The sequence below is a fragment of the Dermatophilus congolensis genome, from assembly GCF_900447215.1.
Classification (GTDB): domain Bacteria; phylum Actinomycetota; class Actinomycetes; order Actinomycetales; family Dermatophilaceae; genus Dermatophilus; species Dermatophilus congolensis_A.
Genome location: NZ_UFYA01000001.1, coordinates 1 through 57,671 on the forward strand (window position 1 = coordinate 1; position 57,671 = coordinate 57,671).

56 protein-coding genes (1 of these 56 running past the window's edge) are annotated in these 57,671 nt (G+C 59.2%); 41 read left to right on the forward strand and 15 right to left on the reverse strand.

Annotated elements, in window-relative coordinates:
• The 3 genes from DXZ77_RS00005 to DXZ77_RS00015 form a co-directional block, all read left to right on the forward strand.
• Positions 1-290, forward strand: a 290-nt coding sequence (locus DXZ77_RS00005; RefSeq protein ID WP_147279118.1) for a histone-like nucleoid-structuring protein Lsr2, incomplete at its 5' end; no start/stop codon positions are given.
• Between the two features lie 128 nt (positions 291-418).
• Positions 419-1,447: a bile acid:sodium symporter family protein gene (locus DXZ77_RS00010; RefSeq protein WP_115028955.1), complete on the forward strand. Its 1,029-nt coding sequence runs from the start codon at positions 419-421 to the stop codon at positions 1,445-1,447.
• 308 nt (positions 1,448-1,755) lie between these two features.
• On the forward strand, positions 1,756-4,353 hold the full coding sequence (locus DXZ77_RS00015) for an ATP-dependent Clp protease ATP-binding subunit (protein WP_220181567.1): 2,598 nt from the start codon (positions 1,756-1,758) through the stop codon (positions 4,351-4,353).
• Positions 4,354-4,443: 90 nt separating this feature from the next.
• Here DXZ77_RS00015 and DXZ77_RS00020 read toward each other — a convergent pair whose 3' ends face one another.
• From DXZ77_RS00020 to radA, 3 genes are all read right to left on the reverse strand, one after another.
• Entirely contained in the window at positions 4,444-5,298 is an 855-nt protein-coding gene (locus DXZ77_RS00020) for an iron-sulfur binding domain-containing protein (RefSeq protein WP_115032308.1), read from the reverse strand.
• A gap of 62 nt (positions 5,299-5,360) precedes the next feature.
• Positions 5,361-6,410, reverse strand: a complete 1,050-nt coding sequence (gene disA, locus DXZ77_RS00025; RefSeq protein WP_115032310.1) for a DNA integrity scanning diadenylate cyclase DisA — start codon at positions 6,408-6,410, stop codon at positions 5,361-5,363.
• A 127-nt stretch (positions 6,411-6,537) separates the two neighbouring features.
• Positions 6,538-8,142, reverse strand: a complete 1,605-nt coding sequence (gene radA / locus DXZ77_RS00030; protein ID WP_115028957.1) for a DNA repair protein RadA — start codon at positions 8,140-8,142, stop codon at positions 6,538-6,540.
• A 108-nt stretch (positions 8,143-8,250) separates the two neighbouring features.
• On the opposite strand from radA, the gene DXZ77_RS00035 reads away from it, so the two are divergent.
• The 18 genes from DXZ77_RS00035 (at position 8,251) to DXZ77_RS00120 (ending at position 23,989) form a co-directional block, all read left to right on the forward strand.
• Entirely contained in the window at positions 8,251-9,084 is an 834-nt protein-coding gene (locus tag DXZ77_RS00035) for a sugar phosphate isomerase/epimerase family protein (protein ID WP_258553045.1), read from the forward strand.
• A 52-nt stretch (positions 9,085-9,136) separates the two neighbouring features.
• A complete protein-coding gene (locus DXZ77_RS00040) occupies positions 9,137-10,114 on the forward strand; it encodes a proline dehydrogenase family protein (RefSeq protein WP_115028959.1) in 978 nt (325 codons plus the stop codon).
• A gap of 39 nt (positions 10,115-10,153) precedes the next feature.
• Positions 10,154-10,990, forward strand: coding sequence for a pyrroline-5-carboxylate reductase (gene proC / locus DXZ77_RS00045; protein ID WP_181815968.1), 837 nt, complete (start codon positions 10,154-10,156; stop codon positions 10,988-10,990).
• Positions 10,991-11,255: 265 nt separating this feature from the next.
• Complete coding sequence (locus tag DXZ77_RS00050; RefSeq protein WP_115028963.1) at positions 11,256-11,777, forward strand: GNAT family N-acetyltransferase; 522 nt, start codon at positions 11,256-11,258, stop codon at positions 11,775-11,777.
• Between the two features lie 144 nt (positions 11,778-11,921).
• Positions 11,922-11,981 (forward strand): hypothetical protein, encoded by a 60-nt coding sequence (locus tag DXZ77_RS12750; protein WP_442778417.1) that lies wholly within the window; start codon positions 11,922-11,924, stop codon positions 11,979-11,981.
• Positions 11,982-12,643: 662 nt separating this feature from the next.
• A complete protein-coding gene (locus DXZ77_RS00060) occupies positions 12,644-12,742 on the forward strand; it encodes a 30S ribosomal protein bS22 (protein ID WP_003792170.1) in 99 nt (32 codons plus the stop codon).
• A 174-nt stretch (positions 12,743-12,916) separates the two neighbouring features.
• Positions 12,917-13,189: a glutaredoxin family protein gene (locus DXZ77_RS00065; RefSeq protein WP_028327585.1), complete on the forward strand. Its 273-nt coding sequence runs from the start codon at positions 12,917-12,919 to the stop codon at positions 13,187-13,189.
• A 165-nt stretch (positions 13,190-13,354) separates the two neighbouring features.
• The gene (locus DXZ77_RS00070; protein WP_115028967.1) at positions 13,355-14,713 is read left to right on the forward strand and encodes a glutamyl-tRNA reductase; all 1,359 of its coding nucleotides are present in this window, start codon (positions 13,355-13,357) and stop codon (positions 14,711-14,713) included.
• On the forward strand, positions 14,710-15,666 hold the full coding sequence (gene hemC / locus DXZ77_RS00075) for a hydroxymethylbilane synthase (protein ID WP_115028969.1): 957 nt from the start codon (positions 14,710-14,712) through the stop codon (positions 15,664-15,666). Before DXZ77_RS00070 ends, hemC begins: the two co-directional genes overlap by 4 nt.
• A 1-nt stretch (position 15,667) precedes the next feature.
• A complete protein-coding gene (locus tag DXZ77_RS00080; RefSeq protein ID WP_115028972.1) occupies positions 15,668-16,513 on the forward strand; it encodes a uroporphyrinogen-III synthase in 846 nt (281 codons plus the stop codon).
• Positions 16,510-17,508, forward strand: a complete 999-nt coding sequence (hemB, locus tag DXZ77_RS00085) for a porphobilinogen synthase (protein ID WP_115028974.1) — start codon at positions 16,510-16,512, stop codon at positions 17,506-17,508. The genes DXZ77_RS00080 and hemB overlap by 4 nt, the downstream gene beginning before the upstream one ends.
• A gap of 89 nt (positions 17,509-17,597) precedes the next feature.
• A complete protein-coding gene (hemL, locus tag DXZ77_RS00090) occupies positions 17,598-18,920 on the forward strand; it encodes a glutamate-1-semialdehyde 2,1-aminomutase (RefSeq protein WP_115028976.1) in 1,323 nt (440 codons plus the stop codon).
• A gap of 30 nt (positions 18,921-18,950) precedes the next feature.
• Positions 18,951-19,622, forward strand: a complete 672-nt coding sequence (locus DXZ77_RS00095) for a histidine phosphatase family protein (RefSeq protein ID WP_115028978.1) — start codon at positions 18,951-18,953, stop codon at positions 19,620-19,622.
• Positions 19,619-20,212 (forward strand): TlpA family protein disulfide reductase, encoded by a 594-nt coding sequence (locus tag DXZ77_RS00100; protein ID WP_115028980.1) that lies wholly within the window; start codon positions 19,619-19,621, stop codon positions 20,210-20,212. Before DXZ77_RS00095 ends, DXZ77_RS00100 begins: the two co-directional genes overlap by 4 nt.
• A complete protein-coding gene (locus tag DXZ77_RS00105) occupies positions 20,209-20,973 on the forward strand; it encodes a cytochrome c biogenesis CcdA family protein (protein ID WP_115028982.1) in 765 nt (254 codons plus the stop codon). Before DXZ77_RS00100 ends, DXZ77_RS00105 begins: the two co-directional genes overlap by 4 nt.
• Positions 20,974-21,009: 36 nt before the next feature.
• The gene (gene resB, locus DXZ77_RS00110) at positions 21,010-22,632 is read left to right on the forward strand and encodes a cytochrome c biogenesis protein ResB (RefSeq protein ID WP_115028984.1); all 1,623 of its coding nucleotides are present in this window, start codon (positions 21,010-21,012) and stop codon (positions 22,630-22,632) included.
• Positions 22,632-23,702 carry a c-type cytochrome biogenesis protein CcsB gene (gene ccsB, locus DXZ77_RS00115; protein WP_115032314.1) on the forward strand — a complete coding sequence of 357 codons (1,071 nt, stop codon included), beginning with the start codon at positions 22,632-22,634 and terminating at the stop codon, positions 23,700-23,702. Before resB ends, ccsB begins: the two co-directional genes overlap by 1 nt.
• A gap of 5 nt (positions 23,703-23,707) precedes the next feature.
• Positions 23,708-23,989 carry a DUF4229 domain-containing protein gene (locus DXZ77_RS00120; protein ID WP_181815969.1) on the forward strand — a complete coding sequence of 94 codons (282 nt, stop codon included), beginning with the start codon at positions 23,708-23,710 and terminating at the stop codon, positions 23,987-23,989.
• Here DXZ77_RS00120 and DXZ77_RS00125 read toward each other — a convergent pair whose 3' ends face one another.
• The 4 genes from DXZ77_RS00125 to DXZ77_RS00140 all read right to left on the reverse strand — a co-directional run bounded on the left by DXZ77_RS00125 (position 23,990) and on the right by DXZ77_RS00140 (position 27,763).
• Positions 23,990-24,886: a 1,4-dihydroxy-2-naphthoate polyprenyltransferase gene (locus DXZ77_RS00125; protein WP_115028988.1), complete on the reverse strand. Its 897-nt coding sequence runs from the start codon at positions 24,884-24,886 to the stop codon at positions 23,990-23,992. It lies immediately after the preceding gene.
• Positions 24,887-24,994: 108 nt separating this feature from the next.
• The gene (locus DXZ77_RS00130) at positions 24,995-25,234 is read right to left on the reverse strand and encodes a PLDc N-terminal domain-containing protein (protein ID WP_115028989.1); all 240 of its coding nucleotides are present in this window, start codon (positions 25,232-25,234) and stop codon (positions 24,995-24,997) included.
• 42 nt (positions 25,235-25,276) lie between these two features.
• The gene (locus DXZ77_RS00135) at positions 25,277-26,545 is read right to left on the reverse strand and encodes an AMP-binding protein (protein WP_115028991.1); all 1,269 of its coding nucleotides are present in this window, start codon (positions 26,543-26,545) and stop codon (positions 25,277-25,279) included.
• Between the two features lie 9 nt (positions 26,546-26,554).
• Positions 26,555-27,763, reverse strand: a complete 1,209-nt coding sequence (locus DXZ77_RS00140; protein WP_181815970.1) for an acyltransferase family protein — start codon at positions 27,761-27,763, stop codon at positions 26,555-26,557.
• A gap of 443 nt (positions 27,764-28,206) precedes the next feature.
• Between DXZ77_RS00140 and DXZ77_RS00145 the strand changes: the two genes are divergently transcribed.
• The gene (locus DXZ77_RS00145) at positions 28,207-28,443 is read left to right on the forward strand and encodes a hypothetical protein (protein ID WP_147279120.1); all 237 of its coding nucleotides are present in this window, start codon (positions 28,207-28,209) and stop codon (positions 28,441-28,443) included.
• 62 nt (positions 28,444-28,505) lie between these two features.
• Here DXZ77_RS00145 and DXZ77_RS00150 read toward each other — a convergent pair whose 3' ends face one another.
• Positions 28,506-29,486, reverse strand: a complete 981-nt coding sequence (locus DXZ77_RS00150; protein ID WP_115028997.1) for a 1,4-dihydroxy-2-naphthoyl-CoA synthase — start codon at positions 29,484-29,486, stop codon at positions 28,506-28,508.
• A 145-nt stretch (positions 29,487-29,631) separates the two neighbouring features.
• Between DXZ77_RS00150 and DXZ77_RS11955 the strand changes: the two genes are divergently transcribed.
• The 6 genes from DXZ77_RS11955 (at position 29,632) to DXZ77_RS00180 (ending at position 37,083) form a co-directional block, all read left to right on the forward strand.
• The gene (locus DXZ77_RS11955) at positions 29,632-29,787 is read left to right on the forward strand and encodes a hypothetical protein (protein ID WP_181815971.1); all 156 of its coding nucleotides are present in this window, start codon (positions 29,632-29,634) and stop codon (positions 29,785-29,787) included.
• A gap of 117 nt (positions 29,788-29,904) precedes the next feature.
• Positions 29,905-30,381 (forward strand): NUDIX hydrolase, encoded by a 477-nt coding sequence (locus tag DXZ77_RS00160; RefSeq protein ID WP_115029001.1) that lies wholly within the window; start codon positions 29,905-29,907, stop codon positions 30,379-30,381.
• Between the two features lie 124 nt (positions 30,382-30,505).
• A complete protein-coding gene (locus tag DXZ77_RS00165; protein WP_115029003.1) occupies positions 30,506-32,554 on the forward strand; it encodes a phosphotransacetylase family protein in 2,049 nt (682 codons plus the stop codon).
• A gap of 72 nt (positions 32,555-32,626) precedes the next feature.
• Positions 32,627-33,667, forward strand: coding sequence for an o-succinylbenzoate synthase (locus DXZ77_RS00170; RefSeq protein ID WP_181815972.1), 1,041 nt, complete (start codon positions 32,627-32,629; stop codon positions 33,665-33,667).
• Positions 33,668-34,148: 481 nt separating this feature from the next.
• Complete coding sequence (locus DXZ77_RS00175) at positions 34,149-35,366, forward strand: amidohydrolase (RefSeq protein WP_258553046.1); 1,218 nt, start codon at positions 34,149-34,151, stop codon at positions 35,364-35,366.
• An 82-nt stretch (positions 35,367-35,448) separates the two neighbouring features.
• A complete protein-coding gene (locus DXZ77_RS00180; RefSeq protein ID WP_115029006.1) occupies positions 35,449-37,083 on the forward strand; it encodes an MFS transporter in 1,635 nt (544 codons plus the stop codon).
• A 97-nt stretch (positions 37,084-37,180) separates the two neighbouring features.
• On the opposite strand, the gene DXZ77_RS00185 is transcribed toward DXZ77_RS00180, so the two are convergent.
• A complete protein-coding gene (locus DXZ77_RS00185) occupies positions 37,181-38,416 on the reverse strand; it encodes a THUMP-like domain-containing protein (RefSeq protein ID WP_115029008.1) in 1,236 nt (411 codons plus the stop codon).
• A 327-nt stretch (positions 38,417-38,743) separates the two neighbouring features.
• On the opposite strand from DXZ77_RS00185, the gene groES reads away from it, so the two are divergent.
• Together groES and groL are read left to right on the forward strand one after the other, a co-directional pair.
• A complete protein-coding gene (gene groES, locus DXZ77_RS00190; protein ID WP_028327602.1) occupies positions 38,744-39,040 on the forward strand; it encodes a co-chaperone GroES in 297 nt (98 codons plus the stop codon).
• 116 nt (positions 39,041-39,156) lie between these two features.
• The gene (gene groL / locus DXZ77_RS00195; RefSeq protein ID WP_115029010.1) at positions 39,157-40,770 is read left to right on the forward strand and encodes a chaperonin GroEL; all 1,614 of its coding nucleotides are present in this window, start codon (positions 39,157-39,159) and stop codon (positions 40,768-40,770) included.
• 94 nt (positions 40,771-40,864) lie between these two features.
• Here groL and DXZ77_RS00200 read toward each other — a convergent pair whose 3' ends face one another.
• Both DXZ77_RS00200 and DXZ77_RS00205 read right to left on the reverse strand, forming a co-directional pair.
• Entirely contained in the window at positions 40,865-42,244 is a 1,380-nt protein-coding gene (locus DXZ77_RS00200) for a GntP family permease (protein ID WP_115029012.1), read from the reverse strand.
• Positions 42,245-42,355: 111 nt separating this feature from the next.
• Positions 42,356-42,649 (reverse strand): WhiB family transcriptional regulator, encoded by a 294-nt coding sequence (locus tag DXZ77_RS00205; protein ID WP_115032318.1) that lies wholly within the window; start codon positions 42,647-42,649, stop codon positions 42,356-42,358.
• A gap of 358 nt (positions 42,650-43,007) precedes the next feature.
• Between DXZ77_RS00205 and DXZ77_RS00210 the strand changes: the two genes are divergently transcribed.
• The 8 genes from DXZ77_RS00210 to lhgD all read left to right on the forward strand — a co-directional run bounded on the left by DXZ77_RS00210 (position 43,008) and on the right by lhgD (position 51,547).
• The gene (locus DXZ77_RS00210) at positions 43,008-43,676 is read left to right on the forward strand and encodes a sigma-70 family RNA polymerase sigma factor (RefSeq protein ID WP_258553047.1); all 669 of its coding nucleotides are present in this window, start codon (positions 43,008-43,010) and stop codon (positions 43,674-43,676) included.
• Complete coding sequence (locus DXZ77_RS11550; RefSeq protein WP_147279121.1) at positions 43,673-44,641, forward strand: hypothetical protein; 969 nt, start codon at positions 43,673-43,675, stop codon at positions 44,639-44,641. The genes DXZ77_RS00210 and DXZ77_RS11550 overlap by 4 nt, the downstream gene beginning before the upstream one ends.
• A gap of 16 nt (positions 44,642-44,657) precedes the next feature.
• Complete coding sequence (gene guaB, locus DXZ77_RS00220) at positions 44,658-46,193, forward strand: IMP dehydrogenase (RefSeq protein ID WP_115029016.1); 1,536 nt, start codon at positions 44,658-44,660, stop codon at positions 46,191-46,193.
• Between the two features lie 457 nt (positions 46,194-46,650).
• Positions 46,651-47,427: a glucose-1-phosphate cytidylyltransferase gene (gene rfbF, locus DXZ77_RS00225; protein WP_115029018.1), complete on the forward strand. Its 777-nt coding sequence runs from the start codon at positions 46,651-46,653 to the stop codon at positions 47,425-47,427.
• A 1-nt stretch (position 47,428) separates the two neighbouring features.
• Positions 47,429-48,457 carry an NAD-dependent epimerase/dehydratase family protein gene (locus DXZ77_RS00230; RefSeq protein ID WP_115029020.1) on the forward strand — a complete coding sequence of 343 codons (1,029 nt, stop codon included), beginning with the start codon at positions 47,429-47,431 and terminating at the stop codon, positions 48,455-48,457.
• Positions 48,457-49,002, forward strand: coding sequence for a dTDP-4-dehydrorhamnose 3,5-epimerase (rfbC, locus tag DXZ77_RS00235; RefSeq protein ID WP_115029022.1), 546 nt, complete (start codon positions 48,457-48,459; stop codon positions 49,000-49,002). Before DXZ77_RS00230 ends, rfbC begins: the two co-directional genes overlap by 1 nt.
• The gene (locus DXZ77_RS00240) at positions 48,999-50,309 is read left to right on the forward strand and encodes an NAD(P)H-dependent oxidoreductase (protein WP_115029024.1); all 1,311 of its coding nucleotides are present in this window, start codon (positions 48,999-49,001) and stop codon (positions 50,307-50,309) included. The genes rfbC and DXZ77_RS00240 overlap by 4 nt, the downstream gene beginning before the upstream one ends.
• A complete protein-coding gene (gene lhgD / locus DXZ77_RS00245) occupies positions 50,309-51,547 on the forward strand; it encodes an L-2-hydroxyglutarate dehydrogenase (RefSeq protein ID WP_115029025.1) in 1,239 nt (412 codons plus the stop codon). Before DXZ77_RS00240 ends, lhgD begins: the two co-directional genes overlap by 1 nt.
• 101 nt (positions 51,548-51,648) lie before the next feature.
• Here the strand turns inward: lhgD and DXZ77_RS00250 are convergent, their stop codons facing one another.
• From DXZ77_RS00250 to DXZ77_RS00260, 4 genes are all read right to left on the reverse strand, one after another.
• Entirely contained in the window at positions 51,649-52,317 is a 669-nt protein-coding gene (locus DXZ77_RS00250) for an ABC transporter ATP-binding protein (protein ID WP_115029027.1), read from the reverse strand.
• Complete coding sequence (locus DXZ77_RS11555) at positions 52,314-53,651, reverse strand: bacteriocin-associated integral membrane family protein (protein ID WP_147279122.1); 1,338 nt, start codon at positions 53,649-53,651, stop codon at positions 52,314-52,316. Before DXZ77_RS11555 ends, DXZ77_RS00250 begins: the two co-directional genes overlap by 4 nt.
• Positions 53,623-54,213: a hypothetical protein gene (locus DXZ77_RS11560; protein ID WP_147279123.1), complete on the reverse strand. Its 591-nt coding sequence runs from the start codon at positions 54,211-54,213 to the stop codon at positions 53,623-53,625. The genes DXZ77_RS11555 and DXZ77_RS11560 overlap by 29 nt, the downstream gene beginning before the upstream one ends.
• Before the next feature lie 182 nt (positions 54,214-54,395).
• Positions 54,396-54,680: a lactococcin 972 family bacteriocin gene (locus DXZ77_RS00260; protein ID WP_115029031.1), complete on the reverse strand. Its 285-nt coding sequence runs from the start codon at positions 54,678-54,680 to the stop codon at positions 54,396-54,398.
• A gap of 394 nt (positions 54,681-55,074) precedes the next feature.
• Here DXZ77_RS00260 and DXZ77_RS00265 point away from each other — a divergent pair, with 394 nt between their 5' ends.
• From DXZ77_RS00265 to DXZ77_RS00275, 3 genes are all read left to right on the forward strand, one after another.
• Positions 55,075-56,667: an FAD-dependent oxidoreductase gene (locus DXZ77_RS00265; protein WP_115029033.1), complete on the forward strand. Its 1,593-nt coding sequence runs from the start codon at positions 55,075-55,077 to the stop codon at positions 56,665-56,667.
• A 40-nt stretch (positions 56,668-56,707) separates the two neighbouring features.
• Positions 56,708-57,244: an isopentenyl-diphosphate Delta-isomerase gene (gene idi, locus DXZ77_RS00270; protein ID WP_115029035.1), complete on the forward strand. Its 537-nt coding sequence runs from the start codon at positions 56,708-56,710 to the stop codon at positions 57,242-57,244.
• 109 nt (positions 57,245-57,353) lie between these two features.
• Positions 57,354-57,671, forward strand: the beginning of a protein-coding gene (locus DXZ77_RS00275) for a phytoene desaturase family protein (RefSeq protein ID WP_115029037.1). Its footprint extends 1,158 nt past the window's final position; 318 of the gene's 1,476 nt are visible here — the first part of the coding sequence; the start codon lies at positions 57,354-57,356; its stop codon lies beyond the right edge, outside the window.

Genomic DNA, 57,671 nt, shown 5'->3' on the forward strand with positions numbered 1-57,671 from the left:
CTGAAGAGGTTGTGTCGTTCGGCCTGGACGGTGTCCAGTACGAGATTGACCTGAGCAAGGAAAATGCTGAGAAGCTGCGTGCTTCCTTGCAGGAGTGGGTCGAGAAGGCACGCCGTGCTGGTGGCCGTCGTGTTGCGGGTCGTCGTACCCCTGGTTCGGGTTCAGGTTCGGGACGCCGTAATGACCTGAATGAGATTCGTCAGTGGGGTCGTGAAAACGGGTTCAAGGTTTCTGACCGTGGGCGTGTTTCCCGTGAGGTTGAAGAAGCCTACGATCGGGCTCACAACTGATTATTTAATGATCGTTCAGAGCGCTGTTTTGGTGCTCTGTGTGATCGATATAGCTTTTTTCGGAGGGGCGGACCTTGTGGGGTCCGCCCCTCCGTATTGTTGTTGTCAATGATTGGGTGGTGTTTCGCATGGTGAATCGCAGAGCAGATCAGGCGGATTCTTCTGATGCTTTGAGAAGTCATCGCCGGGCTTTTTCGTTTTCGGTGGACGGTTTTGTTCTTGCGATTTTGGGTGCGGTGGGGCTTGCTTCGCTATTACCGATCTCTGGTGTGGCGGCACTCGTTTTTGATGATGTAACGACAGTAGCGATCGCTGTGTTGTTCTTCATGTACGGCGGAAGGTTGTCTCGTGAAGAGGTGTGGGTGGGCTTTCGGCATTGGCAGTTGCATCTGACGATTCTGGGTTTTACTTTCGTGGTTTTTCCAGTTATTGGTCAGGTTCTGCGTTTGTTGGAGTCGTGGATGTTGTCGCCGGAACTGATGGCGGGAGTGTTGTTTTTATGCGCTGTTCCTTCGACAGTTCAGTCGTCGATCACGTTCACATCTATTTCGGGTGGAAATGTTGCTGGGGCGGTAGTTAGTGCCTCGTTGAGTAATCTTCTGGGGGTGGTTATTACTCCGGTGCTTGTGGTCATCACCATGGGTGGCGCAGGTGGGTTCACGATCTCGGGGTCATCGGTTGTCGATCTTGTTTTGCATATTCTTGTTCCCTTTTTGGTGGGGCAGTGTGTGCAGCCATGGGTGAGTGGATGGCTGAAGCGCAACCATGCCTGGTTGAAGCGAGTGGATCAGGGCATCATCGTTGCGGTGGTGTACTCAGCGTTTTCGCGAGGCATGGTCGAGCGGATGTGGTTGAGGGTGTCGGTGGGGGATTTGGTGGTGTTGCTGGTGTTGGTGGTGGTTGTGTTGGCGTTTGTTTTATGGCTGACGTGGTGGCTTTCGGGGGTGTTGGGGTTTGAGCGGGCTGATCGCATTGCGATCCAGTTTTGTGGCACGAAAAAGTCGTTGGCTACAGGGGTGCCGATGGCGTTGGTGTTGTTTCCCGGGGCGACGGTTGGGCTGATGGTGTTGCCGATCATGCTGTTTCATCAGGCTCAGTTGATGGTGTGTGCGGTGTTGGCGCGCAGGCATTCGCTGGTGGAGTCACGGCAGAGGTGAGGACGCCCACAACATGCTTTGACCGTCTGGTGTGTCGGTGTCCATGCTGTCGTGAGGAGTTCTGTGGCTGTAAGTGACCTGCGAAGGAAAGGGAGTTAAGTGGCGGATTGAGCCGGGTCAACTCAAGTTTTTGGCTCGGTGGGAACAATTGACTGGGGTGTCTTGTTGTTCTTTTCGAATACCGTCGGAGGACTTGACATCCTTGAGGTGATGATGCGAGTTCGCCTCTGCGTCACTCAAAACACGTCACTGATCGCGACGGTCTATACGGATAGCATCGAGGGAACTCGACAGCGAGGGAGCAATACATGTTCGAGAGGTTCACGGATCGGGCCCGTCGTGTGGTGGTGCTCGCGCAAGAAGAAGCGCGGATGCTTAACCACAACTACATCGGGACCGAGCACATCCTCCTTGGTCTCATTCATGAGGGCGAGGGTGTCGCCGCTAAGGCATTGGAGAGCCTCGGCATCTCGCTGGATGCAGTGCGTGAGCAGGTGCAGGAAATCATCGGCCAGGGCACTCAGGCGCCCAGCGGGCACATCCCATTCACTCCGCGCGCTAAGAAGGTCCTCGAACTGTCGCTGCGTGAGGCGCTGCAGCTTGGCCACAACTACATCGGGACCGAGCACATCCTGCTCGGGTTGATCCGTGAAGGCGAAGGTGTCGCGGCACAGGTTTTGGTCAAGCTCGGCGCAGACCTGAACAAGGTCCGCCAGACCGTGATCCAGCTGCTTTCTGGCTACCAAGGCAAAGAAACAGCTGGCGCTGGCGTAGGTGCTGGAGCTAGTGGACAGGCCGAAGGCACCCCTGCAGGTTCGCTCGTGCTGGACCAGTTCGGTAGGAACCTCACCCAGGCCGCGCGTGAAAACAAACTTGACCCAGTCATCGGCCGGGCTAAAGAGATCGAGCGGGTTATGCAGGTGCTCTCCCGCCGCACTAAGAACAACCCAATCCTCATTGGTGAGCCCGGCGTTGGAAAGACAGCTGTGGTTGAGGGGCTGGCGCAAGACATCGTGCGCGGTGAAGTCCCAGAAACGTTGAAAGACAAGCATATTTACACCCTGGACTTGGGTGCTCTGGTGGCTGGCTCGCGGTACCGCGGTGACTTCGAAGAGCGACTGAAAAAAGTCCTCAAAGAGATCAAGACGCGTGGCGACATCATCCTGTTCATTGATGAGATCCACACACTTGTTGGAGCTGGCGCGGCCGAAGGCGCGATCGATGCAGCCAGCATTCTCAAGCCGATGCTGGCTCGTGGGGAGCTGCAAACCATCGGTGCAACGACCCTGGATGAGTACCGCAAGCACATTGAGAAAGACCCGGCACTGGAACGCCGTTTCCAGCCGATTCAGGTGGCCGAGCCGTCGCTGGCTCACACGATCGAGATTCTTAAAGGCCTGCGTGACCGGTACGAAGCGCACCACCGCGTTTCCATTACAGATGCAGCGCTAGTCTCGGCTGCCACAATGGCAGATCGGTACATCAACGACCGCTACCTGCCGGACAAAGCGATCGACCTTATCGATGAGGCAGGTGCACGCCTGCGGATCAAGCGGATGACTGCACCGCCGGACCTGCGCGAGTTCGACGAGAAGATCGCACATGTGCGGCGTGAAAAAGAAGCCGCAATCGATGGGCAAGACTTCGAGAAAGCAGCTTCGCTGCGCGATGACGAACGTCAGCTCATCGAAGCGAAAGAAAAACGCGAAACCGAATGGAAGAACGGCGATATGGATGTCGTCGCCGAGGTGAACGAAGAACTGATTGCTGAGGTACTCGCTGCCTCGACAGGCATTCCTGTCTTCAAACTCACCGAAGAGGAATCCAGCCGCCTGCTGCGCATGGAAGAAGAGCTGCACAAGCGGATCGTGGGCATGGATGACGCGATCAAAGCCTTGTCACAGTCGATCCGCCGTACCCGCGCTGGCCTGAAAGATCCGCGCCGTCCCTCCGGTTCATTCATCTTCGCTGGCCCCACCGGTGTCGGTAAGACCGAACTGGCCAAGACACTGGCGGAGTTCCTATTCGGTGAAGAGGACTCCCTCATCACCCTGGACATGTCCGAATTCGCTGAGAAACACACCGTGTCGCGTCTGTTTGGTTCCCCGCCCGGATACGTCGGTTACGAAGAGGGCGGCCAGCTCACCGAAAAGGTGCGGCGCAAACCGTTCTCGGTGGTTTTGTTCGATGAGGTGGAGAAAGCCCACCCGGACATCTTCAACAGCCTTCTGCAGATTTTGGAAGATGGCCGCTTGACCGATGCGCAAGGCCGCGTCGTGGACTTCAAGAACACCGTCATCATCATGACAACCAACTTGGGTACCCGGGACATCAGCAAGGCTGTCAGCCTCGGTTTCGCTCAGGTCGACGACAACACATCCAACTACGAGCGGATGAAGGTCAAGGTTCAGGACGAACTGAAGCAGAACTTCCGTCCCGAATTCCTTAACCGCGTGGATGACATCATCGTGTTCCCGCAGCTGAACGAGGAAGAAATCGTTCAGATCGTTGATCTGATGATCGCTCGAGTCGATGAGCGGTTGAAAGACAAAGACATGGGTCTAGAACTCACCGATGCCGCCAAGCGTTGGCTGGCCAAGCGTGGCTACGACCCCGTGCTCGGTGCGCGCCCGCTGCGCCGTGCGATCCAACGCAACATCGAAGATGTCTTGTCCGAGAAGATCCTGTTCGGTGAAGTCGGCGCAGGCGAGGTTGTCACGATCGACACCGAAGGTGAGGGTGAAGACGAGAAGTTGTCGTTCACTGGCACTTACCGCAAAGAGGTAGATGAGCTGATCGCTTCTACCGAGGGTGCAGACTCCTCTGACAATGCCGACTCGGGCACAGATGTGCCTCGTTCAGATGGCAGCGACGGAACGGGTGAAGCCTCAGCGGCACAGAGCTAAATCACGTATGGCAACGGCTGGGGTCGGTTGCGGCGTTCTTTGCCACAACCGACCCCAGCCGTTGCCATGCCCACAGCGGTCAGTGGCTGTCTACGTAGGAAGCTGGTAAGCGGGGTGGTCTTGTGACCCGACACGCTGCACGAGCCCATCAACGAGAAGACTTTCCAAACAGCGCTCACGCTGAGCTGTGTCCGCCCACACCGAAATGATCTCTTCGGCATCCACTGGAGCAGTGCTGGCACGTAACAACGCCACGATCCGGCCACGCACTTGCCGGTCCGTGCCCTCCCAGGCTTGTGTGCGTCGAGCGGGACCGTCATATGCAGGACAGCCCTGAGCTACCCACGCGCATTCTGCGCGTACAGGACAGACCTGGCAGCGCGGAGAACGCGCAGTGCATACCAGCGCGCCCAACTCCATCACAGCCGCGTTCCAGCGCACACTTGCGTTTGCTTCTTCTGGCACTAGCTGCGCTGCCAACGTCGACTCGTATCGAGTCAGCGAAGGGTCTTGCAAAGGCATACCGCGGAAAAGACGAGCCTGAACTCGGCGGATATTGATATCTAAAACAGTAGTGCGTTGCCCGAACGCGAAAGCGGCAACAGCTGCCGCCGTGTAAGGCCCCACCCCAGGTAATGCGAGCAGATCCTCATACGTGCCGGGAACCTGACCGTCATAGTGGTCTACCATCACTCCTGCCGACTCATGTAGCCGCAGTGCCCGGCGCGGGTAGCCAAGACGCCCCCACTCTCGGACCGCTTCACCTGAAGGCTCAGCAGCCAGTGCGGCAGGCTCAGGCCAACGGTTGAGCCAGTGACGCCAGACAGGCTCCACCCGCGCGACGGGAGTCTGATGACTCATTACTTCGGAAAGATAAATACCCCACGGCGAACAGTTGGGATCACGCCAGGGTAGGGGGCGACCATTTTCGTCAAACCAGTTCATGACAGCGTCATGAACACTCACGAGCCGGTCAGGACATACCGGTTCAGTGATGACAGCTGCACTCACACGTAACGCTCCAGCACGCTCGATTCAGTCAATCGCGATAGGCCTTCCCGCACTGTGCGGGCTCGCGCCTCACCAATCCCGTCAACTGCCTGCAGGTCATCTACGGTCGCGGACAGCATCGGCTGCAAGGCTCCGAAATGTTCTACGAGGCGATCAGTGATGAGTCGCGGGATCCGGGGAATCTTATACAGCATGCGGTAACCACGCGGCCGTACCGGATCATCCAGGCGCTCAGGAAGGCCTGAATACCCCAACGCAGCTGCTGCGTTCGACAAATTCAATAATTCTGTAGCGTTCAGGATGCTCATTTCGGCCATGACTGAATCCACGTCACGGTCGGTTTCTTCAGCGATATAGTCCCGGACGACGTTGTCACGTTCACGGTCCATCCCTGCCGACATTTCTTCCAGCTGTAGCGTTAACAACCGCCCGTCAGTACCCAGCTCATTGACGTAGCCAGATATTTCCGCAGCGATCCGGCCTAACATCTCCACGCGCTGCAGCACCATCGCCACATCCCGGACAGTCACCATGTCTTCGACTTCCAGCGCCGAAAGCGAGCCCGCCACTTCGTCGAAGCGATTCTTGTATCGCTCAAGGGTTTGAACAGCCTGATTTGCTTTCGAAATGATCGCCGCTGACCCTTCCAAAACGTGTCGGGCACCGTTGACATACACGGCAGCCAGTTGCATCGACTGGCTGACGGACACGACAGGGAAGCCCGTCTGCTTAGAAACTCGCTCAGCCGTCCTGTGCCGTGTACCTGATTCGCTTGTTTCGATACTGGCGTCAGGGACGAGCTGGGTGGCAGCACGCGTGATCCGGTTCGACTCCGGATCAATGATGACGGCCCCGTCCATCTTTGCCAGCTCACGTAAACGAGTAGCAGAAAAAGGGATGTCCAAGGGGAAACCGCCTGAAGCGATCGACTCCACCACCTCGTCATGGCCGAGCACCACTAGAGCCCCTGTACGGCCCCGAATAATTCGCTCGATGCCATCGCGTAGCTCAGTGCCAGGCGCGACTTTTGCCAGAGTGCTCCGCATTAACTCGGTGGGGTCCAGACTCACGAAAATCACCCTTCGGCAGTGGGTCCACCACTGTGGGACTGGTATGCGACGTGAGCGTCAGCACTTGCCGTGACATTCACCGCCGCTGTTGGTCCCCTGCAGTCTACGTGCCCGGTGTTTCACTGCTCGCCAGTCCCTCAGGACTGTCTAGACGCGCCGTTTGATCATGCGTTCCGGTAAGCCCAGGCACATCCGCCAGCGGCCGCGGCCCCCCACGAACCTCAACACTCTCCGCCTCAGAATGCCCACCCGGCCCTGAACGATCACGCCTAACCCCGCGCCTAGCCCCCCGGCTCTCAGACTTTCGATGCCCACCACCGGGCAACCCCAAAGCAGCATCAATCGCCTCAGCAACAGTGCTCACTCGAGCTACGTGCATCCCTTGAGGCACATCAGCAATATCGATCGAACCATGCGGCACGATCGCGTGCGTAAACCCCAGCCGAGCCGCCTCCGTCAGGCGTTTCTGCACACCACTGACACGGCGCACATCACCAGCCAACCCCACTTCACCCAAGGCCAACAACCCCGACGCGATCGGCCTATCCACCACCGAGCCAGTCACCGCAATCGCAACTGACAAATCCGACGCAGGCTCAGCAATACGAACCCCACCCACAGTCGACACATAACAGTCACAATCACTCATCGGCACATGCGCATGACGCTCCAACACAGCCAAAATCATCGACACCCGCGAAGAATCCAACCCAGAAGTAGTGCGCCTAGGCATAGCTGCCTTAGTGCGTGCCAACAACGCCTGCACCTCCACCACCAGCGGACGCCGACCCTCCAACGTCACACTCACCGCAGTGCCAGGAACCACCACATCCCGCGAAGACAAAAACAACCCACTCGGATCAGACAACCCCTCAATCCCAGACTCCGACAAATCAAAACACCCCACCTCATCCGTAGGGCCAAACCGGTTCTTCACCGCCCGGATCATCCGCAACCGAGACCCACGCTCACCTTCAAAATGCAGAACCACATCCACAAGGTGCTCCAACACCCGCGGCCCAGCGATCGTCCCGTCCTTAGTCACATGCCCGACCAAAATCGAAGCAAACCCACCCGACTTCGCAGTCTGAACCAGCGCAGCCGTTACCTCCCTCACCTGAGCCACATTCCCCGGCGAACCATCAACCTGCGCACTAGCCAAAGTCTGCACAGAATCCACGACAAGCAACTGCGGTGAAGCTGCCTCAATATGCCCCAGCACAGTGCCCAAATCACCCTCAGAAGCAAGCAACAAATTCTCATGATCAGCCCCGATACGCCGCGCCCTCGTCGCAACCTGAGCAGCCGACTCCTCACCCGAGACATACAACACCCGCAACCCCGATCGCGCTGCACGCCCAGCTGCATCCAAGGACAACGTCGACTTCCCAATCCCTGGCTCTCCAGCAAGCAACACCACCGCGTCACTAACCAACCCACCACCCAACACCCGATCAAACTCAAACACCCCAGTCGGGCGAGCATCAGCAGGAGTGACATCGACACTCGTGATCGGAGCAGCAGGGGCAACAACATGAGCCGCTACCGTCCGCGCAGCCCCCGAGGACTCCACCTCTGCCACCGTTCCCCACTCCTGACAGCGCGCACAGCGCCCCACCCACTTGGCCGTCGACCAGCCACATTCAGTACAACGCCACGTCGACTTCTCACCCTTACCGCGCTTACCGCTTTCCTTACCAACCACCATGGCAGCCACCCTAGGCGCCCCCACCGACAACGCAGCTTTAGCGCAACCGGCCACCACACGTATGCCTCACTACTCGGAACGCACAAGCACCCTCACTACAGTGGAAACGTGAGCCAGGAGCAATTGACGCCCCCACAGATACCGAAAGTCACCCTCGGTACCTCCTCCGTCTACCCAAAAAAACTCCAAGACGGGTTCGAAATGGCCGCACGCACCGGGTACGACGGCGTTGAAGTGATGGTGCTAGGAGACCCAGCAACACAAAACCCCGACACACTCACCTCCCTGGCCGACAAATACAACACCCCCATCCTGTCCATCCACGCACCCACCCTGTTGGTATCCCAACGCGTATGGGGAACAAACGACCCCTGGGAAAAAATTGACCGCTCTATCGACCTAGCCCACGCCGTCGGCACCAACACCGTCGTCCTACACCCACCATTTCGCTGGCAACGCGAATACGCCCGCGAATTCGCCGAAGGAGTCGCCGCCCGCGAAGCGAGCACCGGGGCCATCCTCGCCGTAGAAAACATGTTCCCCTGGCGAGCCGGATCAGTCTGGATGCAGGTCTACCGGCCCGGATGGAACCCCGTCGACTTCGAGTATGCCCACGTCACCCTCGACTTCTCACATGCGGCAATCGCCCACGACGACGTCATGGCAATGAAAAAACAACTCGGCACCCGTCTACATCACATCCACCTGGGCGACGGCACCGGATCATTCATGGACGAACACCTCGTCCCTGGCCGAGGCAACATGCCCATCGCCGACTTTCTCGCCGACCTTGGCCAAACTGGCTGGGACGGCGTTATCGCCACCGAAGTAAGCACCCGCAAAGCCACCGATGCCCAGCGCGAAAAAGACCTCAGAGAAACAGTCGAATTCGCCCGTACCCACTTACGCCGCGGCGCACAACGCAACGGTCTGCAAGACTGACATTGGCGACCCACCCGCCGACGTCGCCTGACTGCGCGAGAGGTTCCGCTTGGTGAAAAACGATGTCAGCCCCGCAACCATGCTGCTGCGCATGGCCCACGACCCGAGATTCCGAACCTTCGTGGAGACCAGATCGGTCAACTCCCACCTCGTATCCAAATTCGTCGCTGGCGAAACCGCCACCGACGCCCTCAACGCCACCGGCGAGCTCCTTGCCCGCGGGCGATACGTCACCATCAGCCACCTAGCCCCGGACCCACTGGACACAACACAAGCCCGCACCCACCGCAAACGGCTACGCAAAGCCCTGCGACGCACTGTACAAGCTGGCTACAACGTCGAAGAACGCATCGAAATCGCCATCCGCCCCGGAGCCCTCGGCGCACGCCTACCCAACAACGGACACGAACTCGCTCTCGAACACGCCCACAAAATCACACACACCGCCACAGAAATAGGCGCCCGCGTCCTCATCGAAAGCGAACCAGGCCTGCCCGCCAGCGACACCCTCTCATTCACCGACGCCCTCCGACAGGACTACCCCGACACAGGAGTAGAACTGTGGTCGATGCGTAAACGCACCGAACGAGACGTTCTAGAACGTATTGATAGCCAATGCCGCGTCCGACTTTCCTACGGAACCGATGAAGCCCGCGGCGGCGAGGACGAAACCCACGGCGCTCGCGACACTGACCTGGCGTATGTGCGCTCTTTAACAGAATTGATGCGAAGCTCTGCAGCGTTTTCTGTCTCGGCTGCAGATCGTCGTGTGGTGGAGATTTCCGAAGCTCTAGTAGCCGCAGGGGAACGACAAGCAGGAACATTCGAATACCACCTACGGATGGGGACTCGCCCGATTGTCGAAGCCACGATCGCTGACCGAGGTGACCGCATGCGGGTGCTCGTGCCGTTCGGGCGAGACTGGTACCCCTACCTGATGGGCAGAGTCGCCGACCAGCCGGGGCAATTTTTGGCTTTGTTTCGACCTACCAAAGCTGCTCGGCGTGCCAAAGCGCGAGGAAAGCGATAAGCGATGAAGGATGAGACCGGTCGAGACAAAGGAGTGCAGATGGGACAGAGCACAAACAACTCCAGTGCTGTTGCAGAAGCCATCACGAAGCTGGCAGCAATTGGTGCAGGCACGATGGCAGGCGCAATCGTTAAAGGTGCGATCTCAGAAGGGCTTGAGCGGCAGAACGTGGTGGTCAGCACCCGTTCTGAGCAGACCAAAGAAGAGTGGGAGAGCTTCGGTGTGAAAGTAGCTGGTGAGAACTGCGATGCGGTCAAAGACGCAGACGTGGTGCTCATCGGGGTTAAACCTGCGCAGGTCACCGAAGTGTTGGGTGAGATTGGGTCGTCCTTGCATGACGACGCTGTGGTGGTGAGTGTGGCGGCCGGGGTTTCGTTGGACACCATGGCTCAGGCACTGCCCGACGGTGTTGCGGTGGTAAGGGTGATGCCCAACTCGCCAGCCTTGCTTCGCGCAGGGGCAGCATCCCTGACGCCAGGAGCCCATGTTGATGAAAAGCAGATGGAGCGAGTGCGTGCTCTGTTTGGGGCAGTGGGCACTTTCGTTGAAGTGCAGGAGCAGTACATCGAGGCTGTTACTGCAGTCAGTGGTTCGGGACCGGCGTATGTGTATCGCTTGGTGGAGACAATGGTTGATGGTGGCGTGTTGTTGGGGTTGACACGTGCCGATGCCACCACGTTGGCTGTGGCTACAGCTCAAGGGGCGGCATTGATGCTGGCTGAGTCTGGGGTGCGCCCAGGAGAACTTCGGGAGCAGGTCACTTCGCCTGGAGGTACGACAGCAGCGGCGTTGGCGCAGATGTCTCGTGGGGGGTTCGAGTCGGCTGTTCTTGATGGCATGGTTGCCTGCCGTGACCGTTCTCGAGAACTGGGTTAACCATTAAAAATACTGGTATTCAATGCTTTTCGTTGGCTACGGGGTGTTTACTCGGCGTTTGTGCAGTGTTCGTTCTAATGCTGAGGCCGATACCTCTTACCCAGGCAAAGTCGTGACGGTGCGCTGTTAATCTCATGGCAAATGGGTCTGTGCACCTTCCGTGAGCGGTCGATGGGAAAGACGGGCACGAAGATCTCGTGCGTGGCCCCCTGCTTCACGGGCGGGATGCGGGCCACGTGCCCCGAGCAGAAAGGCCTTCACACACATGACCGATATTTCCATTCGTATTCTGGGTGAAGATGACTGGCAGGTGTACCGCGAGGGCCGCCTGCGTGCTCTCAAAGAATCACCAGAAGGATTCGCGGCCAAATATGAGGACGAGGCCGCAGTCGATGATCAGTTATGGAAAGACCGGGTGAAGCGTTCCTCGCGGTTAGTTGCTGAACAAGATGGGCGCCCTGTTGGGATTGCCTCAGTTCGTCTCAGTGACGACCTATTCGAAAACGCCTCAGAGGTGTTCGGGCTGTGGGTAGCTGCAGATCTGCGAGGAACGGGGCTCGCATCTCGACTGGTCCAGGAAGCAGCTCAGGTGGCTACCGCCCATGAGCGCGGGCAGCTGCTGTATTGGGTAGGCACCGAAAATGCCCGAGGAGTAGCCTTCGCGAGCAGTTTCGGGTTCCGCCCTACTGAGTACCGCCGCCCAATGCGAGTGCACAGCGCCGGTGAAGAAGCTTCGCAAGAGGCAAGCTCCGAAGAGATTGCGTTGAGCCTGGCTTTGGAACGCTAAGTCTGCGCAGGGGGCTTTTGGCGGTAGACCTGTCGATGTACCGCGTAAGGAGGTCAGCTCACGTAGCCATGCCCGCATGGGAGACGCACGCGTGAGTGTCATGTGGATCACGCAGTGAACTTCACCGGTGGTCTTCACCATGCGATGCGTGATCGAGCCGTTGGATTCTGTGTATATAACGGTGCAGTCATGGCTATTGACTAGCTTCTGCAGGCAGGGGCCACACGTGTTGCTTATGTCGATGTTGATGCTCAACGTGCCGTGAAGACTCAGTTGCATGACTTGGCCCACGAGCTGTGCGAAGGGCGTGGGGCGCATTGGGAGAAGAGGGGATACCAGCCTGTTTCTGTAGTTCTCGCACGTGGAGTCATCTTGTGGCCATTGCGGCGCATCGCCCTATTGATGTGGCTATTGCTATCCCGACTAGCTGACTTTCCGTTCTTGGGAAGATGGATGCGACCGCGGCGATAGCCTTGATACCGCTGTCATGGCAGCCCGGGAGGCCGTGTTCAGTTATCACGGTCTGGATGCTTGGTATGACTGATCAGCGCAGCCGCTCCATCAGCATGGCCACACGCAGCGGTCAACTGGCTTTGGGTACAGGCATGCGCCCGGAGTAGGATTGCCCAGACCGTCAACTGCCCGGCCCCGGTTCGCACCCGCCTCGGGGGCTGCTGATGTAGCGGAACGTGCACCTCACGGATTGCCGAGCCGTCACCTTCACGCAGCTGAACGCCGCAGCACGAGCTGTGGATTCGAGCCGAATGCCGAATCGAATGGTCGGCCGAATGTAGTGGACGTGACGAGGCTCGTAATGCACGAGATCCCGTACCGGCCGCTCCGACAACGATGATTGAGGTGTCCCCATGGGATCTGTGATCAAGAAGCGCCGCAAGCGCATGGCCAAGAAGAAGCACCGCAAGCTGCTTCGTAAGACGCGTCACCAGCGTCGCAACAAGAAGTGACACCGAGTCCGGGGGGCGACACGATGTCTCCCGGACAACGTGTCCGCACGGGGTCACCGGATGTGCCGGTCGGCCCCGTTCCTGTGCCCATGACGCCACCCGGTCACTGCGCAAAAAACTCAACCACACAGGCTGATGCCGTGGAGCAGCTGCAGCGGCACTAGAGTTTTAGGCATGGATTCGCATGTGCCGACGATCACCCTGATCACTAAGCCTGGATGCCACCTGTGTGACCTGGCCCGTGATGTCGTGACCCGAGTCGCTGACCAACTCTCCGTTGGTTTCGAGGAAAAGTCTCTCCCCGACATGACTGACCCAGACCCCATCTTGTGGGAGCAGATCCCTGTCACATACATCGACGGTGAGCCACACGACTACTGGCGAGTGAGCGAATCACGTTTGCGTGCAGAGTTAACCGAACGTATGCAACAAAACAGCCAAAACTGAACGGTATGTCCTCACTCTCTCCGAATCGCCGATCAAGCAATTGAACTGGCCTATTGTGAGAAGAGTGCCAAAAGTAGGCACGACCGTCGCAGAACCAACGGACCCTCACACCGGGCCCGCCCCCGAGAACACCAACTCGGGAAAACGCCGTAGGAGGAGCAACACGTGAGTCTTGTCGTGTTGGGGCTGTCTCACCGCACATCCCCGCTGGACCTCTTGGAACGCGCCAGCCTCGACGCCAACGGCATCGCTGCCCTCCGCGACTGCCTGCGCTCCTCGCAACACATCGCCGAATCAGCACTCATCACCACCTGCAACCGCATCGAGGTGTATGCCGAAGCCCGCACCTTCCACGGAGCCATCGATGACATCGGCGACGCCCTTGAACTAGCCAGCGGAGTCTGCCGCGCCGACCTGGCCGACCACCTATACGTCCACTACGAAGACCGCGCCGTAGCCCACGCATTCTCCGTCGCCTGTGGGCTGGACTCAATGGCCGTCGGTGAAGCCCAAATTCTTGGGCAAATGCGCGCAGCCCTCGCCGACGCTCAACGCCACGAAACAGCAGGCCCGGTACTCAACACCCTCTTCCAACAAGCCCTACGCGTTGGGAAAAAAGCCCACTCCGACACCGCTATCGATAAAGCAGGACCCTCACTAGTTGAACGCGGCCTGCACCTATGCACACAAGCTATCGGCGACCTCAGCACCAAACGCGTCGTTGTCATGGGCGCCGGAGCCATCAGTGCCCTGGCTGCCACCACCCTCGTCCGTGCAGGAATCACTGACGTCCTAGTAATCAACCGCACCCGGGCCAAAGCCGACCACCTCTCATCCGGACTCGGCCTCACCAGCGGCGACTGGGACGACCTCGACACCCACCTCACCCGCGCCGACCTCATCGTTGCCTGCACCGGCGCAACCGACCACATCGTCACCGGCGACATGGCCGCCCGCATCGCCCAAGCCCGCCAAGGCCGTCCACAGGCCTATCTCGATCTCGCGCTACCCCGCGACATCGCTCCCGAAGTCACCGATCACGCCTATGTCGCAGACCTCGCCGTCATTGGTGAATCCCTGCGCGGCGGAGACGCCACCGCCTCAGCTGTTTCCGAAGTAACCGACCTCGTCACCGCCGAAGTCGCCGAATTCATGCTCATGCGACGCCAATCCGAGGTCGCCCCCACTGTCGCTGCGCTACGACGCCAATCCGCCGACGTCGTCAAAGCAGAACTCGCGCGACTGGCAACCAAACTGCCCACCGACCTCGACCCCAAAGTCCGCGCCGAAATCGAACAATCAGTCCGCCGCGTCGCCACAAAAATCCTGCACACCCCCACCGTGCGCGTCAAAGAACTCGCATCATCACCACTCGGTGACTACACCGGAGCCCTCCGCGCACTCTTCGACCTCGACGCCACCGAAACCGCCACCGTCTCGGCCCCGCCCACCGTAGGGCCTCGCGCACCCATGCCCGGCGAAGTCGCCGGAGCCATCATGGACCCCAGGAGACTGAACCGTTGAGCCACACCCTCAAGCTCGGAACCCGCCGCAGCGCACTCGCCACCACCCAATCCAGGTGGGTACGAGACCAACTCGCTCAAGCCGGAGTGGAATCCGAACTCGTCGAGGTCATCACCGAGGGCGACATCAACATGGCCCCCCTAACCCAAATCGGCGGAACCGGAGTCTTCGCCTCCGCACTACGCCACCGCCTCCTGAACAGCGACGTTGACTTCGCCGTCCACTCACTCAAAGACCTCCCCGTCGCTCCCCACACCGGACTGACCATCGCCGCCATCCCCACCCGCGAAGATGTCCGCGACGTACTCATCAGCGCCCACAACGAAACCCTCGAAGAACTTCCACACGGCGCCACCATCGGCACCGGCTCACCCCGCCGCGCCGCCCAGCTCCATGCCATCCGTCCTGACCTAAACCTCAAACCCATCCGCGGCAACGTCGGCACCCGCATCGCCCACGTCGACGAAGGCCGCCTCCATGCCGTCATCCTCGCCGGAGCCGGAATCCGCCGTCTCGGCCTCACCGACCGCATCAGCCAATACCTCCCCACCAACACAGTCCTACCCGCAGCAGGCCAAGGTGCTCTAGCCATCGAATGCCGCAGCGACAGCACCGACATCCGCCAAGCCCTCGCCCTCATCGACAACCCCACCAGCCGCCTCGAAACACACATCGAACGCACCGTACTGGCCACCCTCGAAGCCGGATGCACCGCACCCATCGGCGTCTATGCCCAACTCCTCACCGCAACCACAGCCGCCACCGCCACTGGGATAACCCCACCAGACACCGACACCGAACCCCACATCCTGCTCGACACCTTCGTCCAAACCACCACCGGACCCATCCGCCTACGCCGCACCGCTCCCGCCGGCCAAGCCGAACGCCTCGCCATCGACGTCGGAACCGAACTACGCGAACACGTACTGGCCGAACAACCCACCCAGCGCTAACGTGACCACCCCACCTGCACTCCACGGCTGGCGCGTACTCGTCCCCAGAACTCCCGAACAAGCCGCCGCCACCATCAGCGCCCTCGCCCGCCATGGCGCCCACGGCCACGCCGTACCCACCATCTGCATCACCCCACCCCAAGACCCAACCCCCCTGCACAACGCACTGGCCGCCCTACCCACCGGACGATTCGCTTGGACCGTCTTCACCAGCATCAACGCCGTCACCGCCACCCGAAAAACCCTCGAACAACTCCACCCCAACCAACCCAGCAACACCCACTTCACCCACACCCGCGTTGCCTGCGTCGGAGGCGTCACCCACACCGCCCTCAACACCTGGGGCATCAACACCACCCTGACTCCACCTCACCGCTTCAGCGCCGCCGGACTCCTAGACATCTGGCCCACCGCCACCACCACCCCCACAGACATCCTCTTACCCCGCGCCGACATCGCCCCACCCCTCCTACCCGAAGGCCTACGCAAACTCGGCTGGAACCCCATCGACGTCACCGCCTACCGCACCACCGCCGCACCCCCACCACCACCAGAAATCCACGACGCCATCACCAACGGCTCCTACCACGCCGCCCTATTCACCTCAGCCTCCACCGTCAACAACCTCATCAAACTCACCGGCCCACCTCACCCCAACACCCTCATCGCCTGCATCGGTCCCTCCACAGCCACCGCCGCACGCAACGCAGGACTACGCGTGGACATCATCCCCCCACAAGCAACCTCCGAAGCGCTCGTCGAAGCACTCGCCACCTACGCGCAAACCAACCCACCCCACCCAAAAAACACCCAAAACCACACCACCACGCAGCCGGAGAAACCATGAACGACAACCACGAACCCCTACGCCGCCGCCCCCGCCGCCTACGCAGCACACCTGCTATCCGCCGACTCGTCGCCGAAACTCGACTCCACCCAGCCCAACTCATCCTTCCCGTCTTCATCGCCGAAGACACCGACCACCCCACTGCCATCACCTCCATGCCCGGAGTCGTCCAACACTGCATGGACTCCCTACTCACCACAGCCCGCGAAGCAGCAAACGCCGGAATCGGCGGCATCATGCTCTTCGGCGTCCCCACGCACAAAGACGCCACCGGCTCCGGCGCCGACGACCCCAACGGCATCCTCAACACTGCACTATCCCGCGTCCGCGACACCGTAGGCGATGACCTACTCGTCATGGCCGACACCTGCCTCGACGAATTCACCGACCACGGACACTGCGGCGTCCTAGCCACAGACAGCCGCGGAAACACCTATGTTGACAACGACGCCACCCTCGAACGCTACGCATCCATGGCCGTATCCCAAGCCAACGCAGGAGCCCACATCGTCGGCCCCTCCGGAATGATGGACGGCCAAATCGGTGTCATCCGCGACGCCCTCGACCAAGCCGGACACACCGACACCATCATCCTCGCCTACTCCGCCAAATACGCCTCCGCCTACTACGGACCCTTCCGCGAAGCTGTCTCCTCATCCCTGACCGGCGACCGCAAAACCTACCAACAAGACCCAGCCAACATCGCCGAATCCCTCCTCGAAACCGAACTCGACATCGAACAAGGCGCCGACATCGTCATGGTCAAACCCGGCATGCCCTACCTCGACGTCCTCGCCACCATTGCAGCCAACGTCAACGTCCCCGTCTGCTCTTACCAAGTCTCCGGCGAATACGCCATGCTCGAAGCCGCCGCAGCCAACGGCTGGATTGACCGCGACCGCGCCATCCTCGAATCACTCACCTGCCTCAACCGCGCCGGAGCCGGCTCCATCCTCACCTACCACGCCCTCCACGCCGCCCACCTGCTCGGATAACCCCCCACACCCCAACAACAGCCACCCCAACACACACCACAATCACACGCAGAACTGACCCCCAGCTACACGTGCGGCATGATGGGGCCATGCCTTACCCCATGACCGCCCCCGCCTCCGAACACCTCCTCGACCGCGCCAGCGCAGTCATCCCCGGCGGCGTCAACTCACCCGTACGCGCCTACCGCGCCGTCGGCGGCACTCCACGGTTCATGGAAAGCGCCTCCGGCCCCTATCTCATCGACGCCGACGGACGCCGCTACGTCGACCTCGTCTGCTCCTGGGGACCAATGATCCTCGGCCATGCACACCCCGACGTCCTCCAAGCCGTCACCACCGCAGCCCACAAAGGCTTCAGCTTCGGCACCCCCAGCGAAAACGAAGTCGCTCTCGCCGAAGAAATCGTCGCCCGCGTCGAACCGGTCGAACAAGTCCGCCTCGTCAACTCCGGCACCGAGGCAACCATGAGCGCAGTCCGCCTCGCCCGAGGCATCACCGGACGCTCCAAAATCGTCAAATTCGCCGGCCATTACCACGGCCACGTCGACGCCCTCCTCGCACACGCAGGCTCAGGCATCGCCACCCTCGCCCTACCTGACTCTGCAGGCGTCCCAGCCACCGCCGCCGCCGAAACCATCGTCCTTCCCTACAACAACCCCCAAGCCCTCCACGAAGCCTTCGCCAACCACGGCGACGACATCGCCTGCGTTATCACCGAAGCCTGCCCAGGCAACATGGGAGTCGTCCCACCCGCCGACGGATTCACCGAAACCATTCGATCCATCACCCGCCAACACGGTGCCCTGATGATTTCCGACGAAGTCATGACCGGCTTCCGCGTATCCGCCGCAGGCTGGTACGGCCATGAAGGTCCCACCGCCTCCGGAGCCCCCGACCTGTTCACCTTCGGCAAAGTCATGGGCGGAGGCTTCCCCGCAGCAGCCTTCGGCGGCAAAGCCGAACACATGGCCCACCTGGCACCCAACGGCCCCGTCTACCAAGCAGGCACCCTGTCCGGAAACCCCATCGCCTCAGCAGCAGGCCTAGCCACACTCCGCGCCTGCACCCCAGACCTCTACACCCGCATCCACACCACCGCCGCCACCATCGCCAACGCCACCAGCCAAGCCCTCACCACCGCAGGCGTCCCACACCACATCCAATGGGCAGGATCCATGTTCTCCGTCTTCTTCCGCGAAGGCGAAGTCCGCAACTACGCCGAGGCCAGCACCCAAAACACCCACGCCTTCGCCGCCTTCTTCCACAGCCTCCTCAGCAACGGCGTCCACCTACCCCCTTCCGCATACGAAACTTGGTTCGTCAGCGCAGCCCACGACGACACCGCCATCGACCAGATCATTACCGCCCTACCCGCCGCAGCCAACGCAGCCGCACAAGCAACCACCAACTGACCCCACAAACCGGCACGAAAGGCGTCAACGATGAGCACAAGCAGCAAGAGCAGCCGCGAAACTACGGTGCACTTCCTGCGACACGGCGAGGTCTACAACCCGGCACGCATCATCTACGGCCGCCTACCCAACTACCACCTCTCCGAACGCGGCCACGCCATGGCAGAACTCGCAGCACAATCCCTCCGCAACTTCCCCGTTGGCTTGGTCGTCTCCTCACCGCTAGAACGCGCCCAAGAAACCGCCCAACCCGTCGCCGCCAACCACAACCTGCCCATCTACACCGACCCCCGCATCATCGAAGCCCAAAACTCCTTCGAAGGACATAAATTCGGCCAAGGACAAGCCTCCCTGCGCAACCCCGCCACCTGGAAACTTATCCGCAACCCCTTCCGCCCCTCCTGGGGCGAGCCCTACACCCACCTAGCCACCCGCATGCGCGAAGCCCTCCACGCTGCCGTCGAAGCATCCCACCGACTCGCTGACGGAGCCGACGTCGTCGCCGTCTCCCACCAACTCCCCATCTGGGAACTGCGCCTATCCGTCGAAGGCCGCCGCCTATGGCACGACCCCCGCAAACGCGAATGCGGCCTCGCCTCCATCACCAGCTTCACCCTGCGCGACCACGAAATCATCGCCATCGCCTACAGCGAACCAGCCGCCGAACTCTACCCCGGATCCACCGGAGGAGTCGGCGCATGAAAAACACCCCACGCACCCTCACCACCCTTCTCCTCACCGCTACCCTCACCGCCTGCAGCACCAGCGGCAACACCATCGCCAACCAAGCCCGCCGCGGCGACGACCTCGGCTACGTCACCGGAGACGGCGCCGTACAACGCCTACCCGCCGACCAACGCAAAACCCCCATCACCCTCAACGGAAAACTCCTCGACGGCACCCCCTGGAACATCACCGACAACCGCGGAAAAATCACCGTCCTCAACATCTGGGGATCCTGGTGCCAACCCTGCCAAAACGAAGCACCCCAACTCGAAAAAGCACGCGCCCCCTACAACAAAGACCCCAACATCCAATTCATCGGAATCAACGTCGGTGAAAGCCCAGAAACCGGCTCCGCAGCAGCCAAAGCATGGGGCCTGACCTACCCCTCACTCACCGACCCCGAACGCAAACTCGCCTCCTCACTCAACGGCCTAGCCAACGCCACCCCCACCACCCTGGTCATCGACACCCAAGGCCGCGTCGCCGCACGCATCTCCGGAGCCCTCGCCACCGCCTCAACCCTCACCGGACTCATCGACGACGTCCGCAACGGAAAAAACACATGACAGACCTCACACAGGTCCTCGCCGACGGCAACCTGCTCCTCGCCCTGACCATATCCCTCGCTGCAGGAAGCATCTCTTTCGCATCCCCCTGCGTCCTACCCCTCGTCCCAGGATTCCTCGGATACGTCGGCGGCATCGCTCACACCACCGACACCCCCAACCAGCCCACCCCAATCCGAAACCGCACCCTCCTGGGCGCCGCGCTATTCGTCCTCGGATTCAGCACCGTCTTCATCACCGGCACACTCCTGGCCTCCGCAGCAGGCGCAGCCCTACACAACTACACCCCCTGGCTCACCCGCCTCGGCGGCATCATCATCATCGCCTTCGCCCTCATCTTCCTTGGCTTCGGCACCCAACGCACCTACACACCCAGCTGGCGACCACGCACCGGCCTAGCCGGCGCCCCCCTGCTCGGCATCATCTTCGGCCTAGGCTGGGCGCCCTGCATGGGCCCCACCTACGCCGTCATCTACGCACTAGCCACCAACCTCGCCGGTGACACCGGACTCATCACCCGCGGTGCACTCCTAGGAATCGCCTACTGCGCAGGACTAGGCATCCCATTCCTGCTCATCGCCGCAGGCTGGCAACACGCCCTCACCGCCTCCACCTGGCTCCGCCGCCACCAACACGCAATCCACATCGCCGGAGGACTGCTCCTGCTCACCGTCGGACTGCTCCTGCTCACCGGAGCATGGGACACTATCGTCCACTACCTCCAAACCACCCTCGTCAACCGATTCCAGACCGCCCTCTAACACCCAGCCCCCGGCAGGCAGCAACGGGAACAGGACATGAGCACTCACACCCCACCCCAAGCCCCCAGCTCCCAGCCACGCCTCGGCCCACGAGGATGGGCACGCTGGGCCTGGCGACAAATCACATCCATGCGTACGGCACTCTTCCTACTTCTGCTGATCGCCGTCGCAGCCATCCCCGGCTCCATGCTCCCCCAACGCACCACCAACGCCGTTGCCGTCACCCAATGGATCAACCAACGACCCACCATCGGCGCCATATTCGACACAGTCGGACTCTTCGACGTATTCATATCCCCCTGGTTCTCCGCTATCTATCTCCTGCTCGTCCTCAGCCTCATCGGCTGCATCATTCCCCGCATCGGCGCACATATAAAAGCGCTGCGTTCCCTACCACCGCGCACTCCACGAAACCTCAACCGGCTCCCCGCCTACAGCTCTTTCACCACCACAGCCAGCGAAGAAGACATCCTCCACACCGCCCGCGTCATGCTCGGAAAAGCCCGATTCCGCATGCGCCCCGCAGACGAAGACCGCTCCATCGCCGCCGAACGCGGCCACCTGCGCGAAACCGGAAACATCGCCTTCCACCTGGGCCTAGTTGTCGTCATCGTGGCCTTGGCCATCGGATACCTCGTCGGCTGGAAAGCAGACCGCATCGTCCCCGTCGGCACCGGCTTCGTCAACGACGTCTCCAGCTACGACACCTTCGCGCCCGGACCATGGGTCAACCCCAACACCCTCGACCCCTGGCAACTGCGCATCGACTCACTTCACGTCAAGTTCCAAGATCGCCCAGACGCCCCCCAATTCGGCCAGGCTCGTGACTTCTCCGCCCAAACCACCATCACCATGCCTGATGGAACAACCAGCAAAAAACCCCTCGCAGTCAACGCACCCCTCCAATTCGGAGACGCCTGGACGTATCTCCTCGGCAACGGGTACGCCCCCACCATCACTGTCCGGAATCCAGATGGCGAGGTGCTCTATCGACAATCCACACCCTTCCTGCCCCAAGACGGCGTCTACACCTCCACTGGAGCCGTCAAAGTCGTAGGCGCACAGCCCAAACAACTCGGATTCACCGGAGTGCTCCTACCCAGTGCTTTCACCGATAAAAACGGTCCCGTATCTGTCTACCCCGACCTCGAAAACCCCCTCCTAGTACTAGACGTTTACACCGGTGACCTCTACTCCGGTGGTCCTCAATCCGTCTACAGCCTGGACACCACCCGCATGACCAAAGTAAAAAACGCCGACGGCAAACCAGCCCAACTCTGGCTACGCCCCGGTGACACCGTGCAACTGCCCAACAACCTGGGCAGCGTCACCCTTGAGCAAAACATCCCTCGCTGGGCAGGCCTATCCACCCGCTACGATCCAGGCAAAACTCTCGCACTCGTGTCCTCCCTTGTCGCATTGATCGGCTTGATGATCTCTCTTACCGTTCGCCGTCGACGCGTCTACATCCGCGTCACTACGGACACCACCGACAATGGCTCCACACACAACACCGTTCACGTCGGTGGCCTCGCCCGCGGCGAAGACCCTCTACTGAACGACGCGATAACTGAACTGGCGCACAGGCTCTGCGCAGCTGTAGAAGCCAAAGAAACGAAAACTACCAACGGCCACCCCAACACACCGAGGCAGGCATGATGACGAATCAGCAGCTCGCGTTGCTGTCCAACTACGCCCTCTACGCCGCCATGGCCATGCTGTCCTGCGCCATGATCGGATACGCGATCTTCTTGGGGGTGGCTCGCGCTGCTACCGGAGGCAGCCGCGTTACAGCAGAAAACGAACAGACACCAGTAACCGCCGGGAATGCTCCGGTTCCACCCGAAGGTGCCAGAACAGCGGACAAAAATGAAAAACGCCTAGGTATTGGTTCTCTCGATTCGAGCGGATTGGGAATCCTGCACGGTTCAGCCGTCGAGGAGTTGAGTAACCGGAAAATTGAGGAAGTTGATGCTCGTTCCGGTGCGATAGCAACCATGTTGGGGTGGCTAGGCACCATGACCTTGTTTGTGTCGATGGTGCTACGAGGCCTTTCCGTACAGCGAGCCCCTGTATCGAACATGTTCGAGTTCGCGGTTGCCGCAGCTTTTCTCATTATGGCGGTTTTTTTGGGATTGGGGCTGAAACGACCACTCAAATGGATGGGTGTGTTTGTTGTGACGCCGGTGTTGTTGATGCTCGGGCTTGCCATCACAGTGTGGTATGCCCCTGCAGCGGAACTGGTTCCATCATTGAAGTCCACCTGGCTGGTTATTCACGTTCCGATCGCGATCTTGGCGACAGCCGTGTTCACGCTCGCATTCGTGGTGTTGCTGCTTCATTTGGCTAAAGCTCGCCATGAACGAAAACTGCGTGAAGGAACAGGCAAGCAGGCCTCATTGCTCGCACTGCTTCCAGACGCCGCGGCTCTGGATCGGGCCTCTTACGCCCTGCACATCACTGCGTTCCCGTTGTGGACTTTCACGCTCATTGCAGGGGCAATCTGGGGGCAAAAAGCCTGGGGCATCTATTGGAGCTGGGACCCCAAAGAGGTATGGACTTTTGTCATCTGGGTGATCTACGCGGCTTATTTGCACTCTCGCGCCACAAGTGGATGGAGTTTGAAAAAGTCGAACGTCATCGCTGTGATCGGCTACATGGCGATTATTGTGAACTTCACCATCGTGAACATGTTTTTCCCAGGCATGCACTCTTACTCGGGGCTGTGATTGATATGCGTCCTTCTATTGTTTATTCCTTCGCTCGGATCAGCATTTTCCTTGCGTGCCTGTTGATTCTCTGGCTAGTGGGTCTTAAAGACCCACTAGTGCTGCTGTTGGTGGCCGCCACGGTTTCGATGTTGATTTCGTTGTTTACTTTGGGCAAGTTGCGGGATCGCTTTGCAGTTGATGTGGCTGAACGAGTTGAGCGTCGCCGGCAAGAGAAAGCCGAGCGTCGGGCTCAGGTAGATCAGTCTTCTGCTGAGGAAGATTCTGAGGCGGATTCGTTCCGCTGATTAGCCGATAGCGGGTAGACGCCAGATGGCCATGCCCAGGCCTAGGAAAATGCCGTAGATGAGAGTGAATTTTCCGGTGCGGCCCAGGACGGTGATGAGATCACGACCGCTGGATCCGCGTAGTACTTGGCGTACGCCGGGGATGATGTAAACGAAGGTGATGAGGCAGAACCAGGCACCTGGGTGGAAGAAACCAGCGATAAGTGAGCAGATTGCTGCGACGGCGATCATGCCTGCGTAGGCCAAGCGTGCGCCGGGTTCTCCGAGGCGGACTGCCAGGGTGATTTTTCCTGCGCCGGGGTCTGTGTGGATGTCTCGGAGGTTATTGGCCATGAGGATTGCGCAGGAGAGCGAACCGACGCCGACTGCTCCGGCGATGGAGGCCGGGGTGATGTAGAGGGTTTGGGTGTAGGTGGTTCCCAAGGTGGCGACGAGTCCGAAAAATATGAAGACCATGACTTCGCCGAGTCCGAGGTATCCGTAGGGTTTTTTACCTCCGGTGTAGAACCAGGCGGCGACGATGGCGAGCAAGCCGACGCCGATCATCCATAGGGTGTTGGCGAATGCGACGAGGGCTAAGCCGAAGAATGCTGCGACGCCGAAAGAGATGAATGCTGCGTTTTTGACTGCTTGGGGTGTGGCGAGTCCTTGACCGACGAGGCGGATTGGGCCGATACGTACGTTGGTGTCGTCGGTGCCGCGGATGCCGTCCGAGTAGTCGTTGGCGTAGTTGACGCCGATTTGTAGGGCGAGGGCGACGAGTAGGGCTAGTACGGCGAAGGGGAAGATTCCTCGGTCGACCGCGTAGGCGGATCCTGCGCCGATGACAACGGGCGCTACGGCTGCGGGCAGTGTGCGGGGGCGTGCACCTTGGACCCATTCCTTGTACGTGGCCATGGGGTGTGAATCCTTGTGTGGCTAGTCAGATTGCTTGGTGTGTTGTTCGGTTGGAGGTAGCCATTGTGGCGTGTGGGCGAGTGTGGTGTGCGGTGGTGGTGCGTGAGGTTAGAGACCGCGGAGGAAATCGGGGTCGTCGTCGGGGCCGATAGGTCGTTGTGGGCGGGGGCGTTGTGGGCGTCCGGCGAGCCACCAGGCGGTGCCTCCAACGATGGGGAAGAGGCAGATTCCGAGTGCCCAGAGGGGTTTGGGCAGGGCGCGGATGTGTTGTTCGTCGGTGTTGAGGCAGTCGACGAGGGTGTAGATGCTGTAGGCGAGGATGAGCAGAGTGCCGATTACCCGGATCACAACGTTTTCCGTTCTTTTCGCCGGTGGGTGTGGGGGTGAGGTTCATTCTGGCATGGGGTTTTCAGGGCGGGGTTGTGTGCGGATGAGGGTGTTGCGGATGGCGGCGCGGTCGGGTTTGCCGGGGCCGCGTTGGGGTAGGTGGGGTAGGACGATGGTGTGGCGGGGGATGGCGTGTGGGGGGAGGGTTTCGCGGGCGGCGGTCAGTGCGGTGGGGATGAGTTGTTGAAGGTGTTTGATGTGGGTGGGGTTGGTGGGGGCGAAGGCTGCGGCGACGGTGGTTCCCCATTCGGGGTGGGGTATTCCGGTGACGTGAATGGTTGTTCCGGGGGGTAGGTGTGGGGCGAGGGCCTTTTCGACGTGGGTGGGGAGGACTTTGAGGCCGCCGGTGTTGATGATGTCGTCGGTGCGGCCTTCGAGGGTGAGGGTGCCGTCGGGGTTGATGTGTCCGATGTCGTCGGTGAGGTATGTGCGGGTGCCGTTGGGGTGGTGTGTGAAGGGTGTGTTTGTGTTGAGGGTGAGGGTGGTGGGGTTGTCGGTGGGGTTGAGGTATCCGTGGGCGATGTGGGTGCCTGTGAGTTGGATGCGTGTGGGGGTGGTGGTGTTGTTTGTGAAGGTGATGGTGGTGTCGCCGATGGGGTGGCCGTTGTAGACGCAGCCGCCGCAGGTTTCGCTCATGCCGTATGTGGTGATGAGGTTGATGTTGTGGTCTTTGGCGCGGTTGATGAGTTCGGTGGGGGTTGCTGCGCCGCCGACGAGGATGGCGTCGAGTTGGCGCAGTGTGGTGATGCCTTCGGTGGTGTTTAGTAGTCGGGCGAGTTGGGTGGGGACGAGTGAGGTGTAGTGGGGGGTGTTGGGGGTGGTGGTTTGGGCTTGGTGGAGGGCGGTGGCCAGGTGTGTGGCAGTGAAGCTGGTGGTGCGGTGGATGGGGATGGGGTCATGGCCTGCTGCGAGGGATCGCAGGATTACTTGCAGTCCTGCGATGTGGTGGGGTGGGAGGGTGAGGATCCATTGGCCGGGGCCACCGAGGGCGTGTTCGGTGGCGGTGATGGAGGCATGGAGTGCTGTGGCGGTGCAGGTGGCGAGTTTGGGGGTTCCTGTTGATCCGGAGGTGGAGATGGCGAGGGTGGCTTGGGGTGGGAGGTTGGTTGCGGTGGTTGCTGTGGTGGGGGGTGTGTGGTCGGAGGCGGTGGGGATGAGGAGGGGGGTGTTTCCGTCGAGGGCGTGTCGGAGGGTGGTGTAGGCGGGGGTGAGGTCGCCGTGGGTGGGAATGGTGAGGGGAGTTATGGGGGTGGTGGTTGTGGGTTCCGGCACGGGGTCACCCTACTCATGTGCGGGTGGATGGGTGCGGGGTTGGGGGGTGGTGGTTGTGTTGTTTTTTCGGGTGGGGGTGGTGTTGTTGAGGGTGGTGCGTAGGTGTTCGCATGCTTTGGCGAGGGGTTTGGGGAGGGTGAAGAGGAAGGCGAGGGTGGGGATGCGGCGGAGGATTTTTTCTAGGAGGACGCATCCGGCGATGACGATGGTGGTGGCGAGGATGGGGTAGAGGAAAACGGCGCAGGGGATGCTGCGGATGGTGCTGCCGAGTCCGGTGCTTAGGCCGAGGGTGATGAGGTTGAGGATGGTGGCTAGGGGGATGTGGAGGGTGTAGATGCCGAGGGTGTGGTGGCCGAGGTAGGTCAGGGGGGTTGCTAGGTGGGGGATGCGGACGAGGCATCCGACGAAGCCGACTGCGGTCAGGCCGAGGGTGATGTAGAGGAGAGCGATGAGGGTGGCGTAGCCGGGGCCGGGTGGGGCGAGGCTGAGGAGTCGGGTCATGCCGATGGGTTGGTAGATGGCCCAGGAGGTGATGGCGGTGAGGATGGTGAGGGGTGGGCTGCTTGCCATGCGGGTGAGGATGGCGCGGCCGTGTACGCCTAGGCCGAAGAAGATGGCGTAGGTGAAGGCGCGGGTCCAGAGTGCGCTTTCGAGTGACCAGGCCTGGACGGCGATGAGGTGGAGGATGAAGAGTGTGGTGAGGGTGATCCAGGGGGGTACGCGTCGTAGTGCGGTGAAGAGGAGGATGTAGGTGGATAGGGCGAAGAGGTACCAGAGGTAGGTGTTGGGGAGCCAGAGTTGGATGAGCCACTGGTCGAGGGAAGCGACTTTGTGGGGGGTGGGGAAGTCTGGTGGCATGCAGAGGATGAAGATGCCGTAGGTGATGAGCCAGATGGTGTAGAGCCAGTAGTTGGTGGCGGCGCCGAGGATGGCTTTGCCGCGGCGGAATCCTCGGTGGATTTTTCCGGATGCGAGTACGCCGGAGAGGGCGAATAGCAGGGGCATGCGGATGATGGAGAGGATTTGGTTGATGCGTGCCCATCGTCCGGTTTCGAGTCCGCCGACCCAGGCCATGAGGTAGTAGTGGCCGATGGTGACGTGGAAGAGGACGACGAGGATGACTGCGACGGCGCGTGAGGCGTCGATCCAGCGGAGTCGTGGTGGTGTTGTGGGGGTGGGGGAGGGGTGTGGAGACGGTGAGGTGGCGTGACTGCTCACGTCGGTTGGGGTTCCCTCTCGGTGTGTTGGTGCGGGTGCGTTGGGGGCGGGGTTCATCCTAGGCAGGCCGCGTCGGTGGGGCTGCTGTGGGGTTTTGTTAGGGGAGTTGGTGTTGACGCTACGGATGTGGGGTGCGGTGCGGCAAATGTGCTGGTGAAGTGATGTGCGACTGAAGGGGTAGATGGTGTGCGACTTTGGGGGTAGTTATGTGGGGGTGAGTTTGGGGCCGGGGGTGGATTACCGAGGGGTGGACGAGTGGTGACACTGATTTTTATGAAGATGAAACAAATGTGTGTAGGTATGGCAGCGCTGTTTGTAAGCGCTAGTGGTTTTTGTGTGTATGCAAATGCGAAACCTGAAGATGTGAGGGTGTGCGGGATTACTACTCCAAAGAGGTTGAATACCGGTTGGATTCTTCAGATCCTCTGGGGAAGGTTTTCCCCTTGAAGAGGGACGGTCTGAATGGTCCCATGATTGTTTCTGAAGAGGTGTCCGATTCGACATGGAGTAAGAAAATGATCGCTGGTGCAGGTCCGATGGTTTCGGCTACTGCTCCTGCTTCGGGAACTTTGCATTGCAAGATTATTGATCATGAGGGGAAAGTGATTGCTCAGCAGGAGGGAGTAAACGGGCAAGAGGTGAAGTGTCAGGTGCATCGAATAAAGGATTCATCACAGTAGTGATGAAGAATTCTTGGGCACTGTGAGAACTTCTATCTTGCGAAAGTTCAGATAAAGGAAGGTTAGAAGTACCAGGGGAAGGGGCTCCAGTCGGGGTTGCGTTTTTCAAGGAATTGGTCGCGGCCTTCGATGGCTTCGTCGGTCATATAGGCCAGTCTGGTGGCTTCTCCGGCGAATACTTGTTGGCCCATGAGCCCGTCGTCGGTGAGATTGAATGCGAATTTGAGCATGCGTTGGGCTTGGGGTGATTTGCTCAAGATTTCGGTGGCGACGCGGATGGCTTCGTGTTCGAGGTCGTCGTGGTCGGTGACGATGTTGACGGCGCCCATGCGGTGCATGTCTTCGGCGGTGTATTCGCGGCCGAGGAAGAAGATTTCGCGGGCGAATTTTTGGCCCACCATTTTGGCGAGGTAGGCGGAGCCGTAACCGGCGTCGAAGGAGCCTACGTCGGCGTCGGTTTGTTTGAAGCGGGCGTTTTGGCGGGAGGCTATGGTGAGGTCGCAGACGACGTGGAGGGAGTGTCCGCCGCCTGCTGCCCAGCCGTTGACGACGGCGATGACGATTTTGGGCATGGTACGGATGAGGCGTTGCACTTCGAGGATGTGGAGGCGGCCACCTTCGGCTTTGGTGCGTTGTTCGTCGATGTTGGTGTGGGATTCCTCGCCGGTGGTGGCGTCTTTGCTGGCGTATTGATATCCGGATCGTCCGCGGATGCGTTGGTCTCCGCCGGTGCAGAAGGCCCATCCGTTGGTGGTGGGGGATTTGCCTGGGGTGGGGTGGGGGCCGTTGCCGGTGAGGAGGATGGTTCCCACGTGTGGGGTCATGCGGGCGTGGTCGAGGGCGCGGTAGAGCTCGTCGACGGTGTGTGGTCGGAATGCGTTGAGAACTTCGGGTCGGTTGAAGGCGATGCGCACGCAGCCCAGGGGGCGTCCGGGGACGGGGCCGGGGGCGGTGCTGCGGTGGTAGGTGATGTCGGTCAGGTCCTCGAAGCCGGGAACTGTCTCCCATGTAGTGGGGTCGAAGGTCTGTGACACGGTGTCCATGTGGCAAGCCTAGGCTTGCGGTGTTGTTCTGGTGGGATGCGACTTTGGGGGTAGGTGGGGTGCGACTTTAGGTGTAGGGGTGTCAGGTGGTTTGCAGACTGGGGGCGGATGACCGGTGGGGTGGTACAGGGAAAAACTGGTTGTCATGAGGAGGCAACGATTTTTTGTAGGTGTGGCGGCGTTGTTTATGGGGGCTAGTTTTATTTCTGCGTATGTAGACCCGATTCAGCAGCAGGAGTCTTACTCCAAAGAGACTGTGTACAGGGTGCAGTCTTCGGGGGCTGTGGGGGATCGACCGTGAGGGGGAAACGGTCGCGCAGCAGGAGGGGTCTAATGGAAAGTGAAGGCAGCTGTGTCGCATTGGCTGGCTAGGTAAGGCCCAGAAAAAGAGCTGTGGGGTGGGTCTAGCCTTGAGTGCATGCCGATCCCTGAACATGTTGCGAGGTTGCGGGCCAAGGTGGGGCACGATCTGTTGTGGCTGCCGGGTGTGACTGCTGTGGTGGTGCGTGAGGGTGGTCGGGGGGTGGAGGTGGTGTTGGTGCGTCGTTCTGATAACGGTGAGTACACCCCGGTGACTGGGGTGGTTGATCCGTTGGAACCCCCTGCGGTGACGGCGGTGCGTGAGGCGAAGGAAGAGGCGTGTATTGATGTTGAGGTTGAGCGGTTGATCGCTGTGCGAGTGACGCCGGTTGTTACTTATCCCAATGGTGATCAGTCTGCTTATGTTGATGTTGCTTTTCGGTGTCGGTGGGTAGGTGGTGTTCCGCGGGTGGGAGACGATGAGTCTTCTGAGGTGGGGTGGTGGCCGGTGACAGATCTTCCGCCGATGGAGGGTCGTCATCGTGAGGCGATTGAGATTGCGTGTCGTGATGATGGTGAGGTCGTTTACGACTGATGCGTGTTCTTGTGCACACGATTGCGCTATGTGCTTGCTAACCGGTCGCATTGGCCGATGAGGAGGCAGGACTGTCCTAGTCTCCGCCCACGGCCGTGGGTGGTGTCGTGGTGAGGAGCGCAGCATGCAACGACGGATTCTCGTGGTACCCGCCGGTCATCGGGAGCCTGTGACTCCTGTGTGTCTAGGCCTGGTTCAGGCGCTGTCCGAGACGCGTGTGAATGTGGCTTATGCCAAACCCATTGCGCAGGAGTTCAGCAAGGGTAACGAGGATCAATCTGTTGAGGTGTTTCGGTTGGTGACGCGGTTGCGTCCGCCACAGCCGGTTACTTCTGATACCGCGATGCGTAATTACGCCATGTATGGCAGTGACACTATGCTGTCTTCGGCGCTTTTTGAGATGCGTGATGTTTTGGCGCATGAAGCGGTGGTTTTTGAGGGGCTTTCCCCTATTCGCGGGACTTCTTTGACGAATCAGTTCAATGAAGAGTTTGCCGTGGGTGTTGATGCTGATGTGCTTCTTGTTGCCACAGCTGCCGAGGGTTTGGCCGAAGTTGTTGATCATGTCGCGATGGCTGCGCGTCCTTTTACTGACCGTCGCCCAGGCCGGGTTATTGGCGTTGTCATTGTCGGTATTCAGGATGATGACAAGGGGCTGCTGGGTGATGTTCAGCGTGATCTTGAAGCCCGGAATTTGCAGGTTGTTGCTGCTGTTCCGCATAGTCCTCAGCTTGAGCGTTTGCGGGTGCGTGACATTGTTCATCAGCTGCGTCTGACGGTTGTTTCTGAGGGCGATATGGATCGTCGTGTTGAGCACACGATGATCGCTGCTCAAGGTATGCCAGGTGTTGTGGACCGTACCGCTGAGGCGGGGCGTTTTGTCATCACCCCTGGTGATCGTCCGGATGTTCTTATGACTGCTGCTCTTGCTGAGATTAAGGGGGTTCGTCCAGCGGGTGTGCTTCTGACGAGCGGTCTTTTGCCTAGCGAGAATGTGATGAGTTTGTGTGCGCCAGCGTTGGAGGCGGGTATGCCTTTGTTGGCGACGGATGACTTCACGTATGAGGCGGCTTCGGCGGTGAACGGCATCCAGATGCAGATTCCCGCTGATGACGAAGAGCGTGCACAGATGACGAAACAGACGTATGCCGAAGCGTTTTCTACTGAGTGGCTCCGCGGTTTGCAGGAGAATGAGCAGCCACGTCGCGCTACATATATTCAGTTGCGGGCTTCGGTGATGGAGCGGTTGGGTACTAAGCGTTACGCCACAGCTTTGCCTGGTCCTGTCACTGTCGACATGCTCCGTTCTGCCCGGGCGTTGCTCGATTTCGGTATGGCTACGTGTTTGTTTGTTGGGTCTACTGAGCAAATTGGTGAGGTTGCTGCTCTTCACCACATCCCTATGCCTGATGCGGCGCAGATCATTGATGTTGCAAGCCCTGCTCCTGAGGTTGTGCGCTATTTGGCGGCTAAACGTGGTGTTGAGGAACAGGTGGCTGTCCGAGATTTGGCTGATCCGCTTACTTACTCCATGGTTTTGCTTGCGATGGAGGAAGTGCAGTCTGTGGTGGGTGACCGTATCGATACCGGTTCGGATTTGGTGCGTTTGGCTGACGAACTTATCGGTTTGTCTCCTGGAGTTACTTCGGTGGGGACCAGTACGTATCTTCTCGATAAGGAGTCCATCCAGATTTATGCTGGCCCTGCCTATGGGGAGAACGCCACGGTTGAGCAGATTGTGATTTCGGCTGAGCTGGCGGCTGATCGCGCTATTTCTTTGGGTATTTACCCGACGGTTACGTTCGTTTCTGAGGGGGATTGTTCTGCAGGAACTCTTGAGTTGATGACTCAGTGCCGGGACCTTCTTGTTACTCGACGTCCTGATTTGGCTGTTGCAGAGCCGATTCAGCTTAAAGAGTTCTTTGACCGTCCGCTTGAGGGGGGTGTGCGTTCTGGTGGTGGTTCTGTTGGTAATGCTTCGGTTCTTGTGTTCCATTCGACTCAGGCTCGAGAGCAAGCGCTGCGTGAGGCCCAACGGCATGTTGAGGGTAGCCGGGTTGGCCCGTTGCTGAATGGTTACGCCAAGCCATTTGCGGGGTTGCCGCAGCGTGGTGGTGGCCCAGAGATTACGGACACGATCGGTTTAACGGCGGTTCTCACGGATCGCGCCTGAGCCGGTGTGCCGGCGGGTGGAAATGAGTAGGTAGTGGATGCGTCGTTCTGTTCTAGGCGCCAGGATAGGACGATGCATTCTTCTGTGCCTTCGCTGCGTTCTGCGTGTGTGTCTTCTTGGCCAACTTTGGCGGAATTGCTTGATGCCTCGTGTGTGGTCCGTATTCCTATGAACACGCGTTTCCGTGGGGTGACTCATCGGGAGGCCATGCTTTTTCGAGGGCCTGCTGGCTGGGGGGAATGGTCGCCTTTTGTGGAGTATGGCCCGGCGGAGTCCTCACGGTGGTTGGCTGCGGCGATTGAGGCTGCCTGGTGCGGCTGGCCTGAACCGGTTCGTGAAGTTGTTCCGGTTAATGCCACGGTTCCAGCTGTGCCAGCTAGTCGAGTGCCGGACATTCTCGATCGTTATGACGGGTTCGCTGCAGTGAAGGTCAAGGTGGCTGAGCAGGGGCAGAGCCTAGCTGAGGATGTGGATAGGGTTGCAGCGGTCCGGGATTATGTTGGAGCGGATGTTCCGGTGCGTCTAGATGCTAACGCGGGTTGGGATGTGCGCACTGCGGTGGAGGCTATTGCTGTGTTGTCGCGGTACAGCCTTGAATATGTAGAGCAGCCTGTGGCTGAGGTGGATGATTTGGCGCGTCTTCGTCGCGCTCTTGTAACGGCGGGTTGCAGTGTGCGTATCGCTGCTGATGAGTCGATCCGTAAGGCGGAAGATCCTTTACGAGTTGCTCGTGCTGAGGCCGCTGATCTCATTGTGGTCAAGGTGGCGCCGTTGGGGGGTGTGCGCCGTGCTCTTGAGATTGCTGAGCAGGTGGGATTGCCGACTGTGGTGAGTAGTGCTTTGGATACTTCGGTTGGTATTGGGGCTGGGGTGGCGCTTGCGGCTGCGCTTCCAGAGCTTGAGTTTGCGTGTGGTTTAGGCACGGTTGCGTTGCTGGCTGGGGATGTATCGCGTAGTTCATTGGTGCCTAGAGGGGGTGTGCTTCCGGTGGGGTCTGTGGAGGTGGATTCAGGTTTGGTGGAGCAGTTTGAGGCGCCCGTGGAGCGGCTGCAGTGGTGGCATCAACGGCTGGGGAGCGCTTATCGCTATGTGTGTGATTCTCCAGGACTTTGAGGGGAGGGATTTCAGGTGGGCGAGGTTCCTGTAAATGTGAAGAGTGGTCTTTTCGAGAAAGTCAGATTATTTTTGTAAATATTTTTTTACAGAAAATCTGGTTACTGGGGCTACCTATTTGTGTCTTACGTCACTTTGAGTGCTTACGTCCTGATGGTAGCTGTGTTTTGGATGGGGTGTGCTGCTGCTTACTGCTAGCTCCCCTGCCATCTCGAGTGAAAGTCACTGGAGATGGCATCGGAGGCCCCAGTGTCCTAGGCGGGTTCTTGGGGGAGAACAGCTCAATAGTTTCAAGATTTCTTTGTCTTGGTCGATCCTTATCTCTTGTATAGGTCAAGATTTCGGTGTGGTTATACGGAGTCCGTGCCGCTGCGTCCGCTGGTGATAACACTGGGTAAATAAAAATATATGAGGGCGATCGACTGACTCCTTGATACCCGGTTGCCATTGCCCTTCATCTTCTTAGAGGAAAGGTCCGGTCGTGTCTATCGCTGATATCACCGCCAAGGTTCCGGCATTAGCTGAAATGCAGGAGACTCTTTACAAGCACCTCCATGAGAACCCTGAACTTTCTATGGTCGAGACTGAAACTCGTGCACTCATTGTGGGCAAGCTCACTGAGTACGGTTACGACGTCAAGGAAGTTGGCGGCGGCGTGGTGGGAGTCCTGGCGAATGGTCAGGGGCGCACCGTCTTGTTCCGTGCAGATATCGATGCTCTTCCCGTGCAGGAAGCAACCGGCCTTGACTACGCCTCAACAAAGGTCATGAAAGACCAGGACGGCATCGAACAGCCCGTTATGCACGCGTGCGGTCATGACATGCATGTCGTCGCTGGCCTTGGCGCTGCCCAGCTGCTTGCCGAGCATAAAGACACCTGGAGCGGTACATACATTGCCCTCTTCCAGCCTGCAGAAGAAACTGCTCAAGGCGCCCAATCCATGGTGAATGCCGGACTCATTGAAGCGATTCCAAAGCCCGATGTGTGTCTAGGGCAACATGTTTTGGCTTCTCCCGTAGCTGGCAAAGTAGCGGTCGCGTCCGGGCCGATCCTGTCAACCGCTGTGTCTGCCAAAGTTACTGTGTACGGAAAAGGCTCCCACGGATCAATGCCGCACTTGGGAGTTGACCCGGTCTTGCTGGCCTCCTCCATCGTTGTGCGTTTGCAGTCAGTGGTGGCCCGCGAGATTGCCCCCGGCGATTTCGGAGTCATCACCGTCGGTGCGCTACAGGCCGGACAAAAAGCCAACATCATTCCTGATCGTGCTGAGCTGCGGATCAACTTCCGTGCTTACTCCGAGGACATCCGGGACCAGCTCGTTGAGGCGATGGAACGCATCGTCAAATCCGAATGCGAGGCTTCGCGCAGCCCCAAAGAACCAGAGTTTGAGTACTCCGACAGTTATCCGCTCACCGACAACGATGAACAGGCTGCCCTGGCTGTCACCGAAGCTCTTCGTGAAGGACTGGGGGCCGAGCGTGTTGAGTACATGCTTCCCGTCACTGCTTCAGAAGATTTCAGCAATATTCCTCGCGCTTTCGACGTGCCCTACGTCTATTGGGGTCTCGGTGGATATACCGAAGGTTCCCCGGTTTATCCGAACCACAACCCGAGTTTCGCGCCAGCTATCCAACCGACGCTGACCACCGGCACTGAAGCTGCCGTTTCGGCGGTCCTTGGATTCCTCCGCAAAGCGTGATCTCCCCTCGGGTGGGTCGTTACCTTCCCGTTCACCCAACCGGCGCCTTTCCCCGCGGCGTCTGAGAAAGAAGGTCCCCTACATGAATGCCACTAACACCACCCCACCGGTGGGTTATCAAGGCACGGAAAAGCTCCTTTGGGGCATCGTGCTTGCTGTCATCACGTTTTGGTTGTTCGCTGGAACAGCTGGCACGGTGGCTCCGGCCATCATGGCTGACGTTAATGCTGGCGGAGTCCAACACGTCGATGCATCAGCGATGAACTTGGCAGTGAGTATCACTGCCCTGTTCTCAGGCCTGTTTATTGTCCTCATGGGTGGAACGGCCGACAAGGTTGGCCGAGTCAAGATCACCCAGGTCGGAATCATTGCGGGCATCATCGGGTCTGCGCTGCTGCTGTTTGCTGCAGGGCCTGCCGCGTTGCCATTGCTCCTGGTGGGGCGTGCCATCCAGGGATTCTCTGCAGCCTGCATCATGCCTGCCTCGATGGCGCTTGTGAAGTCTTACTGGGATGGCCCGGCACGACAACGTGCAGTATCAATGTGGTCTATCGGTAGCTGGGGTGGTTCTGGTCTTGCTGCTCTTTTCGGTGGGTTTGTTGTTCAGTACGTTGGTTGGCGCGGCATTTTTGCTGCCTCGATTGTTATTTCAGTGATCGCGTTCGTCATGATCTTGGGGACTCCCGAAAACAAGGTCGCTCACACTGGCCAGCGAGCCGCGTTCGACATCGTGGGTCTTCTCTTGTTCATCGTCGGCACGTTGTCGCTCATGATCGTGCTGCTTTTCGGTAAGAAGCTCGGTTGGGGTAGCCCCACAGTCCTCGGTTTGGCAGTTCTTGCTCTTCTGGCCTGGGGGACATTCGTTTTCGTTGAGCGTGGCAAAGCTAACCCGTTCATTGATTTCGCGCTTTTCAAGAACACGACTTTCACTGGGGCCACCCTCAGTAACTTCTTGCTTAACGCCACTATTGGCATGCTCATTGTCAGCCAACAGCTCATTCAGCTCGCTGGCCGTAAAGCCGACGGGACGGCATACACCGCGTGGGATGCGGGCCTGCTCACCATTGGTTACGGCGTTTTCATCATCGCGTTCATCCGTGTCGGTGAGAAGCTGCTGCAACGGTTCGGTCCCCGCAAACCGATGCTGTGGGGAACTTTCATCGTCATCGCAGCATGCTTGCTTCTGATGATGACGCACGTACTCATTGGCCAGTACGTGATTATGGCGATCATTGCTTACTGCCTTTTCGGCTTCGGTCTGGCGTTCTACGCCACGCCATCGACTGACGCTGCTCTCTCGAATCTCCCGGCAGCGCAAGCTGGTTCAGGAGCCGGTATCTACAAAATGGCTTCCAGCCTCGGTGGCGCTATCGGTGCGGCAGTTTCTCTAGCAGTTTTCACTGCGATGACGAGCGTGCCTGCAGACATCGTTGGCCACGTCCTCCACATGCAGGGACGTGCCGACAATATGAGCTTGCGTCAAGCTGGCATGATCGCTCTGGGCGTTAACCTTGTCTTCCTTCTTTTGGCAATCATTTCGATTGTTATGACTGTTCCTAAGGGAATTGGCAGGAAAGATCAGAGCCAACCAGAAGGCAGTGCCGCTCCGGCACCACAGCCCACACTGGATGAGGAGAAAGCGGCTGTTTTAGGGCGTCTTTCTGAACTTCCGCTCTCCAGTCTTAAGGATCTTGAAGGACGTGCCTACAAGAAGTAGGGGCTGCTTCAGTCCAACTAGGTGGTCGCTCGTCTCGTGAAGAGGGGAGCGGCCACCTAGTTTTTTTATTTTGTCTGGTTGCCCCTGCCTGGGTTTGTTATTGAGTGGTGGTGCAGTCGCGTTCGACGATCAGGAAAGCTGGGCTGTCCGCGACACTGGTCAAGATGCCGATGGTTTCAGGGCCGTGCCCATCGAGTTTGAGTTCGCGGCGGAATGTTTCGGGGGTGATGCGTCCTCCGCGTCGTTTGAGAGTGAGTCGTCCGCTGCCGCGTTTGCGTAGCCAGGCTCGGACGTGTTTGGGGTTGGGTTTCATGGCGGCGATGACGGTGTATCGGGTGGCCCAAGGCAGTTCGGTGCGGTTGGGTGAGGCGACGTAGCCGACGTGAGGGGCTAGCTCGGTTCCGTCGACGGCGGTGGTGAGGGCGCCGGTGAGGTCGGCGGCGATGATGGCTTTGTCGGGTTCGTAGAGGTGTGTTCCTTCGCTGGGGAGTGTGGTGGCGTAGGAGTGGGTGGTGGGTGTGTCGTTTTGATGAACGTGGATGGGTGGGTGGTTGCCCAAGATGGTGGCGGTTCGGCCGGGTTGTTCGGCCAGGGGGCCCCACCAGATGGCGCATTCGAGGACATCGCCGTGCAGGGAGGTCCATTCGGCTTGGGTTCCGGCAGGGATTCGGTTGCGGGGGAATGCGGGGGAGAGTTTGGCACCGGTGGCTGGGATCTGAGCGGCGACGGATTCGACGAAGGACCACGGTGGGCTGATGGTGTCGAGGTTGTGCAGGCGGGTGGCTTTGCCGCTGGAGGTGCTGTGGGTGGTGTCGCGGCGGGCTGGATCGAGCCAAATGCCGGTGTGGGTGGTGTCAGTGGGTAGGGGGGTGTCTTCGGCGAGGCCTGTGTGTGCTTCGGCGTGGGGGAAGTGGCGCAGGTTGAGGGCGGCTAGGGCTGCGGTGGCGGGGTCTGCGTCGATGGCGGTGACAGCGATGCCCAGGCTGGCGAAGGTCATGGCGTCGGAGCCGATGCCGCAGCCGAGGTCGTGGATGTGGTGGATGTTGGCGCGTACGTAGCGGTGTGCGTGGTGTGCGGCGATTTCTAGGCGGGTGGCTTGTTCGAGGGCGTCGGGAGTGAAGAGCATGCCGTCGGCGAATTCGCCGAATTTGTCGGCTGCTTTGGCGCGTAGGCGGGATTGGGTGAGTGCGGCGGCGATGAGGTCGGCGGGGTAGCCGGCGTTGCGTAGTTCGGTGTTGAGGGCGGTGGCGTGGTTTTCGTCGTATGGGGGGAGGGCGGCCAGCAGGCTCCATCCTTGGGGTGAGGCGAGTTGGTGCACTGTGGCGAGGTCCATGTGCTCATCTTCTCGTGTTGTGTTGGGTTGGGCGATTTATGCACGTCGGGTTAGGGGTGGGGAATTATTTCTGGCACTCGAGTTGACCGAGTGCCAGACCAGGCCTAAATTCAGAGTTAGCACTCGTGATGTTCAAGTGCCAGCTTTGCGAGGGTGTGTGAGGTTCGCCGGTGGCGGTCCGGAGCAGCTCGCGGGTTGGCGTGCATACGCGGGTACGGCGACCGGGGCTTGCGAGTTCGACCCCCGCGACGGCGTTCGCGCACCCGGCCTCCGACAATCATCGAACTTGCCCGCACTGGGTGTGGGCCCGATCGGAAGGTCGAGAACATGTCGGTTTCTCTTAAGCCGCTCGAAGACCGCATCGTCGTCAAGTCCAGCGAGGCGGAGCAGACCACGGCTTCCGGCCTGGTTATTCCGGACACCGCTAAAGAAAAGCCCCAGGAGGGCGAGGTCCTGGCTGTGGGCCCGGGCCGTTGGAACGAGAAGGGTGACGCTCGTCTTCCCCTCGACGTCAAGGTCGGTGACAAGGTCATCTACAGCAAGTACGGCGGCACCGAGATCAAGGTTGGTGGCGAGGAGTACTTGATCCTGTCGGCCCGCGACATTCTGGCCGTCGTCGCCTGATCCAGCGCAGTTCCGAGCACGGCGCGGGCCCATCGAGGCTCGCGTCGTGATCGCTATCCGCTTCCCGGTGTGGGGGCGGAGTATCTCGTCGTAGCAGCGCAAAGGTAAGGATTCTCATGGCTAAGACTCTTGAATTCAGTGACTCCGCGCGTAAAGCGTTGGAGCGGGGTGTGAACGCTCTTGCGGACACGGTCAAGGTCACGTTGGGCCCCAAGGGCCGCAATGTGGTTCTGGACAAGTCGTGGGGCGCTCCCACGATTACGAACGACGGTGTGACGATCGCTCGCGAGATTGAGCTGGAGGACTCGTACGAGAACCTCGGTGCTCAGCTGGCCAAAGAGGTCGCCACCAAGACGAACGACATCGCTGGTGATGGCACCACGACCGCAACGGTTTTGGCGCAGGCTATGGTGAACGAGGGCCTGCGTAACGTGGCTGCCGGTGCTGGCCCGGCTGCGTTGAAGCGCGGTATGGACAAGGCTGTGGCAGCGGTGAACGACCGTTTGCTCTCCAACGCCCGTGAGGTTGCTGGTAAGGACGAGGTTGCTCAGGTTGCTTCCTTGTCTGCTCAGGACACCGAGATCGGTGGCCTGATCGGTGAGGCTTTCGACAAGGTCGGTAAAGACGGCGTGATCACGGTGGAGGAGTCGCAGACTTCTTCCACAGGCCTTGAATTCACCGAAGGTATGCAGTTCGACAAGGGCTACCTCTCCCCGTACTTCGTGACGGACACCGAAAACATGGAGGCCGTCCTGGAGGACGCCTACGTGTTGATTAACAGCGGCAAAATCTCTTCGGTGCAGGATTTGCTTCCGGTTCTGGAGAAAATCGCCCAGTCCAAGAAGCCGCTGCTCATCATCGCCGAGGACGTTGAGGGCGAAGCCCTGTCTACGCTGGTTGTTAACCGCATGCGCGAGATCCTGAAGGTCATTGCGGTTAAGGCCCCCGGTTTCGGTGACCGTCGTAAGGCAATGCTGCAGGACATCGCTACTTTGACGGGCGCGACTGTCATCAGCGAAGAGGTTGGTCTGCGTTTGGACCAGGCCGAGTTGGACATGCTCGGTACTGCTCGTCGTGTCGTTTCCACCAAGGACAACACCACCATCGTTGATGGTGGCGGCGCACAGGAGGAGGTTGATGCTCGCGTTGCCCAGATCAAGGGCGAAATCGAGCACACGGACTCTGACTGGGACCGCGAGAAGCTGCAGGAACGCCTGGCCAAGCTTGCTGGTGGCGTCTGCGTGATCCGCGTCGGTGCATACACCGAGGTGGAGATGAAGGAAAAGAAGCACCGCATCGAAGACGCGATCGCCGCAACTCGCGCTGCGATCGAGGAGGGCATTGTCGCCGGTGGTGGCACGGCTCTGCTGCACGCTTCTGTTGCCATCGATGAGCTGGGTCTGACCGGTGACGAGGCCACTGGCGCGAACATCGTGAAGAAGGCCACGGCTGAGCCGCTGCGCTGGATCGCTGAGAACGCAGGTCTGCAGGGCTACGTCGCTGTGGCGAAGGTCTCCGAACTTCCGCTCGGTCAGGGCCTGAACGCTGCGACGGGCGAGTACGGCGAGCTCATCGGCAACGGCATCATCGACCCGGTGAAGGTTTCCCGCTCGGCGCTGCGTAACGCCGCATCGATTGCTTCCATGGTTCTGACCACTGACACGCTCGTGGTGGAGAAGAAGGAAGAAGAGCCCGAGACCCACGGTCACGGCCACGGACACGGCCACTGAGTGACCTGAACAGCTAGTTGTGAAGCTGGCTAGTTAAAAAGGTGGCGGCCCCGCACCAGTGATGGTGCGGGGCCGCCCTTGTGTGGTTGTGCATCTAAAGCACGAGGAATACAGCGCTTGCGAGGACGAACCCAACGACTGATTGGATGGTTTGTTGCAGGGTCCAGGTGCGCAGTGTTGTTGCAACGTCCATGTTTAGCAGTCGCCCAACGAGCCAGAAACCGGAGTCGTTGACGTGGCTACCGAAAACGGATCCGCTGGCTGTGGCGAGAGCGATAGCGACAACTTCTCCGGGGCTGTAATTAGCTGCGGCAACGGAGGGCGCCAAGAGCCCAGCGGTAGTGATGAGAGCGACGGTTGCTGATCCTTGGGCGATGCGCATAGCTACGGAAATGAGATATGCCGCGATGATGAGGGGCAGGCCGAGGTTGGTCAGGGATTGGGACAAAGCTGCCCCGATCCCCGATTCGCGTAGGACGCCACCGAACATTCCGCCTGCACCAGTGATGAGAACGACTGAGCAGATAGGCCCTAGTGCGGAGTCGAGGAGTTTTTCTAAGGCGGTGCCATCGTTGCCGCGGCGGTGGCCCAGCAGGATTAGCGCGGTCAGTACGGAGATGAGTAGTGCGACGGGGGAGGAGCCCAGCGTGGTGAGGATGGGGTACCAGGCTGCTTTTTTGTCAACGAATCCGGCTGCGCGCAGATAGTCCAGTCCGGTGTTCATGAAGATGAGCAGCATCGGCAGCAGCAGAACGAACAGGACAGTACGGACTCGGGGTGGGTTGGTGACGGAGGTGTTGGTTGTGTCGCCGAAAAGGGTGGTGGGTGCGGGGAAGGGGTAGGTGTGGGCGCAGATGCGTCCCCAGATGATTCCAGAGATGTACCAGGTGGGGATGGCTACGAGTAGTCCCAGGGCGAGGAGAAGGCCCAGGTCTGCTCCGTAGGTTTCGGATGCAGTGACTGGTCCTGGGTGTGGTGGGACAAAGACGTGCATGACGGAGAAAGCGGCGATGGCTGGGATGGCGTACTGGAGGATGGGGCGCTGAAGCTGGGTGGCGATGGCGAAGATGACGGGCAGCATGACGATGAGGCCAGCGTCGAAGAACATGGGGAAGCCCATGAGGAGTGAGGCGATGCCCAGAGCGGTGGGGGCGTGTTTTTCGCCGAAGAGGCGGACGAGTCGTTCAGCGAGGATATGGGCGCCGCCGGAGTGTTCGACGAGTTTGCCGAGCATGGCGCCGAGTCCAACGAGAAGGGCAACGGAGCCGAGTGTTTTGGAGAAGTTTTCAGTCAGGGTGGGGATGATGTGGCTGGTGGGGATACCGGTGGCGAAGGCGGTGAGAAGACTGACGAGGATGAGGGTGAGGAATGCGTGGAGGCGGAATCCTATGACGAGGATGAGGATCACGGCGATGGCTGCAGCTGCGATGCCAAGTAGTGGCCCGGCGCTCATGGTTTGGGTCCAAGTGTTCATTGGTGTTCCTTGGGCAAGGTGAGGTTTGGATATTGCGTTCATTGTGGTGTGTGGGCATGAGACGAGGGCGGTCTCGCTGGGTGTGCGGGACCGCCCTCGGAGGATGTGGCTTTAGCTGGCGCGGCTGCGGCGGGCAGTGTTGCTGTGTTCTTCGCGTTGGGTTTCGGTGAGTCCTCCCCAGACGCCGTAGGGCTCGTTGACATCGAGGGCGTGTTCGCGGCATTGGGGTTGCACAGGGCAAGAGGCGCAGATTTTTTGGGCTGCGTGATCCCGGTTGCGGCGGGCGGATCCGCGTTCGCCTTCGGGGTGGAAGAAGATGGCGGGGTCGGCGTTGCGGCATGCGGCGTGTAGTTGCCAGTCCCATATGTCGGCGATAGGGCCGGGGAGGCGGGTCGCGTTGGTCATTGGTTTTCCTTGTGCGTTCTGGTGTGAGTCTGTAGCGGTGAGGCGGATGTTCCTTTGTGAGGTGGCGCCTGGGGTGAACGCTGTGGGTGGTGTGGTCGTGTGTGTGGGTCGCTTTTGAGTTTGATGCCTCAAATTATTATTCGGCAGGAGGCTGGATTTGGGCTGGGTAATTCAGTTGTGTCGGGTGCGAATTAGAATTGTTTGAGGCTGTGGGTGGTGTGGGCTGTGTTGTGGACCTGTTCGGCGTGTCCGATATTCTTTTGAGTGGGTGTTGCACTGTCTTGGGGGTGTTGGTGTGACCTTCCGGCTCGTCCGTCGTGCCAGTGGCGGTGGGTCTCAATCGTCAGGAGCAGGCTTAGTGACCATTCCTTTTCGCGGAGCTCGGAAGAAAAATTCCGAGGCGGATGCTTCCCGGGCAGTAACGCCCTGGGGTGCTGCCGCGATGGGGTCAACGGGCGAGGTTTCTCGTCTGACTGAGTTGGCGCTCGCTGCGAAGAGTGGGGCGGATTCCATTTCGCGGAACGAGTTAATGCGGATTGTGCGGGAGCGCTCGTTCCGGTATGCGCGTGCACGGCTCGGTCGTTTTCCTCGGGCAGCCAGTGCTTCTGAGGATGTTGCTCAGGAGGTGTGCGTGGCGGTTCTTATGTCGTTGGAGAAGTACGATCACCGCGGCGTGCCTTTTGAGGCGTTCATGTATTCCATCTGTTCACGCAAAGTGGCGGATGTTCAGCGTGTCTCTATGCGGCAGCCGGTTCCGACGGATGAGTTCCCGGACCGGGAAGATTTGGTTCCAGGGCCGGAGGAAACGGTTGTCACGGGCATTGATGCCCAGGAGGCGGGGGCGCTGATCAATAAGCTCAAACCAGCGGACCAGGAGATTCTTCACCTGCGTATCGCTATGGGGTTGTCTGCCGAAGAAACGGCGAGATCTTTGGGGAAGACCGCGGGAGCGGTCAGGGTCGCGCAGCACCGGGCGATGAGTCGTTTGCGGGAGCTGTATGCGGCGCAGTTCGAGGAGGAACAGTGATAGCCGGGGGAGAAAGTCTCGACCTGGAACAGGTTCGAGCTGATGATGAGTTTTTGGATCGTCTCGCAAATCGTGAGTGTGCCTCTGATGAGGGTCTGGAAGCTTTATTGGGGGCCTGGACGAGGGAGATTGACGAAGACGCAGACGAGATGGCGGGTACGCCACCTGCGTGGTGTGGTGAGCGGTTGCTGCCCAAGCCGCGGTCATTGCGGGCCACACGTGTAGTTGCGGTAGCTGGGGCTGTTGTTGTGACGCTGTCTGGGGGGATGGCAGCGGTGGCGTTGAATGTTCCTACGCAGGGTTCTGCTGGACCCTTGGGTGTGGTGCGTCAGGCAGTGCGGAGCATGTTGCCTGGTTCGGGGGATGTGGCGGCTGTTCCTGATGGTTCGTCGCCGGTGATTTCTGTTCCGACTGCGGGTTCGATATCTATCTCGCCTATGCCTGGGCGGCCATTGCTGGTGGTTCCTTCGGTGGGGATGCCTGGCGTGCCGGGGGTGACGATGGGTGATCCGAGCGCTTTGGGCAGCGCGATTGCGCCTGTTCAGCCTAGTGATGAGGGTGTGGGGCCGACTTCTGTTCCGTTGGTTCCTACGCGTCCTGAGGATGGTTCGGGTAGCCGTCCGGGGGTTCCTTCAGATAGCGGTAAAGGCAAAACGGGGCCAACTAAGGAGCCTGCGCCTACCTCCAGTGATCGTCCGGATCCGAAGCCGACCAGTAGTGCACCTACTGCTACTCCTTCTGCTCCGCCGAAGGATTCGAGTTCGGTGACGACTCCAGGCGGGGTAGTGCCTTCAGGAACAACGTCTTCGCATACGCAGAGCTCTCCGGCTACTTCTACCAGTGTGGCTACTCCTACGAGTGCTGTGTCTGAGAAGTCTTCGGGGACTGGATCTGCTTCAGTTGCTGAGCCTGGGAAGTCTTCCACGGATGGGAAGGGCACCACTTCTGTCGAAGAGGCACGGTGAGAACTACCATTAGGGAATGAGTTCCACGCCTCATTCGACTTCTGAATTCGAGCAGTCTTGCGTCACGGATCCGTTCAGGAATTTGGGCCTGACCTTCGATGACGTTTTGCTGCTACCCGGCGAGACCGATGTGATTCCGTCGGAAGCGGATACTTCGACGCGTTTCAGTCGGAACATCACGTTGCGGGTGCCGTTGACGAGTGCGGCGATGGACACGGTTACCGAGTCGCGGATGGCGATCGCGATGGCCCGTCAGGGTGGGATTGGTGTTATTCACCGAAACCTGTCCATTGAGGATCAGGCGGTACAGGTTGACCGCGTGAAGCGTTCCGAGAACGGCATGATTACTGACCCGGTGACGGCTTCACCGGAGATGACTTTGGCCCAGGTGGATGCCTTGTGTGGCCAGTTCCGTATTTCTGGTCTGCCCGTGGTTGACGCTGATGGGAAGCTGGTTGGCATCATCACCAACCGTGACCTTCGCTTCGAGATGGATACGAGCCGTCGTGTCGCTGAGGTCATGACGAAGATGCCGCTGGTTACTGCACCAGTGGGGGTTGATCGTGATGAGGCTTTGGCTCTGCTTGCGGCACACAAGATTGAAAAGTTGCCGCTGGTAGACGGTACCGGCAAGCTGTGCGGCTTGATGACGGTGAAAGACTTCACTAAGACGGAGAAGTATCCCGACGCCACAAAAGATGATGGTGGGCGTCTGCGGGTCGCTGCTGCGGTGGGGTTCTGGGGTGACTCTTGGGATCGTGCGATGGCTCTGGTGGATGCGGGCGTGGACGCACTGGTGGTGGACACTGCGAACGGTCACGCGCGTGGCGTGACTGACATGATTCGTCGTTTGAAGAAAGAAACCGCAGGTAAAGCTGTCGACGTGATTGGCGGTAACGTTGCCACGCGTGCGGGTGCGCAGGCACTGGTTGATGCTGGCGCCGATGCGATCAAGGTTGGTGTGGGACCTGGGTCGATTTGTACAACCCGCGTGGTTGCTGGGGTTGGTGTGCCACAGGTGACCGCGATTTACGAGGCTTCGTTGGCAGCCAAAGCTGCCGGTGTGCCAGTGATCGGTGATGGTGGTTTGCAGTTCTCTGGCGACATCGGTAAAGCGATCGTGGCTGGTGCTGACACTGTCATGCTGGGATCGCTGTTGGCTGGGTGTGAGGAAAGCCCCGGCGAACTGGTGTTTATTAATGGTAAGCAGTTCAAGAGCTACCGGGGTATGGGGTCGTTGGGGGCTATGCAATCCCGTGGCCGCGCCAAGTCCTACAGCAAGGACCGCTATTTCCAGGGCGATGTCTCTGATGACGACAAGGTCATTCCGGAGGGGATTGAGGGGCAGGTTCCTTACCGTGGCCCGCTGGCCTCGGTCGCCTACCAACTCATCGGTGGTCTGCGGCAAACGATGTTCTACGTCGGTGCGCGCTCTATCCCGCAGATGAAAGAACGCGGCCAGTTCGTCCGGATTACTTCGGCAGGGTTGAAAGAAAGCCACCCTCACGACATCCAGATGACGGTCGAAGCGCCGAACTATTCACGTCACTGACAGTTTCTTCAGCAGTAGGCAGATCGTTGCCTCTCACAGGGGCTGCGGCCTGCCTGCTGCTGTTTGCTGGGGCTGACGTGAACATCACCACTTCTACGGGCTTGCTCAGCAGCAATGCTTCAGGAGCGCTGCAGCGGTTTCCTTGCCGTTCACGTGCATCGGAATCGTTGTGTGCATGGCTTTCAGCTCAGATACCGCCACATCTGACCGCTTAGTAGGACGGCTGTATAGTTACCGGCGGGGCGTGAGACGGGGGTCTTTACGAAAAGCTGCAACGGGCCTCCTCGACCTCGCCGGGACCAGAGAGATCTCACAAACATGCTGTTCAAAGGCATGCGCAGCAGATGCAAGGGGCCATCCGGGGGGATCGTTCGGAGCTAGACCTCCTGACCGTCTCACACTGCGTCAGCGGACCGAAGAGCCGCAGATGCGTTTGCGATTCACGGGAGGGGAACCGATGAAGGCAGTCATCCTTGCGGGTGGCCTGGGAACTCGCTTGAGCGAAGAGACCACGCTCAAGCCCAAACCAATGGTCGAGATCGGTGGCAAACCGATCATCTGGCACATCATGCACGAGTACGCCCACCACGGCGTCAACGAGTTCATCGTGTGCGGCGGCTACAAAGCCGAATACATCAAAGAGTGGTTCGCCTCCTACGCGCTACGCAATTCGGACATGACGTTTGACCTGCGCACCGGCGAAATGGTCGTGCATAAACGTGACGTTGAAGACTGGAAAGTCACCGTTGTTGATACCGGCCTTAGCTCCATGACCGGAGGCCGCCTTAAACGAGTGAGGGACTACATCGGCGACGAAACATTCTGCTTCACCTACGGTGATGGCGTCTCCGACACCGACATTTCCGCCACCATCGACTTCCACAAGAAATCTGGACGCCTCGCCACCATGACCGTGGTGCAGCCACCTGGACGTTTCGGAGCGATCTCCCTGGGAGCTTGCGAAACCACCATCGAAACATTCCAAGAAAAACCCGATGGCGACGGCGCCTGGATCAACGGCGGCTACTTCGTGTGCGAACCCGGTGTCATCGACTACATCGCCGGTGACGACACCACCTGGGAACAAGAACCCTTACGCAACCTCGCCCATGACGGCCAGCTCAACGCATGGAAACACCCTGGTTTCTGGCACCCCATGGACACATTGAACGACAAAAACAAGCTGGAGAAGCAGTGGGCGGCTGGCAGCGCGCCCTGGAAGGTGTGGAACTGACATGAAGATTCTCGTTACCGGCACCGAGGGCTACCTCGGATACTTGCTCGCCCCGTTGCTCATGGAAGACGGGCACGAGGTCGTCGGCCTAGACACCGGCTTCTACGAAGAGGGATGGCTGTTCAGCGACCACCAGCGCACCCCTATGACCATTAAGAAAGACATGCGCGACCTCACCGTCGAAGACCTCCAGGGTTTCGATGCCGTCGTCGCGATGGCTGAGCTGTCCAACGACCCTGTCGGTGACTTGGTTGGCCCACTGACGTTCGACATCAACCACAAAGGTTCTGTCCACGTCGCTAAAACTGCGAAGGCCGCTGGTGTTGAGCGGTTCGTCTACATGTCTTCCTGCTCCGTCTATGGTGTGGCCGAAGGCGACGTCGACGAGACCAGCGCCGTTAACCCACAAACTGCATACGGCGAATGCAAATACCTCACCGAACAGGACCTGTGGAAACTCGCCGACGACACCTTCCACCCCACCGCGATGCGCAACGCCACCGCATTCGGTGCCAGCCCACGCCAACGTTTCGACATTGTTCTGAACAACCTCGCTGGCTTGGCCTGGGTTGAGAAAAACATCGCCATGACCTCCGACGGCACCCCTTGGCGCCCCATGGTCCATGCTCTCGACATCTGCAAAGCGATCCGGTTGGCGCTGGCCGCTCCGATCGAGAAGGTCCACGCCCAGGTGTTCAACGTCGGCTCTTACGACAACAACTACACGGTGCGTCAGATTGCTGAGACGGTGGCGAACGAGTTCCCCGGATGTGAGCTTTCGTTCGGTGAACCCGGTCAAGACAACCGTTCCTACAAGGTTAAATTCGACAAGATCGAGCAGATACTTGGATTTTCCTGCGACTGGAACCTCGCCGATGGTGCCAAACAGCTGCATTCGGTTTTCGAAGCGATCCAGCTCGACGCCGACAAGTTCTATGGCCGTGGCCACACTCGTTTGAAGATGATTGACCACCTTCTCAAAACCGGTCAGGTCGACGAGAAGCTGTTCTGGAAGAAGGCTGACGCCTGATGGAATTCACTCAAACCGCTGTTGAAGGCTGCTGGATCATCGACCTGAAGGCGTTCGAAGACAACCGTGGTGGTTTCGCACGGACCTTCTGCGTGGAGGAGTTCCAAGCACACGGCATCCCCACGGATGTGAAACAGGCCAACATGTCTTGGAACCACAAGAAGGGCACGATGCGCGGAATGCACCGCCAGATCGCCCCGGCCGCGGAGGGCAAACTGGTTCGCTGTGTGCGTGGCTCCATCGTGGACTGCTGCCTTGACCTGCGTGAAGACAGCCCCACCTTCGGTAAGAACGTGATGGTCGAACTGTCTGTAGACAACCACCGCGCATTGTGGATTCCGCCGTACTGCGCGCACGGATACCTCACTCTTACCGACGACACCGAAGTCACCTACCAGGTGTCGGGCATGTACTCCCCAGAGCACGAGCGTGGTCAGCGCTACGACGATCCTGCTTTCGGACTGCAATGGCCCATCCCTGTTGAGGTCATCTCGGACAAAGACAAGGCATGGGCGGACTGGGACGGAAAGGAGATCGTCAAGTGATCGTTGTTGACACCCTTCTGGCCCAGCGCGAGGCCGAAGGCAACCCGGTCAAGGTTGCTATTGCTGGCCCAGGGTTCATGGCCCGTGGCGCGATGCACCATATCTTCAACAGCAAACCTGGCATGGACGTGGCTGTGGTGTATGCCCGCACGCCCGAGAAAGGTGTTGCTGCACTGGAATTCGCCGGTAAATCCGGTGATCAGGTGAAGATCGTTCAGACCGCTGAAGAAATTGATGCCCTCGCCGCAACCGGCGGAACCGCCGTCACCTCCAACTATGAGGCGATGGTTAACGCCACCAGCGTCGAAGCCGTTTTGGATGCGACCGGATCGGTGGAATTCGGTGCCCACCTGGCCATGGCCACCCTGGCAGCAAAGAAACACCTCGTGCTTTTGAACGCTGAGGTCGATGCCACCATCGGCACCATCCTCAACGCCAAATTCGAGGACGCTGGCCTGGTGTACACCGGTGCCGACGGCGACCAGCCCGGTGTGCAAATGAACCTCATCCGGTTTGTGCGCGGCTTGGGCGTGACCCCGCTGGTGGCAGGAAACATCAAGGGCCTGCAAGACCCATACCGCAACCCCACCACTCAGGAAGGGTTCGCGCGTCAGTGGGGCCAAGATCCACACATGGTGACCAGCTTCGCCGACGGCACCAAAGTGTCCGTTGAGCAAGCCCTTGTCGCTAACGCCGCTGACCTGTCCATTCACAAGCGGGGTTTGTTACAGCGCGACCACCGCGGCCACGTCGATGACTTGACCGGCATGTACGACGTTGATGAGCTCAAAAAGCTTGGCGGCGCTGTTGACTACGTGGTCGGAACGAAACCAGGGCCAGGCGTTTACGTTTTGGGTACGCACGATGACCCCAAACAGCAGCACTATCTGAATCTCTACAAGCTTGGTGAAGGGCCGCTGTACAGCTTCTACACGCCGTACCACCTGTGCCACTTTGAAGTTCCGGACACCCTGGCTCGCGCGGTGCTGCTCGGTGATGCCTGCATCAAACCGTTGCGTCAGGCTCCCAAGGTTGAGGTCATCACTATCGCGAAGAAAGACCTCAAAGCGGGGGAGACCTTGGATGCTCTGGGCGGGTACACCTACTACGGTGAGTGCGAACGCGCTGATGTCACTGCCGCGGAGAAGCTCTTGCCGGTGGGATTGGCTGAGGGATGCGTGCTTACCCGCGATATCGCTAAAGATGAAGCAATCTCCTACAACGATGTGATCGTTCCGCAGGGCCGCCTGGCTGATGAGTTGCGCAGGGAGCAAGAGGCAACGTTCCCGCAACCGGCGGTGCAGTAATGACAACTGCGCAGAAGGTGTACGACTTCGTTGTTATTGGCGGCGGAATTGTCGGCCTGGCCACGGCTATGGAGCTGCTGAACCGTAAACCGGGGGCGTCTCTTCTCGTAATCGAGAAAGAGTCACAGGTCGCGTTCCACCAGACAGGCCACAACTCGGGTGTCATCCACGCCGGTATCTACTACACGCCGGGCTCGCTGAAAGCTGTGCTGTGTAAGAAAGGCGCCGAACGTACCCGCGAATTCGCAGACGAACACGGCATCCCTTACCGCAATGTTGGCAAGCTGATTGTGGCTACCAACGAGGTTGAGCTGGAGCGCATGGAGGCTCTCTACGAGCGTGCCGTCACCAACGGCATGGATGTAGAGAAGCTCGATGGCCAAGAGCTCAAGCGCCGCGAGCCACGCATCAACGGCATTGGTGCGATCTGGAGCCCGAACACCGGCATCATTGATTACACCCAGGTATGCCAGAAGATGGCTGAGGTCATTGAAGCCGCTGGTGGTCAGGTGCGTTTAGGAACCAAGGTTGTAGACATCACGGAGTCGTTCTCTGAGGTGCGTGTGGATGTGGCTGCCGCGCATGCCAAGAACACTGCTGGGGATGTTGAGCGAGTGTTCGGTAAACAGCTGGTTGTGTGTGGCGGTATCCAGGCGGACAGGTTGGCGCGGATGGCGGGACTGAACCCGTCATTCCACATGGTTCCGTTCCGTGGGGAGTACTACCGACTACCCGCGAGCAAGAACACGATCGTGAATTCGTTGATCTACCCGGTTCCTGATCCAGGTTTGCCGTTCTTGGGTGTGCATTTGACCCTGATGATGGACGGCGGGGTGACCGTGGGGCCGAACGCGGTGATGGGTTTCGCTCGCGAAGGATACCCGCATTGGTCGATGAACGTTAAAGACATCGCGGATTTTGCTCTGTATAAGGGCTTCTGGAAATTGGTGCCGAGCGTGCTGAAGACCGGTTTGGTTGAGATGAAGAACTCGGCGTTCAAACCGGGTTATCTCAAGCTGGTCACCAAGTATGCCCCGGAGCTGCGGGTGTCGGATTTGGGGCCGGAGCCAGCAGGTATTCGGGCTCAAGCAGTCATGGAAGACGGTTCGATGGCCGAGGACTTCCTGTTTATGGAGACTGACCGCATGGTGCATGTGTGTAATGCACCTTCGCCAGCGGCGACGAGTTCGATGCCTATCGCCGAGATGATCGTCGACAAGGTAATGGCGCGCGCCTGAGCAGTACGTGTGCCGCATGGCTGTGGCGCCCTCCCGTGAAGTTGTGGGGGTGGGCGCCACAGTCATCTGCTGTTTTTTGGGTGTTGTGGTGGGGGAGTGGGCTACTTCATGGTGTCGAGGTTGATGATGGTGTCGCAGTCTTGGGCTACGCGGTCGTCGTGGGTGACGATGAGTACTGCGGCGCCGTCTGTCGCTAGCCCGCGGAGCAGGTCGACTACTGCGCGTGCGTTGTCGTTGTCCAGGGATCCGGTTGGTTCGTCAGCTAGCACCACGGAAGGGCGTTTAAGTAGCAGGCGAGCCAGAGCGACGCGTTGACGTTCGCCGCCGCTGAGTTCGAGGATGGATCGTTTGAGGAATCCGGGAAGCCCGACTTTGAAGAGGGCTTCTTCCATGTCGTCGCGGTGGCGGCGCGCGGACCAAGCACCATAGACCACGGCGAGGTTGCCCATGACATCGGTGTTTTCGATGAGGGCGTAGTCCTGAAACACGAAGCCGAGGACGTCACGGCGGAGCAACCTGCGGTTGTGGCTGTTGGCCCGGGAGATGTTTTTCCCCGCGACGGTGATGGTGCCTGCGGTGAGTTTTTCTAGGCCTCCGACGGCGTTGAGCAGGGTGGTTTTCCCTGATCCGCTTGATCCGCGAAGCGCGGTCATGTTACCTGGGGGAACAGTGAAACTGAGGTCACGCCAGAGCACATGGCTGCCGAAGGATTTGGAGGCGTTTTCTACCTGCACACCTGTGGATGCTGTGGAAGTGGTTGCGGTGCTCATGCGTGGCCTTCCTGGCGGTGGTCGGTGCGGGCTGTGGTGATGGCTAGTGATGTGATGAAAACGGCGATGGCGATAGCGCATCCGAGCATTCCTGCCCATCCCAGGAGAGCGAGACGGTCAGCTTCGCCGGGCGGGAGTGATTCGCTGGTGCTTGGGGTGATGAAGATGCTCCAGGCGGTCACGGCGGCGATGGTTAGGAGCGTGTAGCCAAAGACGGCGATGCTGTGGCGGCGTAGCCAGGAGTGGCCGGTTACCCATTCAGCGAAGAGGCGTTGACGCCTGGATTGCACCCAAAGCGCAGCCAGTGCTGTTGAGGAAATGATCAGGATGATAATTCCCAAGATGAACGTAACCGTTTGCTGCGCTAAATCCTGTGTGGCCTTCTCGCGAGCTTCGATACGAGCTTGATTAGCGTCAACGATGGAATATACATGTGTGGTTAGGTTCTCATCATTGGCGACTTTTTCTGCTGCCTCTCGCGAGGTAAACATAATCTCTGATTTGCTTAGTGCTGCAGAGAGATTGATGTCTGAAATCGGAGCGAGTCCATCAGCTAGGAGGATAACAATGGGATCTTTTATCCCGGTTTTTGTGTTCAATCCGTCAACATCGACCACTAAAGGCCAAGTGGTGGATTTAATTGTTTGAGTCCGAATGGGAGGGAGGGAAATTTTTTGAAGTTCTATGTCGACACTGAACCGATTCTTTACTTCTTCGATAATTGCTTTAGTTTGTGCCTGGCGATCAGTTGGAATGTAGGCATTGAGTGCGTTATCTGTAGAGGGGATAGGCCCGGTGCTTGAGAGTAGCTCTGGATATCTCTTTAGATAGGTAGAGTTTACGGTAAGTATATTCGCCGCGCCATCTGGCAAACTTACTGGTTGGGGGTCTCTATAAATTCCGATATTCGCTAGAACATTTCCTTCAATGTCGGCTTTACGCAACTGTGCACCCAGTGCTGCATCAACTTGCTTAGCATTTTTCTCATCATTAGTTGACCCAGATAGGGTCATGTAAGTGATTCCCTGTGTAGTGTGTGGTAATTCTTGTGTGAAGCGCTGAACTTTTGTGGAAATCAGCGTGATTGACACGAGAATTCCGATAACGATAATTGCGGTGACAAGGTTAAGTAATCCCAATGCGATAAGGGCAGGGATAGTGTCTGTTCGACCGGCGAGATTATTTCGAATACTTCGTGCTGTTGCCAGATGTACTCCCACTGACAGTGCAACTATGGCGATAACCAGAAGTGCTGCAGTGATAGCAGTTGTTAATACGAAGAAAAGCGCGAGTTCATTCCAATTATTAATAATTTTGAGAGCCGTTAATGCCACTATTAGTACTGCTGTCCCACTTATTAATGCAGGATGCGCGCCTTGTGAGATGCTGGTTGTTGTGATGCGAAGCCTGCTGTGTCCATTGAGGCGGTTGACTGCGAATGGGCGGGCTGACTGCAATGCCAACGTGAGCGTTAGCGCAGTAAGAAGTAATAATGGCGAGAGCTAAACTCGGTGTAATGTAGCCACCAAATGCATATATCAAGGCGCTCCAGCTCAGTAAAGATGGGAACTCTTGCGCCACATATCCATGCGAAGCAAAAAGTGATTTTAATTCACCGTGGTCGTCTCCGAAAACATAATAAAAAGATCTGACTTCATTAGTAGTGTCATCGACTAGGCCTGCAATGTGCTGCTCAACTGAAGGGTGAAACGTTGTTCTCGGTACCCGGGCGCCAGTAGGTGAGTCAGTTACGTAAAGATAGCGGGAGTGGTCAACTCGGGAGCGATTGTTGCGTTCCCTGGCGATTGCCACGCCATGCTTGACTGCGTAATCGTAAAGAGCCTCATCAACTGTTTCCCGCGAAGAAGGATTCGTCCCTTCTTTAAGTCCGTTCACCCATAAGGTTTGTGAGGCGCCTACTGGTCCTTCTAGGTCCATTATGGCCATCACTGTACCGCTGAGCAATAGCCCGAATATGAGTGCCAAGACTGGGGGGCAATGCCCAGCGATTCCATTTCACGCTTTTGTCTCCCTAAAATGTGGCTAGGGGATACTAGGTCCCCTAGCCACTGTTTTTATTAGCAGAATCCGTAGTAAGCCTGATTGTTGGTCCATTTTTTGGGGCCGCTTGCGATAGCTTCTACTTTTGCTACCTGGCAGCCGGATTGATATAGCCTTTTTCCAGATGCGCTGCTTTTATGGCTTTTATGAGCATGTTTATAGTAAGACCATACATCTACTTTATTTGTGCCATGATTCCAAACCCCACCATCGACATGCTCGGTGACCGCCATTGCGGGAGCGGCGACGCTGAGGCTTAGCGTGATAGCTGCGATAGTAGAAATAAATCGTTGTTTAATCATTTTCGTTCCTTTAAAAGCGCTGCTTCGCTGCGGGCTCCAGTGTCAGCAGTCTCAACTAGCTACCCAGTTGGCCTCTTGGGTTTGTGGCCGTTTGAGGTGGCGTGAGATTAGCAACTTGAATGCCAGTTGAGAACGTGAATGAACCCCTTACTCTTCCAAGGGGATACCTACAGGTGGGGTAAGCGAGGCTGTAGTGGAGCAAAGGTGCAGATCAGCTGAGCGCAAAGTGCGTAAAGTTTGAAAAAATCCTTGAAAAACGCTTAGGGCGAACGGGTTTGTTGAGGGATCTTTTTCCTGCAGACGGAAAGGAAACCCCACCCCGACCACAACACCACCAACCGACACAACCCCGAATCACCCAGCCCCAGAAGACAACACCACTAGGCTGCCCACCATGGCCGGGACCACACACCCAACCCCACGCCCCCACCCACCAGGACGCGACAAACGCGCTCAACACCACCCCGGCCCCACCGGCGCCCCCCACGCCAACGGCCAACACGTCATCATCATCGGCGCCGGAATCGCCGGACTCTCCGCAGCCACCGAACTAGCCGAACGCGGCGTCAAAGTCACCATCCTCGAACGCGGAAACCACCTCGGCGGCCGCGTCAGCTCCTGGCCCATCACCATCAACGGCCAACCCACCAACATGAGCCGCGGATTCCACGCCTTCTTCCGCCAGTACTACCAACTGCGCGCACTCCTACGCCGCGCCGACCCCCACCTCAACGCACTACGCCCCGTCACCGACTACCCCCTCGACCTCGCCGACGGGCCCCGCGACTCCTTCACCCACATACCCCGCACACCCCCCTTCAACCTCATCGGGTTCATCGCCCAATCACCCTCATTCCCCCTACGCGCCCTGCCCAAAGTCAACATCGACAAAGCCATGGGCCTACTCGACGTGCGCTTCCCCCAGACCTACACCGACCACGACGGAATCAGCGCCGCAGACGTCCTCAACCAACTCAACTTCCCCCACAGCGCCCGTCACCTCGCCCTCGAAGTCTTCGCCCGCAGCTTCTTCGCCGACCCCCACGAATTCTCCGGCGGAGAACTCATCTCCATGTTCCACACCTACTTCATCGGATCCGCCGAAGGACTCCTCTTCGACGTCGCCGCAGACCAATACGACACCGCCCTCTGGCAACCCCTCACCCAATACCTCACCCGCCACGGCGCCACCATCTGCACCAACACCCCCGCCCACCACATCGAACCCACCCCCCACAGCATCAACGTCCACACCCCCACCACCACCCTGTGCGCCGACGCCATCGTCCTAGCCACCGACATCACACCCCTACAACACCTCATCACCAACAGCCCCAACCTCGGCACACCAACCTGGCGCAAAAACATCACCCAACTACGCACCGCCCCACCCTTCGCCGTATGGCGCCGCTGGCTCGACACCCCACCGGCCCCCGGTACCCCAGACTTCCTCGGCACCAGCGGATACGGCCCCCTCGACAACATCTCAATGATCCACCAATTCGAAAAAACAGCCACCCAATGGGCCCACACCAACCACGGCAGCGTCATCGAACTCCACGCCTACGCCCTCCCCGAAAACACCAACCCCACCCACCTCAAAAACCAACTCACCCAGCAACAAAACCGACTCCACCCCGAACTGGCCAACGCCAAACAACTCGGCGAACAATGGCTCATCCGCAACGACTGCGCACTCATCGACACCTCACCCTGGAATCAACGCCCCAGCACCACCACACCCGACCCACGCATCGTCCTCGCCGGTGACGCAATTCGCTGCGACTACCCCGTAGCCCTCATGGAACGCGCCGCCACCACCGGAGTCCTCGCCGCAAACCACCTCCTGAAAACCTGGGACATACACGGAGCAGACATCTGGACCACCCCCACCACACCACGCCTACCAGGCATCCCACTAGCCCGCCGCGCACTACGCCGCCTCACCAAACACACACCACAACACCCCGACACCCAAAAACAGTAGATAACACCAACAACACAACCGCATTGATAAGTTCACCCACGTGAACCCACCCGCCACGGACGACCTCGTCATCCTCGTCCACAACGGCCACGACATCGGCACCGCCAATCGACTCCACATCCACACCACCAACACCCCCCTCCACCGCGCCTTCTCCACCTACCTTCGCCGCGACGACGGCCGCGTCCTCATCACCCGCCGCGCCCTGACCAAAACCACCTGGCCAGGAGTCTGGACCAACACCGCCTGCGGCCACCCCCGCCCCGGCGAAACCCCCACCCAAGCCGCCACCCGCCGCGTCCCCGAAGAACTCGGCACCCCACCCCTGAACCTCCGCACCAAAATCCCCAACTTCACCTACCGCGCCACCGACGCCTCCGGCATCGTCGAAAACGAAATCTGCCCCGTCCTCGTCGGCGAAATCGACCACACCACTCTCAACCCCAACCCCAACGAAGTCACCGAACACGCCTGGGTCCACTGGGAAGACCTACGCCACACAGCACGCACCATGCCCCACCTCCTCAGCCCATGGAGCGTCCTACAAATCAACGCCCTCGGCGACAACCCCTGGTAACCCACCAACCACCAGGCAAGACCCGCCGAAAAACCCAAGATCCCGGAGAAAACCGAACAGCTCAATACGATCCGTGTGACGGTCACCCATACCCGTCCGAAGGGGCAACATGAGCACGGTCGTCGTCATCGGTGCAGGACTCGCAGGCCTATCCGCCGCCTGCCACCTCGTCTCACAAGGACACCGAGTCCTCGTCATCGAAAAAGAATCCAGCCCCGGAGGCCGTGCTCTACGCATACGCCAAGACGGCTTCACATTCGACCTCGGCCCAACCGTCATGACCATGCCCGAACTCCTCGACGAACCCCTACGCGCCATCGGCTCATCCCAACAAAAAGCCGTCCCCATGCGCCGACTCGACCCCGCCTACCGCGGAGTCTTCGCCGACCACAGCGAACTACTCATCCGCAACTCCACCGAAGCAACC

Bases quoted from the DNA above. Each gene is read 5' to 3' on its own strand.
- DXZ77_RS00010 (WP_115028955.1), top strand. From the start codon at position 419: ATGGTGAATCGCAGAGCAGATCAGGCGGATTCTTCTGATGCTTTGAGA.
- DXZ77_RS00015 (WP_220181567.1), top strand. From the start codon at position 1,756: ATGTTCGAGAGGTTCACGGATCGGGCCCGTCGTGTGGTGGTGCTCGCG.
- DXZ77_RS00020 (WP_115032308.1), bottom strand. From the start codon at position 5,298: ATGAACTGGTTTGACGAAAATGGTCGCCCCCTACCCTGGCGTGATCCC.
- disA (WP_115032310.1), bottom strand. From the start codon at position 6,410: ATGCGGAGCACTCTGGCAAAAGTCGCGCCTGGCACTGAGCTACGCGAT.
- radA (WP_115028957.1), bottom strand. From the start codon at position 8,142: ATGGTGGTTGGTAAGGAAAGCGGTAAGCGCGGTAAGGGTGAGAAGTCG.
- proC (WP_181815968.1), top strand. From the start codon at position 10,154: ATGGGACAGAGCACAAACAACTCCAGTGCTGTTGCAGAAGCCATCACG.
- DXZ77_RS00050 (WP_115028963.1), top strand. From the start codon at position 11,256: ATGACCGATATTTCCATTCGTATTCTGGGTGAAGATGACTGGCAGGTG.
- DXZ77_RS00060 (WP_003792170.1), top strand. From the start codon at position 12,644: ATGGGATCTGTGATCAAGAAGCGCCGCAAGCGCATGGCCAAGAAGAAG.
- DXZ77_RS00065 (WP_028327585.1), top strand. From the start codon at position 12,917: ATGGATTCGCATGTGCCGACGATCACCCTGATCACTAAGCCTGGATGC.
- hemB (WP_115028974.1), top strand. From the start codon at position 16,510: ATGAACGACAACCACGAACCCCTACGCCGCCGCCCCCGCCGCCTACGC.
- hemL (WP_115028976.1), top strand. From the start codon at position 17,598: ATGCCTTACCCCATGACCGCCCCCGCCTCCGAACACCTCCTCGACCGC.
- DXZ77_RS00095 (WP_115028978.1), top strand. From the start codon at position 18,951: ATGAGCACAAGCAGCAAGAGCAGCCGCGAAACTACGGTGCACTTCCTG.
- DXZ77_RS00100 (WP_115028980.1), top strand. From the start codon at position 19,619: ATGAAAAACACCCCACGCACCCTCACCACCCTTCTCCTCACCGCTACC.
- DXZ77_RS00105 (WP_115028982.1), top strand. From the start codon at position 20,209: ATGACAGACCTCACACAGGTCCTCGCCGACGGCAACCTGCTCCTCGCC.
- resB (WP_115028984.1), top strand. From the start codon at position 21,010: ATGAGCACTCACACCCCACCCCAAGCCCCCAGCTCCCAGCCACGCCTC.
- ccsB (WP_115032314.1), top strand. From the start codon at position 22,632: ATGACGAATCAGCAGCTCGCGTTGCTGTCCAACTACGCCCTCTACGCC.
- DXZ77_RS00120 (WP_181815969.1), top strand. From the start codon at position 23,708: ATGCGTCCTTCTATTGTTTATTCCTTCGCTCGGATCAGCATTTTCCTT.
- DXZ77_RS00125 (WP_115028988.1), bottom strand. From the start codon at position 24,886: ATGGCCACGTACAAGGAATGGGTCCAAGGTGCACGCCCCCGCACACTG.
- DXZ77_RS00150 (WP_115028997.1), bottom strand. From the start codon at position 29,486: ATGGACACCGTGTCACAGACCTTCGACCCCACTACATGGGAGACAGTT.
- DXZ77_RS11955 (WP_181815971.1), top strand. From the start codon at position 29,632: ATGAGGAGGCAACGATTTTTTGTAGGTGTGGCGGCGTTGTTTATGGGG.
- DXZ77_RS00160 (WP_115029001.1), top strand. From the start codon at position 29,905: ATGCCGATCCCTGAACATGTTGCGAGGTTGCGGGCCAAGGTGGGGCAC.
- DXZ77_RS00165 (WP_115029003.1), top strand. From the start codon at position 30,506: ATGCAACGACGGATTCTCGTGGTACCCGCCGGTCATCGGGAGCCTGTG.
- DXZ77_RS00170 (WP_181815972.1), top strand. From the start codon at position 32,627: ATGCATTCTTCTGTGCCTTCGCTGCGTTCTGCGTGTGTGTCTTCTTGG.
- DXZ77_RS00180 (WP_115029006.1), top strand. From the start codon at position 35,449: ATGAATGCCACTAACACCACCCCACCGGTGGGTTATCAAGGCACGGAA.
- DXZ77_RS00185 (WP_115029008.1), bottom strand. From the start codon at position 38,416: ATGGACCTCGCCACAGTGCACCAACTCGCCTCACCCCAAGGATGGAGC.
- groES (WP_028327602.1), top strand. From the start codon at position 38,744: ATGTCGGTTTCTCTTAAGCCGCTCGAAGACCGCATCGTCGTCAAGTCC.
- groL (WP_115029010.1), top strand. From the start codon at position 39,157: ATGGCTAAGACTCTTGAATTCAGTGACTCCGCGCGTAAAGCGTTGGAG.
- DXZ77_RS00200 (WP_115029012.1), bottom strand. From the start codon at position 42,244: ATGAACACTTGGACCCAAACCATGAGCGCCGGGCCACTACTTGGCATC.
- DXZ77_RS00205 (WP_115032318.1), bottom strand. From the start codon at position 42,649: ATGACCAACGCGACCCGCCTCCCCGGCCCTATCGCCGACATATGGGAC.
- guaB (WP_115029016.1), top strand. From the start codon at position 44,658: ATGAGTTCCACGCCTCATTCGACTTCTGAATTCGAGCAGTCTTGCGTC.
- rfbF (WP_115029018.1), top strand. From the start codon at position 46,651: ATGAAGGCAGTCATCCTTGCGGGTGGCCTGGGAACTCGCTTGAGCGAA.
- DXZ77_RS00230 (WP_115029020.1), top strand. From the start codon at position 47,429: ATGAAGATTCTCGTTACCGGCACCGAGGGCTACCTCGGATACTTGCTC.
- rfbC (WP_115029022.1), top strand. From the start codon at position 48,457: ATGGAATTCACTCAAACCGCTGTTGAAGGCTGCTGGATCATCGACCTG.
- lhgD (WP_115029025.1), top strand. From the start codon at position 50,309: ATGACAACTGCGCAGAAGGTGTACGACTTCGTTGTTATTGGCGGCGGA.
- DXZ77_RS00250 (WP_115029027.1), bottom strand. From the start codon at position 52,317: ATGAGCACCGCAACCACTTCCACAGCATCCACAGGTGTGCAGGTAGAA.
- DXZ77_RS00260 (WP_115029031.1), bottom strand. From the start codon at position 54,680: ATGATTAAACAACGATTTATTTCTACTATCGCAGCTATCACGCTAAGC.
- DXZ77_RS00265 (WP_115029033.1), top strand. From the start codon at position 55,075: ATGGCCGGGACCACACACCCAACCCCACGCCCCCACCCACCAGGACGC.